We start from the raw sequence: 54,386 nt of genomic DNA, 5'->3' as shown, positions 1-54,386 counted from the left end.
CGACGACGAGGAGCGTGCGGTCGCACTGGCCCAGGAGTCGCTGGGGGCGTTCCGCCGGCAGTACAGTGCCGCCTGGCTGGCCGGCATGAAGGCGAAGCTCGGACTGGACGCCAGCATCGCTGACGACGTTGCGTCTCCCATGATTGACGAACTGCTCGCGCTGATGCAGGAGTGGCGCATTGACTACACGTCGTTCTTCCGGCGGCTCGGCATGGCAGCCCGTGGCAAGGGCGAGCCTGCACGGGACCTGTTCCCGGAAGCGGACGCCTTCCTTGCCTGGGCGGAACCCTGGCGGGCCCTGAACCCGGACGCGGAGAAAATGGACCGGGTCAACCCCGCGTATGTGCCCCGCAACCACCTTGTTGAGGAAGCACTCGACGCCGCGACCGACGGCGACCTTGATCCGCTCCGGCAGTTGCTCGAAGCGGTGACGGACCCGTATAACGAGCGTCCCGGCGTCGAACGCTATGCAGAGGCTGCGCCGGAAAGCTTTGGCCCCTATAGGACCTTCTGCGGAACCTGAGTGGGTTAGCTGGCGCCGGGGTGCACGAGCGTGTCCGGATCCAGCTCGCTCGCCGGTGCGTCGGACAGTCCCTGCGGCGTGAGGTCCAGGTCGTCCAAGGCGGCCATGGCTGCAATCGGGGCGGCGTTCAACCCGGCGCCCGGGGCAATGTTGTTAGTCATGGTTCTCTGTCTCCTGAAGTGAGCGGGGCGGTGCATTGTGTGCTGACTCGCTATTTTCCTTGGAATTGTTCCGCGCGCCAAAGTTGCGCGGCGGAGGTGATTGGTGTAGTCCCACCCGGATTGTGTCAGTCCCGGACATGCGGAGTGAGGGAATGGCCGACGGCGGCACCCCCGCATGTGCATGCCGTTTCGGCCGGTGCGGAGGCGGCTTTGTGACGGCGGGTTACAGGTCGCCGCCGCCGATGATGGCCTGGGAGAGCTGGTGCAGCGGTACCTCCCGACGGCGGGCGGCGCTAATGAGGGTGGAGAGGGCTTGGCCGCGGTTGACGTGGAGCCGCTCCATGATCATCCCGGTGGCGGTTCCGATGGCATCGCGGGCGCCCAGTGCGCCGATGAGCCCGTCGCTGAGGCGCTGTGCGGTGTCGCGGGCCTGGGCATTGGCAAGCATCAGGGCAGCGGGACGCGCCAGCAGTTCGACCAGGTGGACGGCACGGGAATCGAAGCCGCCGGGAACCGGGGAGTAGACCTTCAGCGCACCGATGGCGCCGTCGGGAGTGGACAGTGGCGTGCTGATCACCGAGCGCACGGGCAAATCTGCGATGGCGCGGCTCCACGCTGGCCAGCGGTGGTCGGTGCGGCTGTCCGCGACAATAATGGTTGCCTGCTGGGCCCAGGCTGTCAGGCACGGCCCCTGCCTGAGATCGTACTGGAGCTGGTCAGCCTGCAGGATGTCGGGATCCGTGGAGGCCGTGCTGGTGCGCCGGCCGCGCGTATCCATAAGGCTGACGCCGGCCCCCAGCGCTCCCGGGACGGCTTCCTTCAGGGCCTGCGCCAGCGCCGAAACCGCTTCGTCGACGGTTTCGTGGGTCAGTAAGAGGTCGGCGATCCGGGCGGTGAGCGCCGCGAGCTCGTCGGCGAGGGGCAGGTTGGCCTGCATCAGGGCCTGGCTGACACTCGGTGGGGGGATGGCGGGCGGGCACCCGGCCGGCTCTGCGGCAGGGTCCCGGGCCGGGCCGGGGATTCTGATGAGACGGGCACGTCAGTACGTTCCTTTCCTGGGTCCGCGGAGTGCCCTCCCGGTGGCAGACTGCGGCGTCGAAGGTGCTATGACGATTATTTCAGGGGATGGCCCGCGCCGCGAGGGGTGCGCGCCTTTCTATATGGAGCGGAATATATGCAGCGGATCGATGCGCGGAGGCATTCACCGAGAATAGGAAACGCGAGCTTTAGTAATCGTTCTGGGAGAGGATAATCGCTTAAGAACACGTGTTTCCGCAGATAGGAGCAGTGGTGGCCGAATCCGTGGGACCCGGGAAACAGGTCGCGGCCGCTGAGGCGGAGTTGTTCAAGGCTCTGGCGCATCCCGCCCGTGTCCGGGTTTTGGCTGTGCTCACGGCGGGGCCGGCGTCGGTGGCGGAGCTCTGTTCGGCCACGGGACTGAAGCCGTCGCACCTAGCGGGGCAACTCGCACAGCTGCGTGGACAGCACCTCGTGACCGGGCGCCGCTCCGAGGGACGGCTGCAGTACCGGCTGTCCTTTCCCCAGATTGCGGAGCTGCTCGCCGCTGCCGAATCGGTGCTGAATGCCCGGGCTGCGGCTGATGCGGGCGGCCTAGCGGGTCTCGGTGCATGGGGCGTGGGGTCCGGTCCCGCCCAAGCGGGCGTCCTCACCGACGAGTCGGCAGCAGTTCTGGAAGAATCCCTGGGGAGGCGTGCCCTGATCACTAATGCAGTGCGTGCCGTCAGCGCCCGGACCGGCCGCAGCTCTGAGGAGGCCCTGGCAGGACTCCTGACCGAGGCGCGAGCGCGCAGCCTCACCCTCGCTGAAGTTTCCCGCGAGACGGTGGTGCCCGGGGCCGAGTGACAACCGCCCCCCAAGGGGCCGTCTGCCTGGTTTGACTGCAGGCTCCCGAAGTTCCGAAAAGTTTCGTTTTGCACACTAAGGGTTAGGGCCCTTGACGGGCAGACGGCACTGAGTGAGACTCGTGATTGAGGAATTGATGAACTTATAGTTTCTTCAATCCTCTCCATTGGGGGCCCTCTGCTCTGTTTCGCGCAGAGGGGCCGGAGCGTCGCGGGGCAGGTGGAACAACCCCTGTCCGGGGGCCGCGGAATAGGCGGAAGGGGGCCGGAACAGCGTAGTTCCGACCCCTTTCCGGGCGGTTTTGAGCCCGCTCCTGAGCTATGGAAGCTCGAAGAGGCTCAGGATGTTGCCCTCGCTGTCCAAGAACCATGCGGCTTTTCCTGCGTCCGAGGTGGCAATGCCGTTCTCTGTCTTCAAACCCGGAAAATCGTACTCCTCGAAGACAACGCCGCGGCTCCGCAGCTCCTGGACGTCCCGCTCGACGTCGTCCGTTACCCAGCCCATTTGGGTGTTTTTTGCAGTGCCCGCGTTGTCGGTTTTGTACAGCAGGAACCTGGTCCCGTTGCCGCAGCGGTACATGACGTCGTCGTTGCTCGCCGGGTCGATGGGCTCAAGCCCCAGCTTGTCCCGGTAAAAGTCCTTCGCCCTGCCCACATCCTTCGCCGGAAGGACAGCGGCGACTTCCATATCTTTGAGCATGACAGTTCTCTCCTTGTTGCACTTATGGCGATGGTCCCGCTGTTCGGTGCCGGGATCGGACTGGCCGTCCGTGCCCGGGCCGCGTCGCCGCCCGTTTCGCCGACAGCCGGGGCGGCCACCTGGGACTCTGTGGCGCCTCGCCAGCGTCGCCGGGCGCGAGGGTCCCCGAAGTTTATGGGGACATTATGGAACCGAAGTGCCACCCGCGGATATAGGACGGAGGGACAGGAAAGAACGACGTCGGCGGGCCGGCCGCTGCTGTGGCCGTGCGGCGGCGGGGCGTCCGGGGTAGGTCCGCTCAGGCGTTCCCACGCTGCGGCCGCCCCTCAACGCCGTTGCCCACAGCCTGAACGTCAAATCCGATCCGTGTCAGGATCAGCGTGACCAAATCGCGAATATCCCGGTCGTCCTCGACGACCAGGCAAAGCCCCCGTGACCCCAACGTGCCCCCGGCCTGTAGTAGGTGTGCACAGTGCAGGGCGGAAACCTCAAGAAGTGTATGGTTTGAGCACGAAAAAGCCCCGCACCATTTGTGAAGGCGGTGCGGGGTTTTCCGTGGGCGACCACCCGCATGGGGGAATAGGGTGGGGCCCCACCCAAAGTTACCCGGGCGTAGGTTTGTCCTTCAAATGTACGATCCCGCTCACTCGGGCAGTTCCATCTGGAATCCGCACGTACATCTGAGGACGCGGGTGGACAGGTAGACGTCCAGGGTGTCCTCGGCTGTGCCTTCGGTGGACACCGGTGCGGACAGCCGGCGGAGCTCGGATCCGGCCTTCCGCATCGGTTGTCCGCAGTGCATGTAGTGACCGCCGAAGATAAGCACCTCCCCTGGTTGTTCCCTGCGGCCGAGGACCGCGGACAAGTTGGCGACCTGGGCCGGATGTTCGCTAAAGAGCCGGCACCGGCCGCACGTGTAGGCGACCATGACGACGTCGGCCGGGCAGTTCCGGATGTCTGTCACCGATCTGATGGTCAGGTGGCGGTCGGTGCCGCAACGCGCGCACGTCACGGGCAAAACACGGGCCCGTCCGGCGCCATCGGGCCGGAAGCCGGGTGATCTGTGCGACATGGTCAGCCGGCGGTGTCGGGAGCGGGGGAGGTGGCGTCGTGAAGGAATTGCTGGAAATGCGAGGTGGCCATGTCAGGCTCTTTCCTCGGGGTGCAGGGTGGCCGCCGTGAGGCTGCAGCGGCATTACCTCCAGGCGGTGCACAACGCCGGGAGGGGCCCCGTGCAGAAAAACGGCGGGTCCTGTAATGAACCTACCGTGCAGTAGGGACTGATGTATATAGGAGACGTCAGGACCCGGGAGGAAGTGGAAGGCCCCCGTGACGGATCCGTCAAGAGCTGTCATCTTAGGGCCGTGAAGGTGGCACCATCCGTGCGCGGTCGATCGCTGCCAGGGCGACTGCGCTGGCCGCAAGGCGGACCGCGTTGACGCGGTACCACTTGGCCAGCAGGGATCTACGGCGCATGTCGCTGAGCGGATGGGGACCGAAGAAGAGGGCGGGGTTGACGGACCGGAGGAGATAGGCCGTGCCGGCCCCGCCGGCCGCTGAAGCGACCGCTGCAGTCACCAGCCACGGCCGGCTGCCCGGGCGGTTCCATCCTGCGGCCAGTGCGAGTGCGACGGCCGGGAAGGTAGCGGGAGCCAACGGCGCGTAGTAGCGGCCGGGACTTCCGGGCCCCAGTGGAGACCTCCGCAGCTCAGGGCTCTCCTCAGACCCGGCAACGCGGTGGGGGACTTTGACCACGGCCTCGTAGAGATTGCCGAAAAACCAGTGCGCGTGCGCGAATTCCGCGACGGCCAAACTTATGTCAGTCAGCGTCCTGCGCCTGTCCGTTGCTTCATGCCCCATGGCCATAACGTACAGCAGGCGTGTGGGGCGACAGGCAAGACCGTGTGGGGCCGGCGGCGGGCTGGGTTAGGCAGCCAGGTCCCGGAGGGTGGACCAAGGGCCACCGCCGCCGGCCCTGTTTAGAGTTTCCGCCTTCGTCCTTGGAAGAACTTTGGAGTTCCTTGGGCCGGCACGGCGAATCGGGGGGTCGCGCGCGGATTGCCCCAAGGTGTCCCAGCTATTTCCCCATGTCAGCGCACAATACTGACAGCGTTCTGAAGGGAACGGAAACCGCGCCCCCGAACCTTCAGAACCTGCCGGGTCCGGACGCACTCCCGCTCGCGCACCCGGACCCGGCAACAGCCTCCCCAAGCTGCGCGTGAACTGACCGGGCGTGTTGCACAGGCCACGTTCACAGGCTGTTCACCCCGAGCTGGTTCTATTGGTACATGGACACGAACGCTGGCAATGGGCACGACGCCGACCTTCCGGGGCTGTGGGGGACGCTGACCCCGCGGGCGGAGACCGAGATCCGGAAACCGGGCCGCCCCGCCCGAGCCGGCGTTGCCGGCAGCGTGCCCATTGGCGGCTCCGTCGTATTCGCCTGGGTCGATGGGCAGTCTTCCCGCAGGCTGCATTTTGCCGGAGATCCGCTGGTTGTCTTGCCGGAGCTGGAGCACACGGACGCGTTTTAGCGCTGCCCGCGTTCTAGCTCACGGCCAGAGGGTCTGGAAGAGTGCTGTCTGGGACCGATCCGACGACCCGCGAGTACTATCGAAAACATTCATGGCCCGCAGAGTTCCGGAGACTGGAGCAGCACATGCAACTCGGCGCTTTCTCACTCAGCCTCGCCGTCAAGGACATCGCGGCCTCGGCAGCGTTCTACGAGAAGCTGGGATTCACCAGGTCCGGGGGCGACATCGACCAGAACTGGCTGATCCTGCGGAACGGGCAGACGGTGATCGGGCTCTTCCAGGGCATGTTTGAGAAGAACTCCCTGACCTTCAACCCGGGCTGGAACCAGGACGCGCAGCAGCTCGACTCATTCACCGATGTGCGCGATCTCCAACGCCAACTGAAGGACCAGGGCATTCCCTTCGTTGCTGAAGCCGGGGACGGTACGGGGCCGGGCAGCTTTATCGTGGTCGACCCCGACGGCAACCCGGTCATCGTGGATCAGCACGTCTGATCCATCGCCTCCAACCAGAGAGGAGCCAAAAATGCCCAATAGCCCTGAGGATCTGGTCAGCGTCCGGTACATGGTGGACGACGTAGAAGCCGCCGTCGGCTTCTACACGAAGCACCTCGGCTTCACCGTAAGAATGAACGCGGCACCGGCGTTTGCCGACGTCGTGCGCGGTCAGTTGCGTCTGCTGCTGAGCGGGCCCACCAGTTCGGCGGGCCGGCCAATGCCCGACGGCGCGGTCCCGGCCCCGGGCGGATGGAACCGGATCCATCTCATCGTGAGCGATATCGTCGCCGAGGTGGACCGTCTGCGGGCCGCGGGGGTTCCGTTCCGGAACGACATTGTTAAGGGGCCGGGTGGCCAGCAGATCCTGCTGGAGGATCCGGCCGGCAACGTCGTCGAGCTGTTCCAGCCCGCCGACCAGTAGTCGCCGAAAATGCAGTAGCCCCGCCCGCCAAATTCGGTTGAATCCAGCGCGCGGGGCTGTGCAGCTAAGGGGCCTGTTCGGCTCAAGCGCCTGTCCGGCTATAGCGCCGGGCGAGGCAGCGAGGGAGCTGTTAGTGGGCTGCCGTGGCAGGGGTCTTGTGGACCAGGTAGATGGCGCCGGTGGTGACGTCCTCCTCGAGCGCTTCGAGGGTGCGGCCGCGGGTTTCAGGGACCTGGGTGTAGATGAAGATCAAGGCCAGGATGCCCACCACGCCGAACATGAAGAACGTTCCGGTGATGCCGACTGATGCCACCAGGGTGGGGAAGAACAGGCCCAGGAAGGCGTTGGCGATCCACAGGCAGAAGATGGAGACGCCGATCGCGAAGCCGCGGATGTGCAGGGGGAAGATCTCTGAGAGCATCACCCATACGGCGATGTTGAGGAAGGTCTGCATGGAGCCGACGAAGGCAACCACCAGGAAGAGGATCACGAAGGGCCGCGCCGGGTTGCCGACGGGCAGTGCGATGGAGGCGATGCCGATCAGGAAGTGGCAGATGGTGGTCAGCGTGAAGCCGAGGAGCAGGGTGGTGCGGCGGTTGACCCGCTGCATCATGGTCAGCGCAATGATGCCACCCACGACGGCGATGACGCCCGGGGCGATGTTGGCGATGAGGGCGCCGCTGGAGCTGAAGCCGGCCTCAACCAGCACGGACTGGCCGTAGTACATGATCGAGTTGATGCCGGTCAGCTGCTGCGCCACGCCCAGCCCGATGCCGACGAGCAGGATGCGCAGGATCCACTTGTTTTTCAGGGCGCCCCAGCCGGAGAGGTTCATTTCCTTTTCCTCGTCGGCCAGGTGCTTGACGTCGGCCATCTCAGCTTCAGCGCGGTCGGAAGAACGGATGGTCTTGAGCACGGCCAGCGCGTCTTGGCTGCGGCCCCGGGAGATCAGCCAGCGCGGGGATTCCGGCATCCGGAGCATGCCCACGAACAGGGCGACTGCAGGTACGGCGGCCACAGCGAGCATGATGCGCCAGACGCCGCCGAACTCGCCCCAGACGTTGCCGATGATGGCGTTGACCACGAACGCAGCGAGCTGGCCGATGACAATCATGAGTTCGTTGCGGCCGGCGAGCGAGCCGCGGATCTCGTAGGGGGCCAGCTCGGCGAGGTACACGGGGACCACCGAGGAGGCGCCACCCACGGCGAGTCCGAGGATGACGCGGCCGATGACCATCACCTCGAAGTTCGGTGCGAACACGCAGGACAGGGCGCCGACGAGGAACAGGACGGCCAGCAGGATGATCGTCTTCCGGCGGCCCCAGGTGTCGGAGAGCCGGCCGCCGCCCACGGCGCCGGCCGCGGCGCCGAACAGCAGCGAACTGGTCACGATGCCCTCGGTGATCGGGGTGAGGCCAAGATCGGCGGTCATCGGCCGGAGTGCGCCGTTGATGACACCCGTGTCGTAGCCGAACAGCAGACCGCCGAAGGTTGCGACCATAGCGACCCTGCCGAGGCGCTTGCGGTGCGGGCCGTTCGTGAGCGGCGGCAGCGAGGGCGTATGCGCGCCGTCGCGCTGGGCTTGGGTAGCAGACATAAGGACTCCCTTGTCTCAAGTTTGCGGGACGTGTGCCCGCTGTCACACCTAGACTAACGCGCGAAAGGCTTAAATGTAAGGTCAAACTTACAAATGCTTTAACTTCCGGTGTTTCCCGCCGTGGGAGGATGGCTCTATGACTCTTCAGCGGCAGCAGCGGCCAGCCACCCAGGCTGATGTTGCGCGCGAGGTCGGGGTTTCCCGCACGCTGGTGTCCTTCGCCTTCCGCGGCGCCGCGGGTGTCAGCCCCGAGACCAAGCAGGCGATCTTCGACGCCGCCAAGCGCCTGGGATACCGGCACAATGCGGCAGCTGCCGCCCTGGCAAGCAAGCAGCGCACCGCCATCGGGCTTTACCTCCTGGACCTCCGGAACGAGGTCTTCTCGGATGTCCTCAACGGCGTGCGGCTGGCGCTCCCGCAGTCGCGCAACCGGCTCATCCTCAGCGTCTCCCGCTCGATCGGCAGCGAGGACCAAGGCGCCGTTGACTCGCTCATCGAGGCGCGGGTGGGGATCATCATTGCCGCGGCGCTGCTGGACCCTGACGAGCGGGTGCGGGAGCTGGCGCATATGGTCCCGGTGGTCAGCGTCACGCGCCGGGTGGAGGGCGTGGACAGCGTGTACCCGGACGACCGTGCGGGCGCGCGGGCCGCCGTCGAGCATCTTCTCGGACTCGGGCACACCCGGATCGCCCATCTGGCCGGTCCGTTTATTGACGGACACACCGTGCGCCGGGAAACCTACGAACAGATGATGCGGGCCGCCGGCCTGACCCCGCAGACCGTGGCGGCCAACGACTTCACGCAGGAGGCCGCGGAGCGTGTGGCGGCGGAGCTGCTTGGCGGACCGGACCGGCCGACAGCCGTGTTTACGCACAACGACCAGTTCGCGCTGGGTGTCCGCGAAGCCGCCTACGCGATGGGCCTGACGATTCCCGGCGACCTGTCGCTCGTGGGCTACGACGATTCTCGGACCGCCCGGCTGCACGGCATCGACCTGACCTCCGTGGACCTGCATGCGGTGGAGCTCGGGAAAATCGCCGGAGGTGTCGCGCTGGAGCGGCTCAACGATCCCGGCGCCCCCATCGCCGACAGGTGCATCACGCCCCAACTGGTGGTCCGCCACTCCACGGCCCCGCTCCGGTAGCAGGGGCTGGATGTTGTCAGACGCCGCCGATGACGGTTGACCGGGGCACTTTGCGGGCAGGATCGACCCATGCGCTGATGGCGAGGGCAATTTTGGCACCGCCTTGCGCCGACGGTTCAATCGCGTTCGCGTAGTCGCCGTCGTGGTTGCAGATGAGCCGGAGGTCCAGCAGGCTGATGCTCCGGGAGAACGCGGCCCTGGTGATGGAATCGTTGAAGACTGTGAGGGCGGTCCGGATCATTCGGTAAGCCGGCCCGGATGACGGCGTGTCGTAGATGGTGGACAGGGCTGCGGGCAGGCCCTTGGCTGAAATCGCTTTGGCCATCAGCTCATAGTCGGCCGCGAACCGCTCCTGGGCAGCCGCGAACAGGTCCAGGGCCTGCGCCACCGAGCGGGCTGGCGCTTCGAGCAGGTGGGCGTAGCCGAGCGCATCGTTGCCCCCGGCGCTGACCACGAGGTGGGTCGCGTCGTCGGGAAGGGCAAGCAGCTGGTGGTGGACCCCGGTGATTACGTCGCCGTCCACTGCCAGCAGTGTTGCCTTCCAGCCGCGTGGGAGCTCACCACGTAACTGCTCGGTGACGTCGGGCCCGCCGTTGACATAGGCCTGGTTGTCGAAGATCGAGTCGCCGAGCAGGACAACATGGCCGGGCTCTGCTCCCGCTGGGGCGGCGCGCGAGGTCGATTGGTCGGGGTCGCTGCCGGCGCCACCGCTGCTGGTGGTCATCCCGCATAGTTGCACGAAAAGCGGCCGGTGGCGAGCACCCGCCCTTGAACTGGTCCTTGATTGAACTGCCTGCTCTTGTTGCACTTGTGTAAGCGGTGCTGTGGTCAGCCAAGCGCTTTTCCGCAATTCCACCCTCCGACCGCCAACCCCAGGAGACCGCCATGACCGCCGATCCAGCCAAGAAGCCCACCGTCCTGTTCGTCTGTGTGCACAATGCGGGCCGGTCCCAGATGGCTGCAGGGTTCCTCGCCAGCCTGTCCCGGGGAGCGATCGAGGTCCGTTCCGCCGGTACCCAGCCGTCGCACGAGGTGAGCCCCTCCGTCGTCCAGGCGATGGCCGACGTCGGGATTGATATTTCCGCCGAGGTCCCCAAAGCGCTTACCACCGGGGCAGTCCAGGAGGCCGACGTCGTGATCACCATGGGCTGCGGCGACGAGTGTCCGGTATTCCCCGGCAAACGCTACGAAGACTGGGAACTGGCCGACCCCGCCGGAAAAGGGATTGACTCGGTCCGCCCGATCCGCGACGAAATCCGGACGCGCGTCGAGGCACTGGTCACCGAACTGCTGCCCGCCCGGCACGCCGATGCCCAGTAAGACTGTGAACAAGCCCGAAGAGAAGGAGCCAGCAGTGAGCAAGAACGCCAAGCCCGAGGACGCCAGCACCGAGAAGGCCAGCGCCGAAAAGGTCACCAGGGAGCAACTGATCATTGTCGGTTCCGGACCCGCCGGCTATACCGCGGCGATCTACGCCGCCCGGGCCGGCCTGAAACCGCTGGTCCTGGCCGGCTCGGTCACCGCGGGCGGTGCGCTGATGAACACCACCGAGGTGGAGAACTTCCCCGGCTTCCCGGAGGGCGTCCAGGGCCCGGAGCTGATGGACGGCCTGCAGCAGCAGGCGGAGAAGTTCGGCGCGCAGGTGGTGTTCGACGACGCCACCCAGGTTCAGCTCAAGGGCCATCTTAAGCGTGTGGTCACCGGCGGCGGTGAGACCTATGAGGCTCCGGCGGTCATCCTGGCCACCGGCTCGGCGTACAAGGAACTGGGGCTGGCGGAGGAGAAGAAATTCAGCGGCCATGGCGTCTCCTGGTGCGCCACCTGTGACGGGTTCTTCTTCCGCGACCAGGACATCGTCGTGGTGGGCGGCGGGGATTCTGCCATGGAGGAGGCCACCTTCCTGACCCGCTTCGGGAAGTCCGTGACCGTCGTCGTCCGCAAGGGCGAGCTGCGCGCCTCCCGCATTATGGCGCAGCGGGCCAAGGACAACCCAAAGATCACGTTCGCGTGGAACTCGGCCGTCACGGCGATCCACGGCAACGGCAAGGTCAGCGGCGTCACCCTGACCGACACCCGCACCGGTGAAACCCGGAAGCAGTCCGCCGCCGGGCTCTTCGTGGCGATTGGGCACGTGCCGCGCACCGAGCTGGTGGCCGGGCAGGTGGAGCTCGACGGCGAGGGCTATATCAAGGTCGACTCGCCCACCACCTGCACCAACCTGAGTGGCGTGTTCGCGTGTGGCGACGCCGTGGACCACCGCTACCGCCAGGCCATCACCGCCGCCGGCACCGGGTGCGCGGCGGCCCTCGACGCCGAGCGCTACCTGGCCGCGTTGGAGGACGCGGACAGCATCGCCACGGCACTGGTCGAGGAGCCCACCCACGCTTGAGCCGCTGAACAGGTGAGGCGGGCGGAGCGGGCGTGCGGATGTGGGGCGGCGAAAGAAGGAGCGACGGTGGCTGAAATTAAGGGACGGCGGCGGCTGGGGGGGCCGCCCTGGTCTCAGGCAGGCGGCACCGCCGCCGGCCCAGCCCCGGTGGTCGACTTAATTATCGTCCTGACTCGATTCAAAAGAAAGGAGTTGGCGCTTGCCTTGCCCCTGAAACTGCATATCCCCAAAACGGGTGGACTGAGGCAACTGCCCGGTGGCGGGGCTCAGGTTTTCTCCAAGTCCGCGCGCCCAGAATCTAGGTGTCCCGGTCCCGACGGCGGACCGCCTATCCAAAGGCCGGGGCGTGGCAGCCGGACCCGCAAGCACTCCCCCTAGCCCATCGGATCCGGCTGCCTCTACTGGCCCGATTCACTGATGCGCTAGATGAATTTCTGCACGCAGCCCCATCCGGGATCATAGGTGTGGGTGACCTGGACGTTCTGGCGGGAGCGGGCATAGCGGTCGAAGCTGTCACGTCCGTTCTGGTCCTCAGAGTCGCTGTACCAATGCAGGACGCGAAGCCCGTTTGAGGTTGCTGAGGCCACCAGCCTGCCGCGGGGCCCGACTAACGAGTCCAGGTCCTGTTCGAGATGAAGGAGCCGGATCAGCGCCTCCCCGTCCGGCAGTCCGTCATCGCCGGTCCGCCGGTAACTGATCCGGACAGCAGTGTGCAGGTCCATCAGCGGGTGATCCACCCATCGCAATGGCCGCAGGGCGCAGACAATCACCCTGTGCCCCGAGGAAGTTTTGGCCTCGCGCATTGTCCATCGGGGGTCCGGGTTCCGGGTTGCCACGGCCTGGAAGAATTCGGGGACGATGGCGGCGGGCTGGCTATCGCGGGGATCGGCCGGGGTCACGTTGATGCCGCCAACCCACCGCTGGACATCGTCTTCGCCGAGGAGCCAGTCCACCAGCAGGCGGCTGGCCTGGCGGCAGTCGTTGGTGCTCATGCTCGTGAAAGCCGGGTGGAAAACCGTCAGTTCAGCCAGGGCACGACGTTCGTCCCAGTCCACCGCAACCCGTGCCAGCCCCAGATTCACCGGTTGATCCAGACCTTCGAGGGTGCCAGTCAGCATGCCGGGTTGATGCTCCCTTGCGGCGGCGAATTCCCAGCTTTCAGTGGGCGGGGGAGCTGCCCGCCGCCATCGTTCGGCCAGGGACCGCAGCCGGGGGTCCCCGCCGCCGGAGACGCAGAGCCGGTGCCGGGAACGGGCGCCCGGGCCGGTCTCCCAGCGCAGCTCGGGGTGAATCGCCATCACCATGGCACCGATGATTTCCGGGAGGTCGGCGTAGACGCCGGTCATGACGGCTGCCGTGATAAGGCCGGCTCCCGCGGCTGACCACCACCGCCAAAAGGCACCCACGGCTTCCGTTTCCATCGCGCTGCTTCGCCGCACCAACTCCATCGGACCTCCTCGTCGTGCTGGTGTTCGTGCCATCCTGTTGAAGGATGATGCAGCCCCAGCCTCAAGAAGAAGGCACTGTAGCCACAGCTTTCGCGCAAGAGTCCGCACGAGCCCCGGGACGGCCAACTGGCTGGCAGTTGCTGTCGTTTTCAGCCTTCAAAACGACAACAACTGCGAGTTACTTGGGTGAACGGGACAACCGCACTTCGCGGGGACCCGCCGGGTACCCGCGGTGGCGGCTGGCGAAGATGATCACCAGCGCTACAGCCAGGGGAACGGCCGCAGCCAGGGGCACGAAAAGCGCGCCGACGGTGTTGAGGGCGAGCGCACCGTACGCGGCCCCGACGGCGATGCCCAGCTGGATGGTCACCACGGCCAGTCCGTTGGCCGCGTCCTTGTGCTCCCCGCCCGCGCGGAGGATTGCCGCCTGGTTGTAAATGCCGGTGGCTCCGAAGGTGATGCCCCAGAGGGTCAGGAGTGCGAGGCTGCCGGTCCACGTGCCGCCGAGTGCAGGCAGGAGGGCGAAGCTGGTCAGGAGCAGTGCCACGCCGGTCAGGATGGATCCCCGGGGACGGGCGTCCGCCGTGAGGCCGGCAATCCAGATGCCCACCAGGCTGGCGACGCCGATGACGGACAGCGAGATGCCGGTGGCGGTGCTGGGCAGGCCCGCGGCCAGGAGGAACGGGGCGATGTAGGTGAACAGGGCGAAGTGCCCCAGGAGCAGCAGCGGCCAGGCGGTCGCGACGGCGATGACCCCGGGCAGTGCCATGGCCGCGCGCAGCGACGGTGCCGAGTCCCGGTCGGCGTCGGAAGCCGGAGGCAGCAAGCGAACGGCCAGCAGCGCGAGAAGCGCAGCGATCCCGGCCAGGACAAGGAAGGACGTGCGCCAAGAGAGCACAGACCCCATCACCGTGCCGAGCGGGGCACCCACGGCCAGGGCGATGCTGTTGCCGCTGAACACGATGGCCATCGCCTTGCCCACAGAATGAGCCGGCACGATCCTCGCAACGTACGGGGCCATGCTGGACCAGAGCAGGCCGTGGGCCACGCCGCCGAGGAGCCTGGCGGCGATGGCCAGGCCCAGGTTCGGACTGGCGGCCAGCAGCACGTTGCTCAGCGCGAAGGCCAGCACGGTCACGATCAGCAGGGTCTTGCGGGGCATCCGCCCACCGAGCAGCCTGGACAGGGGAAGCGCTGTGATGACGATGACGGCGGCATAGGCAGCAGTCAGCGAGCCGACAGCCGATTCCTCCACGCCCAGCTCGCGGCTGATCTGCGGAAGCAGCCCCGACGGCAGGAGTTCGGTGGTGACGGCTGTGAACCCGGCCATGGCCAGGATGAGCAGGCCGGCCCGCGGGATCCTTGAGGTGCGGGCCGGCAGGATGGCGGACTGGCCTGATGGGGCCTGCGTCGGGGTGCCGGAGCCGGAATGTTCTTGGGTCACGTATCTTCCTGAAAGTTTCGTAATTGGTTTCGCCTGTCCGTTGCCCCGGGTTGGAACGGCCGACGGCGGGCCGGCCCCTTAAGGGACCGGCCCGCCGTCGAGCGTCTATCGCCTTAGAGCGTGGCAGTGTCAATCACGAAGCGGTAGCGCACGTCCGAGGCGAGGACGCGTTCGTAGGCTTCGTTGATCTTGTCGGCCGGGATGACCTCGATCTCGGCGCCGATGCCGTGCTCGGCGCAGAAGTCGAGCATTTCCTGGGTTTCGCGGATGCCGCCGATCATGGAACCGGCGAAGGCGCGGCGTCCGCCGATGAGCGCAAACGCGTTGACCGGGAGCGGCTCGGCCGGGGCACCGACGTTGACCAGGGTGCCGTCGAGGGACAGCAGCTGCAGGTAGGAGCTGATGTCGATCGAGGCGCTGACCGTGTTGATGATCAGGTCGAAGCTGCCGGCGAGCGCTTCGAACGTGCCGGCGTCGCTCGTGGCGTAGTAGTGGTCCGCGCCGAGGCGCAGGCCGTCTTCCTGCTTCTTGAGGGACTGGGACAGGACGGTGACCTCGGCGCCCATGGCGTGGGCGAGTTTGACGGCCATGTGGCCCAGTCCGCCGAGGCCGACGATGGCGACCTTCTTACCGGGGCCGGCGCCGCGGCGCTTCAGCGGGGAATAGGTGGTGATGCCCGCGCACAAAAGGGGAGCGGCGACGTCGAGCTCGATGCCGTCCGGGATGGTGACGACGAATTCCTCGGTGACCACGACGTGGGTGGAGTAGCCGCCCTGGGTGATGGTGCCGTCGCGGTCAACCGCTCCGTACGTGCCGACCATTCCCTTGAGGCAGTACTGTTCCTCGCCGGCCAGGCAGTTGGCGCACTCCTTGCAGGAGTTGACCATGCAGCCGACGCCCACCCGGTCGCCGACCTTGTGGCGGGTCACTTCGGAACCGACCTCGGTGACGATCCCGGCGATTTCGTGGCCGGGTGCGAGCGGGTACTGCTGCGGGCCCCAGTCGCCGCGGACGGTGTGGATGTCGGAGTGGCAGATGCCGGCGAACTTGATTTCGATGAGGACGTCGTGCGGGCCGACGTCGCGGCGTTCGATGGTGGTGGGGATGAGGTCCTCGGAAGCGGAGGGCGCGGCGTAGGCGTTGACGGTAGGCATAGTTCTCCTATGTGTCGGTGTGGGTTGGAACGGGCCGTAGATGAAAGCGATGGACCGTTTCTTTCATCTACTTAACCCCATCGCCGTGGCGTGAGGCAGACCCTGCTGTAAGGGGTAACCACAGGGACCCCCAAGTCTCTTCCCGTTTGTGGCGCACAGCACGGGAATGGCTGTTGTGGTGGGACTGGTTGGGTTGGTTTGGGCTCAGGCTTTGCGGTTGCGGTCAGGCTGACCGACGCGTTCCGCATGAAGGCCGACGGCGGTGGTGCCGCCTTGCGCTGTGCCCTGGGACAGCGCTGTGCCTTCGGGAGTCGCGGCGCCTTCGCGGGGATCGGATGCTGCGGCGGTTGCAGCCCAGCTGGCCAGCAACCGCAAACCGTCCTCGGACGGCGAGCCCGGTTCGGCCGTGTACGTGAACATGGTGAGGCCTGGTGTGGCCGTCAGCTCCAGCCCGTTGAAGTGCAGATCGAGCTGGCCGACGGCCGGGTGCTGGAATGTTTTTGCACCCGTGCGGTGCAGCCGGACATTCCGCTGCGCCCAGCGCCTGCGAAATTCCTCACTGCGGGTGGATAGTTCCCCGATGAGGTCCGACAGGGTTTTGTTGAACGGGTCGCGGCCGGCTTCGGCGTGCAGCAGCGCCACACTCGTGTCGGCCGCCATGTTCCAGTCCGCGTATAGGCGTTCGGAACGACTGTTGAGGAACGCGAACCGGGCGAAATTCACGGGCCGTGCCGGGTCCTCAAAAGCTGGCGAGTACAAGGCGCGGGCAAGGTCATTGGCGGCAACGATGTCCAGATGGGCGTTCTGGACGAATGCCGGGATGCCGGTCAGGCCGTCGAGGATGAGCTGGACGCTCGGGTGGATCGCCTGCGCGGGCTGCCTCCGCCGTCGGGCAGCGGGCCCGGCAGCCCGGGCGAGGTTGAACAGGTGCTCGTGCTCTGCCTCGTTCAGCTGAAGGGCGCGTGCGATGGCCTCCAGGACGGAGTCGGAGACCCCGGCCAGGCTTCCGCGCTCCACGCGTGTGTAGTACTCCACGCTCATGCCGGCCAGCATGGCCACTTCTCCACGGCGCAGGCCGGGCACGCGCCGCACGCCGCCGAGGTCCGGCAACCCCGCCTGCTCTGGAGTGAGCTTCGCTCGCCGGGAGGCAAGGAACTCCCGTATCTCGTTCCGGTTGTTCATATCCACCACGGTACGGACACTGTGAAGACTGTGGGAGTCCCTGTCAGGGCCTGCCAGACGCGGGATGCCCCGTTTACTGTGAATCAGGCGGGCTGCCCGGGTGGCGGCACGGAGTAGCGGGAACGGAGCACGCGCAGTGGCGAGGATATTCATCACCGGTTCGGCCGGAGGACTGGGGCTGAACGCCGCCAGGGCGCTGATGCAGCAGGGCCATGAAGTGGTCCTGCACGCCAGGAACGAGTCCCGCCTCGGAGCGGCTGGTGCGGTGCGGGAGAAGGCCGTCGGCGCCGTCGTCGGAAATTTGGCCGACCTCGGCGAGACGGTGCGGGTGGCGGAACAGGCAGACCAGTACGGCCCGTTCGATGCCGTCATCCATAACGCCGGGGTGTACAGCGGCGGCCAGATCCTTTCGGTGAACACCATTGCGCCCTACATTCTGACCGCGCTTATGGCTCGGCCGCGCCGGCTTGTGTACATCAGCAGCGGCATGCACCGTTCCGGTTCAACCCGCTTGGACGGAATCGAGTGGGCGGACGCGGGCGGGCGGCCGGGAGCCTACTCGGACAGCAAGCTGTACGTCACCGCGCTCTCAGCAGCGCTGGCCAATCGCTGGCCTGACGTCCAAAGCAACGCGGTGGATCCGGGCTGGGTACCAACCCGGATGGGCGGAAGCGGCGCGCCGGACGACCTGGAGCTGGGGCACGTCACGCAGGTGTGGCTCGCCACCCGGGAGGCCGGCGAGGACCGCGTGTCCGGAGGCTATTGGTTCCATCAGCAGCGCAGGGAGCCCCATCCGGCCGTGACAGACCCGGCGTTCCAGTCTGAGCTGCTCGAAGCGCTGGAAAGGTACACCGGGTTCGCGCTCAGGTAGCTCGCGCCTCCCGGCCCAGGTAAGTCGCAGCTCACGGCCTTCTCAGCGCTGGGAACGCCCTGAGCTGCTACCCAGTTGGGTGGGTCAGCGGCGGGTGAGGAGGCCGCGCACCAGGGTCAGGCCCTGGCCGAGGTTGATCGAAGGCAGGTAAGCGCGGGTGATGGCGTTGGCGATCGCGGGCAGGGCGGCTGCGTCGGGGTAGAGCAGGTACATAGGTGCGTAGTCCGGTTTGAATTTCGCCTTGAATGCCAGCAGGGAACGGAAGCCGTAGACGGGTTCCAAGGCTGCCCCGAGCCAGTCGAGCATCCGGTCCAAGCCGCCGTTCGCGTCGGCAACGGCAGGCGCGCCAGAACCGGCGGAGGAACCAGGGACGGGACCAGCCGAGACCCCACCCGCAAGTGAGGAAGACGGCACCCGTGCCAGCGGCGCCCCCGACAGGCTCATGAATTCGCATCCCTCGTCCTGCAGGCTCAGTGCGGCGGAGGCGATGAGGAAGTCAATGCTCGCACGGAAACCGTCGCCGCGCCGCCGCATGAAATCGAGGGTCCAACCGACCACGTATCCGTTCCGGTACACCGGCAGCCACGACGCGACCGCATGGACGGTGTGCTCGGAATCGATAGCCAGCAGGCAGCGGACCTCGGGGTCGTCCAGCTCATCCAGGCTGCCCAGCGTGAAGCCCATCTCCGGGACCTTCTTGTCCGCCACCCACTCCTCGGAAATCGCTTCGATCTGGGCCTGCACCGCGATCGGCGCCCGGGCAAACGTGGTCCATTCGGCGCGGATGCCAGCCTTGGCGGCCCGGTTCAGCGCGGTGCGGATGTCCTGGAACTTCTTGCCCCGGAAGGACACCTCGTCCAGGCGCAGCACGGTTTCCTGCGCCACCTGCACCGAGCCCCAGCCCAGCGATTGGGCGAGGCCGCGGAGTTCCTCGGACACAAAGTAGTAGCACGGCGTCCACCCGCTGAACCTGCAGTGCCGGGCGAACTCCGTGAACGCTGCTTCCCGGTCTGCCCGCGGACCCACGGGCGGCCCCAGCGCCACGGCCACCCCGCTGCGCACGCGGTACGCGATGAAGCTTGAACCGGAGAACCAGTAGCTGTTCCCGCTCCACGTCGTCATCCAGGAGAGCGAACCGCCGCCGTGCGACTTTAGGATGCGCCGCGCCCGCTCCTCGTCCGCGCTGTGCCGGCCGTGGGCCGGACGCAGGAACGTCCGGAGCAGCAGGAGCCCGGTCCACGCCCAGAACACGACGCCGATACTTTCGTAAAGCACGACGGCGGCGGTGCTTTCGGGGAAGAACGCCGGTGAGCGGTCCACCAGGAAGCCGAGGGGCAGGAACCTGTCCGGAACGTCGGCCAGAAGCTGAAGCAGCCCGGGCACGGGTGTGAATCCGTCGGCCAGGGCGAGTCCCAGGCCCAGATACAGAAGGCCCAGCAGAACCAGGGCAACCACCATCCGGCGCGCCAGTCGCGGGTACGTTCCGCGCGGCGCGCGCACCGGGAACAGGTTCCGGGCCGCCAGCAGGAGCACCGTAAGGAAGACGGGCAGGAGCATTGGCAGCACCAGGCTGAGCGGGTGGGAATAACCCGACAGCTCGATCCCGCCCACTCCCTCGCGGGCGGGCAGACCTGGACCAGGCGGCGGCAGCAGGACGCCGGCGATGGTGACGGCGGCCAGCAGTGACAGCGTCGCCTGGATAAAGAGCGCGCCAACCCAGGCGAACCGCCGTCCGCGCCGCAGGCCGTCCGCGAACAGGAGCAGCAGGAATGACGGCAGGATGGCCATGAAGATTCCGCCCGCCCCGGCCCGCAGTTGCAGCTGCGCGGCCGCGCAGTCCCTGAGATCGGCGGGCCGGGAACAGGACGCCTGCAGCGCCGCGGGGTCCACCGGCTGGATGTTGGTGAACAGGAACTTCAGCACAGAAAGAGGTCCGACGGCGTGCGGCGCCAGTCCCGCGATCACCGGACCGATCGCCGCGACCGTCAGGAGCAGGGCCACTAGAATCCGGGCCTCGTGCCGGGAGACGGCGGGCCTGCCGAAGCGCGGGCGCCGGCCCAGCAGCACTGGACCCAGCAGCCCTCCTGCCGCGGCCGCGCCGAGCCGGACCAGGTCCTCGAAGCCTCCGGCATACATCGCAAACAGCAGCAACACGGCCAGGAGAACCACGCGGATCCGGCGCCGCCACAGTGTGGTGAGGGCTGCCGTTGCGGCCATCGCAGCCGCGCAGGCCAGGGCGCTCGGCCCCAGGAAGAAGTGCCCGCTCAGGTCCCGGACCCAGCTCCCCATCAGGCCGCGGGCCGCGGCGAGGAACCCGAGCGTCGCCACGATCCCCAGCACGTGCCCGGCCAGCGCCGCCGCAGCGAACTTCAGGGATCCAACACGGCGTTCCAGCGGTAGCCCGGCCAGCAGTACCACGAGCGTGCCCACCGCATATCCCGCCAGGTCCCGCTCCCAGAACGCGGAGAGCAGCAGGGCATACCAGTGGTCCGGTACCGAGTGTGGGGTGGCCGCGGCGTGCGGCAGAAGAAACGACGACGGCCCGGAGCGGAGACTGGCGGACAGTGCGCCGGCGGCCCAGAAGAGAACGACGAAGGCGAGGGTGGCGGGGGAGCCGCGCAGCACCCGGGCCCACCCCGCGGGCGTCCGGTAGCCGGAGGGTACCCGTCGTCCCTGGTCCGGCTGCCGCATGGGTGAAGGGCTCCTTTCAAAGGGCTCTTCGATTGTTCCACACCCGCTCCGGAACAGACCCGCGGCCGCCGTCATGACCCAAGGGGCGAAGGCCCAACAAACTCGCAGTTATTGTCGTTTTGACCCTTCCAAACGACATTAACTGCGAGTCAGTTGGGCCAGGAAGCCAACGGATCCTAGTGCCCGGCCGTGTGATCCGGCGCCGCCTGCACAACACCGCCCGGGTACATCGCCGCCAACGGGTAGGGCGCTGCTCCATCGTGAAACGCATGGAGCCGAGGGGCGCACGACTTAGAACAAGCGGTGGAGAAATTAGCGAACGTTTTGTTTGCCTAATTCCGATCGCTGGCTGTAATCTCCCGATTTGGGTTTACCTAACTAGCACCATCACTCTCCCCTGCATGGCGCCCGTGTATTGCAGCACGGCCGCACCCGCCGGCGGCTACGTCGGCGTCCCTGAAAGGCAGCAGCATGTCCCCAGCAGCACCTGCCCCGGCACCGCCCGGCGCACGGCAGTCCATTCACGAACCGCAGACCAGCCATGCCCCGGCCGGCCGGAAAGGCCAGCGGATCCGGTTGGTTCTGCTCGGCGCTTTGTGTGCGGGGGGATGGACGGCTTCGCTGCTCGTGGGTCACTTCGTTGACTGCGGTCCGGAACTGCACCGGATCGGACTCGCCGTGCACATCCTTGCCCTGGTGCTTTCCTTTGGCGCCATCCTGGTTGTCGACTGGCTGGGTCTGCTGTGGCTGCTGGGCAAGGTGCAGATGCACGAGTCCGGGAAGCTGGAGGCCGCCGCGAAGCCGCTGATCTGGGGCGGGCTGGCCCTGCTGCTGGTTTCGGGCGCCCTGATCGACCCCGACCTGACTAATCCGGTCACCGTCATCAAGCTCGCCTGTGTCCTGGTGCTCATGCTCAATGGCCTTAGCATCGCGCCTGCCATGCACCAGCTGCTAGCCCTGCCCGCACATACCCGTTTCGGCGAACTCGGCCGCCGGCTGCGGCTCAGGCTGATGGTCGCGCTGAGCATTTCGCAGGCCTGCTGGTGGACAGCCGTCCTCATCGGCCTGATCAACAGCACGCTCCGCCGCTGGGCCGGGGCCTGATGCCCTGGTCTGCCGGACGGGAGGCCGGCTGCTGTTAAGGCACCGGGCCCGGGGAGGGCTCCGCCGTTCCCGGTGCCATGCCGGTTGTCGCGCGGCAGGCGAGTGTCCGGCAAGCAAAATTCTCCCGGGCCAACCTTGGAAAAACCTTGGGCGTGCCAAAACCCGGCGGTACCTTGGCGTACGTTCGTAAAGCCTTTCCGCCGGACCCGGAAGGCATGGGGGACGTTCCGGGCCCGGCGATCGGACCAGCCATCTTGCCCTGACAGCTGACCTGTTCTCAGTAAGACAAATCTGTCTCTCAGGCCTTGGGAAAAGGTGGGAGCCGCTTGGGGGACTCACACTATCCCGGCGATCAGCCCCCGGTCGGCGTCCGGGAAGCGACCCGCAAGCCGTTCCACCACCTGATCGATGGTTGGTTCCTTCTCTTCATCGCTGCCGCTCATCGCCTCCGTGTCGGCTGCCGGCACGGTACCGTCACCGGACAAAGAGCAATCGCAGGCCCCCGCGACTGAAAGCATCCTCCGCCTGCGTCCAATCAGGGGGCGTAGTCTGAAAGCAGGCCGGCGGCGGACGAGCCCGATGGTCCCCATGACTGAAGGCTCACCCAGCCCGCCGTCGGTCCCGGCCCATGGCAATGGCCGGCCCGAACGGGACTATCGCCGAGGTGGGCGACAAGGCAGTGCGGAGCTACCCGCCCCACACGGAGAATGAGCCGGAGTGCCCGGTGATCACGCTTTGGTAGATGACGAAGAGGCCGGCGAGCACGCCCAGGGCCAGCGCCGCGATACGGGCGGGGCGGGAGCGCTGGACTGCGGCCAGCGCCGGGATGCGCTTGGCCAGCGGCGTGAAGGTTGCGGCGAGCATCAGCAGAACCAGGAAGAAGAAGACGACGGCGGTCACCTTCAGGATGTCCCCCTGCCGGGCGTGGGCCTGGATGGCGTCCGTGGCGCCCCGGGTTGACTGCAGCTGCTCACCGGCGGCGGCCGTGAGCAGCGCCAGCGGGGCAAGGATCAGCGCCAGTACGCCAAGCGGCCAGGCGAGGTGCCGTCGGGTCCGGCCGGCCAGGCCGTAGGTGACGGCGCCCAGCCCGGCGAGCGGCCCGAAGACGACGACGGCGTGGACCAAAAGAATGTGGGCCGGAAGGCCGCCGATCAGCAACACGGGGATCTCCTTGCAGGTCAGAGAGGCGCGGGCACCTCGAATCTAACACCGGGGGAGCTGATCATCTATGGGTGTTGTCAGTCCGGTTGCCGGACCGCCGGCGGGCGGCAATGGACCGGATGCCCAGTCCTGCCAGTGCGACGGCCAGGGCCAACCCGACTGTGGGAAGTGCCCCGCCGGCGGGGCCAAGGGTTGCCGCCAGGATCTGCCGGCTCATCAGCAGCATCTCCTGCAGGTCGCCCGCCATCGCCCGTGTCCCGAGGACGTAACCGACAGAGATAAACAGGGCCGGGACCACCCACAGCAGGGCCAGGTCGGCGAGCCACACGACGGCGCGCCGCGCAGGACGAAGGCCGCACCACGCGAGGGCACAGCCCACAATGAGCGCCGGGATCCAGCGCGCCACCGCCGGCACCGCGGCGGGGATGTTGGTCTGCCCCACGAAGCCGGCAACCCACTCCCCAGCCCACGATGTGGCCGGCATCGCCATCAGCCCGGCGGCCAGCGCAGCCAGGGCCCGTGGCCTCGACACGAGGAGCAGGAACGCCACGAGGCTCGCGGCGATGCACGCGATGACGCCGGCCACAAGGCCGGCGAAGTAGATCCTTGCCAGCGTTCCGTCCGCCAGGCCGCCGTCGAGCACCGTGAACGACTGGACGGCGGCCGAGAACTGTACCGCAAGAACGCCGGACGCCGCGCACCACGCCACCAGCCGCCGCCGGGCAGGCTGCCATATGCGCACTGCGAGCCCGGCCGCCGCACCGCCCGCGGTAAGGAGAGCCACGAGGGTGGTGAGTTCGTACTGGCTCAGCGGCAGCAGCGAGACCGGCATCTGGTCCGGCATGACCTCGGCGCCCCACGAGTTCTGCAGCGGCAGCTGCGCCCCGGTGATTAGCCACGGTGCCAGGCCGAGCAGTCCGGCCAGGATTCCGAGCAGCCACCCCAGGACGGCATCCCCGGGTGGCGTTCGCTTCGTTTGCTGAAGGGGACGTGTCTGTTCCGGCAGGCTCACGGTGGCTCCTTGCGTGCATGGACGGTCGCGGTGGCGCCCAAAGAGCGGCAGCCACATAGTACACCGAATGGATTAACCGCAGCGCGGAAAATTTTCACAAGTGCGGAAACTTTTGAGGAATTTCCCGGAGGGTTCGAACGTTCCTTGGATAACGCCGCAGGCGTACCGCGCCAGGGGCGTAAGGGAGAGGACTAGGCGATGAAACACATCGGCCGATTTGGACCCCGAAACTCCGCTGCGGACGCAACGGCCCCACACCCCTGGAGCCGGTATGTGGCAATGGGAGATTCGTTTACCGAGGGTGTTGGCGACCCTGAGGAACGCTGTGCCGGAGGGCTCAGGGGATGGGCCGACCGGGTGGCGGAGGAACTCAGCGCAGGGCGCGACGATTTTGCCTACGCCAACCTGGCGATCCGCGGCCTGCTCCTGGGCCAGATTCTTGAACGGCAGACGGAACCAGCATTGGAGCTGAAACCGGACCTGATCACACTGTCGGCGGGCGGGAATGACATGGTGTTCCACCGTACCGACCCGGACAAGCTGGCCGGCAAGCTGGAAGCCGGCGTGGAGCGGCTGAGCGCCACCGGCGCCACCATCATGCTGTTCGCCGGACCCGACTGGCGGCGTACGCCGATCCTGGGGCGGAGCCGCTCCCGGATAGCCATCTTCAACGAGAACATCCGGATTGTCGCGGCCGCGCACAACTGCCTGCTGGTGGACCTGTGGACGCTGCCTGGACTCAGGGATCCGCGGATGTGGGATCCGGACCGGCTGCACTTCTCGCCGCTGGGCCACCACACCATCGCCATGCAGGTGCTGGACACCCTCCAGGTGCAGCACTCGCTCCAGCCGCTGGAGCCGAAGGCCCTGCCGCAGAGCAGCTGGCGCGACGCCAGGGCCGGAGACCTCGCGTGGGCGCGGAATTACTTCCTGCCCTGGGCGTGGCAGCGGATTGCCATGCAGCGCGTGGCCCTGCCGCTCGTCCACGATCATCCGGCTCCTGAGCCCCTGCTGCCCAAGCGGCCGGCGTTCGCCCCGGTTTATGCCGTGCGGACCGCGGTGAAGGCCGTAACTGAGTTCCTGGCGTAGCCGGCGTCAACGGGCCCTGCCGTTCGACGGCTGGTGGCCACCCGCCGTCGAAAAAGTGGCCGACGGCGGGTGGCTGGCAGCCATGCCCCGGGTGCCGGAAGAGTCAGCCGACGGCGGGCGCGAAGGCGATGTTTGAGAACTCGCTTCCGGTCGCGGCTCTGATCCAGTCGATCACGTCCTGCCGGTCGGTGCGGTACGAGAAGTTCGTTCCCTTGCAGTAGCGGTTGTGGTTGAACGACGTGATGCCGGTGATGGTGTTGGACTCGGCGGTGCCGTAGAACAGCGGGCCGCCGGAGTCAGCGTTGCAGGTGCCGCCGAGGCCGTTGCCGTTGCCGTTGGTCTGGACGTTGTAGCCGTCGGTGCTTGCGCTGGTGAGATTGGTCAGCTTGGACTGGGCCATGAGCCGTTCGCGGAAGGAGGTCTCGCCTGCAGCCGGGCTGGCCGCGGAGATTCCGTAACCGCTGGAGGTGAACGTGGTGTCCTGCTTCCCGCGCTTGGTGGCCAGTGCGTCGAGGGTCCCCGGCGCGGCAAGGCGGGCGTACTCGTCGAGCATGATCGGCTGCTCCAGGATCACCAGGCCGGCGTCCTTGGTTTCGGGGACCGCGTCCATGCCGGTGTATCCGTAGTTGTACATCTCATGGGAGGTGGCGCACTGGGTTCCGAGCGTCCCGTCCGCGCAGGCGTCCGGGTAGCCGGTGCCCGGATCGGTGCCGGTTTCCGGGCTCCAGCCCACGCCTGCGTCCTGCTGGAAGTAGACGCGGGCCGAGGAAACACCGGCGGTGCAGTGCCCGGCAGTGAGGAACACCGTCGGTGTCAGCAGGGAGCCCGAGCACCTGTGGTGGAACCCGCCGTGGGGATCGTAGAAAACGATGAGCCCAACGAAGGGGTGCTCGTTGTCCTTGACGTAGTCGCCGGTGATCGCACCGGCCGGGATTGCCGTCGTCACGGTCAGCATTGCAGCAACGGCCAGCACACCGCTTCCGGCGCGGAATTTCTTCAAAAAGCGCATACAAGCCCCAGCTTCCAGTCGCACGGGCAGCCGGCAACGCACGTCGGGGTACGCGGCGGGCGCCAGAAAACAAGTCACCGCCCAATTGGGGCGGTGACTTAAGATACCACCCGAAAGCCACTGTTTTTCTTGGGGAGAAAGCGGTGACCTACTGCACCAAGGAGAACGATGAGTTGCGCGTCCCGGATCTCGCAGATGATCCGGTAATCGCCGGGCGGCAGCGGTCCACCTAGGTGAGTGACTCCAGGAGCACGGTGCAGGCGTCTTCGCAGCGTCGGCAGGCCTCGGCGCAGATCCTGCAGTGCTCATGCATTTGCGCGTGCTTTTCGCATTCGGCAGCGCACGCGGCACTGGCGGTCCGGCAGGCCTCGAGCATGGACCGGACGATCGCGGAGCTGTCACCGGTCTGGCGGGTCAGGACGGCGCCGGTCACGGCGCAGATGTCCGCGCAGTCCAGGTCGGTCCGGATGCACCTGGCGAGATCAGCGACCTTCTCTTCGGCCAGGCAGGAATCGGCGCAGGCGGTACAGGTCTGGGCACATTCGAAGCAGGCGGCAATGCAGGCGGCAATGCAGGCGGCCAGCTTCTCCTTGTCCTCCGCGCCGGTGCCCCCCGGATGGGCATTGAGCATTGCGGTGATGTGCTGCGTCATGGTCTGCTCCTGTCGGTGGAATCTGCGCCTGCCACTTATGACGCCACCCTAGCCCCGCCCGGTTCTGCTGTCTGCCCTCCGGTTCGGGCGGGGATGCGTGGGTACAGCGTTGAGGTCAGCCGTCGTCTCTTGTCGGTTGTGGTGGTGCCGCTGCCGGATCCGCTGCCGCAGCCGGCCAGGGTGATTGCCGCAGCGATGGCGACGGGTTCAGTTTGACGCGGCGCAGCAGCTGGGCGTTGAGGGCGACGACGATGGTGGACACTGACATGAGCACGGCACCGGCCGCAGGGGAGAGCATGACGCCGGCGAAGGCCAGCACTCCTGCTGCCAGCGGGACGGAGATGACGTTGTAGCCCGTGGCCCAGACCAGGTTCTGCCACATCTTGCGGTAGCTGGCGCGGGACAGGTCCACCATGGAGAGCACGGCCCGCGGGTCGTTCCCGGCGAGCACCACGCCCGCTGATTCCATGGCGACGTCGGTTCCGGCACCGATGGCGATGCCGACTTCGGCCCGGGCCAGGGCGGGGGAGTCGTTGACGCCGTCCCCGACCATCGCCACCTTGAAACCCCGGCCCTGCAGTTCGCTGACCTTCTTGTCCTTGTCGGCCGGCAGGACCTCGGCGAAGACCTCATCGATGTTCAGCTCGTCCGCGACGGCCTGCGCAACTTGCCGGGCGTCGCCGGTGATCATGGCCACCTTGATGCCGCGGTCCTGCAGGGCCGCGACAGCCTGCCGGGATTCGGTTCGGACGGCGTCTTCGAGGCTGATGGCGCCCAACATCTTTCCGTCGGCCAGGACGTGGAGCACCGCGGCGCCGCGGTCCATCCAGGCCCCGGTAACCGCGGCCAGCTCAGGGGGTTCGGTGACCGTGAGTTCCCGCAGCAGAGCCGGTCCGCCCACCTGCACCGTCCGGCCGTCCACGCTGGCACCCGCGCCACGGCCCGTCATGGAGCTGAACCCGGTTGCCCGCAGAACGGGAAGGCCCTGGTTCCTGGCCGCCCGGACGATCGCGCGCGCGACAGGATGCTCGCTGTCCGCCTCCACCGCCGAGGCCAGGGCCAGCAGATCCTTCCGGCTCACGCCGTCGGCAGCTGCAATTTCCATTACCTCGGGCTCACCTTTGGTGAGGGTGCCGGTCTTGTCGAACAGCACGACGCCGACGGTGCGCATGCGCTCCAGCGCCATCCGGTTCTTGATCAGCACACCGGCGCGGGCTGCCTGCTCGGTGGAGATGGCGACCACCAGCGGGATGGCCAGGCCCAGGGCGTGCGGGCAGGCGATCACGAGGACGGTGACCGTGCGGGTGACCGCCTCCGGGACGTTGCCCAGCAGGGTCCAGGCGATGAAGGTGATGACGCCGGCACCGGCGGCGAAGTAGAACAGGAACGCCGCTGCCCGGTCGGCAAGTGCCTGCGCCCTTGACGATGAGGCCTGGGCCTCGGCCACCAGCCGCTGGATGCCCGCCAGTGCAGTGTCGTCACCGACGGCGGTGATGCGGACCCGGACCGTATTGTCCGTGGCCACCGTGCCGGCGATGACCCTGTCCCCGGGAGAGCGGGGCACCGTCTTGGATTCGCCGGTGATCATCGATTCGTCGAATTCAGCCTGCCCGTCGGTCACGGTGCCGTCCGCGGGCATCCGCGCCCCGGACCGGACCAGCACCAGGTCCCCGGCCCGGAGTTCGGAGACACCGACGGTTTCTGTGCCGGCGTCGGTGATGCGCTCGGCCTCGTCCGGCAGCAGTGCTGCCAGGGCGTCCAGGGCTCCCTGTGCCGATCCGAGGGCGCGCATCTCTATCCAGTGACCCAGCAGCATGATGGCCACGAGCAGCGCCAGCTCCCACCAGAAGTCCAGGTCGAAGCCGCCGAGGCCCAGGCTGGTCACCCAGGAGGCGACGAACGCGACGCTGATCGCCATGCCGATCAGCAGCATCATGCCCGGGCGGCGTGCCCTGAGTTCATTCAGGCCGCCCCTGAGGAACGGCTGGCCGCCGTAGAGAAAGATGACTGTGCCCAGGACAGGCGGGATCCACGTGGACCCCGGGAACTCGGGCGGCATGTAGCCGAGCAGGTCCCCGAACATCGGGCTGAAATAGACCACCGGAACGGACAGCGCCAAAGTCAGCCAGAACCGGTTCTTGAACATGGCGGTGCTGTGCCCGGCGTGCTGGCCGTGGGCATGCACCACGTGGTCGTCGTGGTCGTCGTGGGCGTCATGGCCCGCATGCGGACGGTGTCCGTCCGCCCGGGACGGGTTCGACGGCGGCCCGGCAGAGTCTGCGGTCAGCGGCAGGTCACGGGGTTTGGTTGATTCACGCATGTCAGTTCCATTCCACGAGGACGGATGGGTGCGCTGGGGTTGAACGGCTGTGACGGGGAGGGAGTCCCCTGGACATACCACTTCACTGACAACACCAGAAATATACCCCCTGGGGGTATCTACGTCAAGGGCTCCGGCCGCCTTACGGGCCCGGCCTGTGAGGACTTTCGCGGACCCGTGGCTGGTGGGGCATGGGCTGACTCTGGCGTCAGTGGTGCATGGTTTCCTGGTCGCGGTGGGCGGCCGGTTCGATCTGGAAGGTGGAGTGTTCGATGCTGACTTCGAAGTGTTCGGCAACGCAGCGCTGCAGGTCGGCCAGGATGGTGGCGGCGTGCCCGTCCTTCATGCAGGTGTCCTGGACCGTGACGTGGGCGGAGAGGACCGGTGTCCCGGAGGCGACGAGGGAGGCGTGCAGGTCATGGACGTCAATGACGTGGGGCAGGGCCAGGATGTGTTCGCGGACCTCGCCCAGGTCCAGGCCCGCGGGTGCGTTTTCCATCAGGACGTTGACCGTGTCGCGCAGGAGCCTCAGGGTGCGCGGGATGATCAGCGCACCGATGAGCAGGGAGACCACGGCGTCGGCCCGGGTCCAGCCGGTAAGGGTAATGATGATGGCGGCCGCGATGACGGCGACCGATCCCAGCGCATCATTCAGGACCTCGAGGAACGCGGCCCTCATATTGAAGTTGTGGTGCCGGCCGGACGCGAGGACAAGGAGCCCGATGGCGTTGCCTGCCAGGCCGACGACGCCGAACCACAGCATTGTGGATCCGCCGACCTCCGGGGGTTCAAGGAGGCGGCGGATGCCTTCGACGAGGACGAAACCGCCCACGCCGAGCAGCAGGGCTGCCTGCCCCGCGGCGGCGACGATTTCGGCCCGTTTGTAGCCCCAGGTGCGTTTCAGGGTGGCCGGTTTCAGGGCCAATGATGCGGCGATCAGGGCGATGAGCAGCCCGGCGGCGTCGGTGAACATGTGCCCGGCGTCGGCCAGCAGCGCCAGGCTCCCGGTCAGGAAAGTGCCCACGACCTCTGCCACCATGACCGCGGCGGTGATCGCGAAGACAATGACCAGTTTTCCGCGCTGGCTGCCGGCGTCGGCACCGTGGCTGTGGTCGTGTCCGCTCATGGCTTCCGCCCCGAACGGTTGGCTGTCACCGGCAGTCCCAGCGGCTGGGGTGCCGGACCGGCAGCGCAGTCCTCGCAGCACCCGCCGGCCGGTTCGGAATCGTGTACGGCCCGGTCGGCATGCCCGGCGTCTGCAACCGAGTGCGGGAGAGTGCAGCAGACGTCCCCGCGCCAGGCGTTGATGCCTTCGCGGACCGCGACGGCGGCAATCACCAGGGCGGCGCCGGCGTCGGCCCACCACCAGCCCAGTGTGCTGTTGAGGACCAGGCCGAGCAGCAGGACCGCCGACAGGTAGGTACACAGCAGCGTCTGTTTGGAATCCGCCACTGCGGTTTTGGAGCCGAGTTCTCGGCCCGCCCGGCGCTGCAGCCACGACAGGACGGGCATGATGGCCAGGCTCAGGGCGGCGATCACGATCCCCGGGACCGAATGCTGGGCCTCGCCCGCGCCGGTCAGTGACCGGACGGCGTCGACTCCCACGAACGCGGCCAGGGCGAAAAACGACACAGCGATGATCCGCAGGGTCAGGTGCTCGCGCTGCTCCGGGTCCTTGGCGGAGAACTGCCAGGACAGGGCCAGGGCCGAGGCCACCTCGATGACGGAATCCAGGCCGAACCCGATCAGGGCGGATGAATCCGCGACGCCCCCTGCCCACAGGGCGGCGGCAGCCTCAACCAGGTTGTACGTGATCGTCGCCGCGGCGAAGAACCTGATGCGCCGGGTCAGCACGGCCCGTCGTGCCGCGGCGGAGGACAGTTGTACCGTGCTCACGCCAGGCACGTCCCGTCGGGGGCGCAGCAGGCGGGATCAACAGCCAGCACCACGCCGATCAGGTCGCGGATCGCATGGCCCAGCCGGGCGTCGGCGAGCTCGTACCGGGTCCGCCGGCCGTCGGGAACGGCCACCACCAGTCCGCAGCCGCGCAGGCACGTCAGGTGGTTGGACATGCTCTGCCGCGACACCGCGAGGGAGTCGGCAAGCTCGGACGGATAGCCCGGGGCGCCCGCCAGGGCGAGCAGGATCCGGGCACGGGTCGGGTCTGAGACCGCATATCCGAACCGGGCCAGCACGGGCGCGTGCGTGAGGGTTTCCATGGCCCCAAAGTACATCGCTGAATGTATTCAGACAATTGAGTATCGGCAGCCGGAATGTCACCTCCTTGACGCAGACATAGATGAGTGTGAATATTCATATGTGTCTATGTCTCTGCAACTGACCCCCGTTCAAACGGTGGCGTGCTGCTCGCCGCTGACCCGGGAACCGCTCTCTGCATCCGAAGCGGATGGAATAGCCCCGCTGCTGAAGGCGCTGGCTGATCCGGTGCGGCTGCGGCTGATGTCCCTGGTCGCCTCCCACGAGGGCGGCGAGGCCTGCGTCTGCGATCTGAATGACGCGTTTGACCTGTCGCAGCCGACGATCAGCCACCACCTGAAGCTGCTGCACGAGGTGGGGCTGCTGGACCGCGAGAAGCGGGGTGTGTGGGTGTATTACCGGGCGCGCACCGAGGCACTGGAGAATCTGGCCGCCCTGATCGGGGGGCAGGCGAAGTGACCGTACTGGTGAGGCGGGCCGGTGCGGAGTTCGTCGGCACGGCGTTCCTGGTCATGGCCGTCGTTGGCTCCGGCGTCATGGCGTCCAGGCTTTCCCCGAACGACGTCGGGCTGCAGCTGCTGCAGAACAGCCTCGCCACCGGTGCCGCCCTAATGGCGCTGATCGTGGCGCTGCAGCCGGTCTCGGCATCGTTCAATCCGGTGGTGACCCTGGTGGAGCGTGCCCTGGGCATGATCGACACGAAGGCTGCCCTGGCCCTGATTGCCGCCCAGTTCCTCGGCGGCCTGGCCGGGACGGTCCTGGCGAACCTGATGTTCGACGTCGGCCCCGTCACGTTTTCCAGCCATGAACGTTCCGGCACCGGCCTATGGCTCGGCGAGGTCATCGCCACGGCCGGGCTGCTGCTTGTAGTGTTCGGCACGGTCCGCTCCGGCAGGGCGGACCGGGTGGCGTTCGCCGTCGGCGGCTACATCACCGCGGCGTACTGGTTCACGAGCTCCACCAGTTTCGCCAACCCCGCCGTGACGGTCGCCCGGACCATCACCGATACGTTCGCCGGGATCGCGCCGGCCTCCGCTCCCGGCTTCATCCTGGCCCAGCTCCTCGGCGGCGCCGCAGGCTTCGTCCTGGTCCGCTTCCTCTACCCGATGCTTGTCCCAGCCACTGCCAATTCCGCCGCGGAAGCGGCCAACCGAAAGGTGCTCTCATGACCGGGAAACCCTCCGTCCTGTTCGTCTGTGTCCACAACGCCGGCCGCTCCCAGATGGCCGCCGCGTTCCTCACCACCCTGTCCCAGGGCACAATCGAGGTCCGCTCCGCCGGATCCCAGCCGGCGGACAAGGTAAACCCGTCCGCCGTCGAGGCCATGGCCGAGGTGGGGATCGACATGTCCACCGAGATCCCGAAGGTCCTCACTACCGAGGCGGTGAAGGATTCCGACGTCGTGATCACCATGGGCTGTGGCGATGAATGCCCCTACTTCCCCGGCAAGCGCTACGAGGACTGGGTCCTGGAGGATCCGGCCGGCAAGGGCGTGGACTCCGTCCGGCCCATCCGCGACGAGATCAAGACCCGGGTGGAGGCCCTGATCGCCTCCCTGACTCCGGCCTCAGCATAAGCAAACCCGCAAGGGGAGGGGGTGACACTGATGAACACCGGCTGCTGCGACGACGATTGCTGCGAGGACGGACAGGACTGCTGCTGACCGCCCGCCCATATCCGGCCTGCCCGCCCCAAACCAGCGGGCAGGCCAACAGAGCTGCGTAGGTCCCGCCAGCACCGGACTCCGGGCCGAAGTAGCTGGCGCCTGCTCTATCCCCGGACCCCGGCAGGCCATAAGCTCCGAGCATGTCATCAGTCATCGTTTGCAGCGGCCCCCACGACGGCCACGTTTCGCCCATGCTCGGAGTCGCTCGCCACCTGATTGACCGCGGTCACCGGGTCCGGTTTCTGACCGGCCCCGCCTACCAGGACGCGGTGAAGGCCATCGGGGCCGAGTTCCTGCCGCTGGGTCCCGGCGCCGAATACTCCGCCGAGCCCAGCGCGGCCACCGGCGTCCAGGCGATCCGCGAGGGCATCCGCGGCCTGGTGATCGAGCCGGCCCGCGGCCAGTATCTGCCGCTCGAGGCGGCAATTGCGGCCGAGAAGACCGACGCGGTCCTGGCGGAGGTCACCTTCATGGGCGCCGCCACCCTGTCCAGGCTTCCGCGCCACCAGCGCCCCGCCGTCATCGCCTGCGGAATCCTGCCGGTGACCCTGTCCAGCCAGGACTGCGCCCCGTACGGTTCGGGCCTGGCGCCGGGCAAGGGAAAGGCAGCACGCCTGCGGAACCGGGCGCTGAACTGGATGGTCTCCAATGTTGTGCTGAAGGACAGCCAGCAGCAGGTGGACGAACTCACCCGGGAACTGGTGGGCGTGGGGCTGGACGGGCTGTTCATCCTGGACTGGGCCCGCCGCACCGAACTCATCGCCCAGTTCACCGTGGAGGAGTTCGAGTACCCGCGCTCGGACGCGCCGGACAACCTGCGCTTTTTCGGGCCCATGTCCCGGCATGCCGCCTCCGCCTCCGTGACCCCCAAGCCGGAGTGGTGGGGCGAGCTGGACGGCTCCCGCCCGGTTGTCTACGTGACGCAGGGGACCGTCTCCAACGAGGACTTCACCGCCCTTGTCGGCCCCACGCTCGAGGGCCTTGCGGAGGAGGACGTCACTGTCGTCGTCAGCACCGGCCGCCGCCCGCTGTCAGCGCTTCCGCCGTTGCCCGCCAATGCCCGCGCCGCCGAGTTCCTGCCGGACGCGGAGCTCCTGCCGAAGGTCGCCGTCTACATCACCAACGGCGGCTACGGCGGCCTCCATTACGCGATGGAAAACGGCGTGCCCATCGTGGTGGCGGGGGATACCGAGGACAAACCGGAGGGGGCCGCCCGGGTGGCCTGGGCCGGCGTCGGAATTAATCTCAAAACGGGACGGCCCAAGCCGAAGGCCATCCGCCGCGCTGTGCGAAAGGTGCTCAGCGACGGCCGGTACCGGGCCGGAAGCCAGCGGATCGGGGCGGCGATTGCCGCTTCCCCGGGTGTGGACGGGCTCATCGACGAGATGGAAGCGATGCTGCGGAGGGCGTGAACGGCATGGACAGTGCAGGGGACCTGACCGGCAGCCGTGCGCTGGAACACCTCCAGCATCCGCGCTTCGCCCGGGCCTACGCGCGTGCGGTCGGGCGAATGAACCGCCGCGGCGCCTCCGAACACCGCCGCCGCGTGCTGGCCGGCCTGCACGGGACGGTCATCGAGATCGGTGCCGGGGACGGATCGGCCTTTGCGCTCTACCCGCCGGCAGTCACCCACGTTCTGGCCCTTGAGCCCGACGACTACCTCAGAAGCCTTGCCCTGAACCGTGCCGCCACGTCCGCCGTGGCGGTGACGGTGAGGCCTGCTGCAGCCGAGCGCATCCCGGCCGACGACGGCACTGCGGATGCCGTCGTCGCCAGCCTCGTGCTGTGCAGCGTCGCGGACCAGGCTGCCGCGCTCGCGGAAATCCGGCGCGTCCTGCGCCCCGGCGGGACCCTGGCCTACTACGAGCACGTCCGCTCTGCGCGCCCCGTCCTGGCGGCCGTCGAAGACCTGCTCACACCGGCATGGAAGCGCCTGGCCGGAGGATGCCACCCCAACCGGGATACCCTCGGTGCCATAACCGCGGCCGGCTTCACCATCCAGGACAACCAGAGGTTCGGCTTCGCCGTCCAGCCGATGACCCCGCAGGTGGCCCACATCCTGGGCCACGCCACCAGCCCGGGGCCGCCCGCTCACTAAGCCAGTCGATTTAGCCTGTCGATTGAGCTTGTCGAAGTCCGGGCCCTGGCGGGCCGGGAAGTACGACGGCGGCACCTCGCTTGGTGGGTCAGGCCAGGTTTTCCTTGAGCAGCGCGCGGTGTTCGACGGCGGCTGCCTGGTGGAGCTTTTGGCCCGCCGCCGTGAGTTTGAGGTACAGCGACCGGCGGTCGTCCGCACAGGACTGGCGGGTCAGCAGGCCGGCCTTCTCCAGCCGGTCCACCACCTTGGAGACGGCGCTCTGGCTCATGGGAGTCCGCTCGCCGAGTTCCTTCATCCGGCACGATGCCTTGCTGTTCTCCGCCACGAGGTCCAGGATCTCGAACTCGTTCAGGCCGATGTCGAACTTGGCTTCCAGCGCCCGGTCAAGGGCGCACGAAGTGCGGAAGTACGCGTCCTGGATGCTGCGCCATTGCTCAACCAGCAGGCGGTCCGTCGTTGAAGCCATGCCCTGATTTTAGACGAAAGGCGAACTGAAGTCCACGTCATAATATTCCGGGTCATATTCCTTGTCATTGAATGACGCGTCATATAGATTTCTGGACATGACATCACCTACCACCCTCGAACGAACTGCCGGACCCATCGCCACGGCCGTCCGCTGGACCCGGGCCCAGTGGCTGCTGCTGATGGTTGTCTGCACCGTGCTGGCCCTGGACGGGCTGGACGTGTCCATGGTGGGCGTCGCCCTGCCGTCCATCGGCCACGAACTGAACCTCGGCACGGACGCCCTGCAGTGGATTGTCTCCGCGTACGTCCTTGGCTACGGCAGCCTGCTGCTCCTGGGCGGCCGGCTCGCCGACCTCCTGGGCCGCCGCCGCATCTTCCTCATTGCCCTCTCGGTCTTCGCGGCCGCCTCCCTGCTGGGCGGACTCGTGGATGACCCCGCCATCCTCATCGCCACTCGGTTTGTGAAGGGCCTCGCGGCCGCGTTCACCGCGCCCACGGGCTTCTCCATCATCACCACCAACTTCGCCGAGGGCCGCGAGCGGAACAAGGCACTCTCCATCTTCACCACGTTCGGCGCCAGCGGCTTCTCCCTGGGGCTCGTCGTCGGCGGCCTCATGACCAGCCTCAGCTGGCGCTGGACGTTCCTGGTCTCCGTGCCGATCGCTGTCCTGGTAGTCATCCTGGGCAACCGCTTCATCCCGCGGGACACGCCTGATGCCACGGACAGCGGCCACGACATCTGGGGCGCCGTCACGCTCGCGCTTGGCATGCTGGGACTCGTTTACACGCTGGTGTCCGCACCGGAACAGGGCTGGGGATCTGTGGCAACAATCGCCGGATTCATCATCTCTGCCGCGGTGCTGGCTGCCTTCGCCGTCATCGAGAACAAGGTCAGGCACCCGCTCATCCGCTTTGGCATCCTGCGCGAGGGCTGGGTGGCGCGGGCCAACCTCAGTGCGGTAGGGCTGTTCGGCTCCTACCTCAGCTTCCAGTTCATCGTGACGCTTTTCCTGCAGTCCGCCCTGGGGTGGAGCCCGCTGGCGATGGCACTCGCACTGCTGCCGACCGGACTGATCGTCGCCACCAGCGCACCGTTCGCCGACCGCCTGATCAACGTGTTCGGTGCCACCCGGCTGATCCTGGCCGGACTGGCCGCCATGGGGCTTGGCTACGTCCTGTTCCTCCGGGTGGGCACCACGCCCAACTACGCCCTGGACATCCTGCCGTCGATCATCCTGCTGGGCATCGGCTTTGCCCTGGCCTTCCCGTCCATCAACGTCCAGGCGACCGCGGGCATCAGGGACTCCGAGCAGGGCCTGGCAGCCGGGCTCATCCAGACCAGCACCCAGGTGGGGGCCGCCCTGGTCCTGGCAGTCACCACCGCCATGGTCAGCGGAGGGCATTCCGACGCCGGCACCGCCCCGAGTGCCGCCGCCATGCTTGAGCAGTTCCGGCCGGGCCTGGTGCTGAGTGCCGCCGTCGCCATCGCCGCGCTGCTGGTCGCGGCTGTGCCGGCCCGACGGCGGGCGGTCGCCTTGGCTGCCTAGGCTCGCGCCTACGACAGCACCAGCCAGACGCCTAACGCCCCGAGGGCAACGCAGGCTCCGGCGGTCCAGAAGACGGCGGAAATGTCCGGGGCCAGATGCCCGGCCCGGATTCCTTCCACGCTGCGCCGGTAGCGCCGCCGCTGGGTGGAGTAGATGCCGGTCCCGGCGGCAACGGTGAGGCCGAACATCGCCAGGACGAACGGTCCCTGGTCCGGAAGCCAGCGGAGGCACACCGCGCTCGCGGCAATCAGCGTCAGGACCGTCCGGCCCCAGGCGAGGGCGGTGCGCTCGGGCTGGAGCCCCGGGTCGCCGTCGAGCGGGCCGTCGGCGGGAAGGGGAGCGGTGGCCGGTTCTTCATTCATGGGTCAGGCCAGAACGATAACGGCGATCACCACCGCCGCCGCGACGGCACAGCCGGCGGCGAGCAGCGGACCGATCAGCGGCAGGGGCAGCGGCCGGTTCGAGCGCAGGCTGGCCTCAACCCGCAGCCAGCGAATGGCGGAGCCCGCGCTCAGCAGCATGCCCAACAGAAGGAGAAGGACCGACAGCCCGCGGCGGATGGGCTCCGGGAAGACGTCCGTGGTGAAGGCCTCCACCGCAATGCCGCCGGCCAGGAGCGCCAGGGAGGTGCGGATCCACGCCAGGAACGTGCGCTCGTTGGCCAGGGTGAACCGCGGGTCAGGTTCGGTGCCGCCGGGCAGGAGCTTTTCGGCGAACCGGCTGCGGCGGGAGCCGGGGCCGGGCGGGGGAAGCGGGGTGGACGGCACGGTCACAGTCTAGCCAGTGCTGTTGTTTACAGGTCCGTGAAATTATTGTCACAGACGCGTAAATGCGGCTCACCCGCGCTTATGATGCATCCAGAGGCAGAAAGTCCAGCCAGCGGCCAGCAGCCCGGAACCAGAGGAGTGCCCATTGGACAATACCCGGTTCCCCGACGACGATGACACCCGGCCGGACGACCGGCCCGGCTCCGCGGCCCCGCTGGTGCGGAAACAGGCCTACGAGATCATCGAGGCAGTCCTGGCCGGCACTGATCCGGAAGGAGCCGAGGTCCGGGAGCGGCTGAGGGAGCATGTGGCGGCGCATCCCGGAAATCCGGAAGCAGCACTCCATGAGCACCTGGTGTTCACCCGCTCCCTGGCCCGGCAAGCCAACAACCGCCAAGCCAACAACAGGCCAAATCCCAACAGGCAGGATGTTCCCCGGCCTGCGGCCGGGGAACAGATCAGTGTTCCCGGCCGCGGACAGGCGGCCATCGAGGCGATCCTGCATGGCGGCATGCTCGTCACGGCGTTCCAGCCGGTCCATGATCTCGGCCGCGGTGGTGTCATCGGGGCGGAGGCCCTGACGCGGTTCTTGTGGGAGGAAGACGGCAGCGGTGCAGGTTCCTGGTTCAAGAATGCCGCCGCCGTCGGGTTGGGCGCGGATCTGGAGTTCTCAGCGCTGCAGGCGGCTGTGGCCGCCGCGCAGGATCTCCCACACCATCTGGTCGTCGCCTTGAATCTCTCCCCGGCCGTATGCCTGGATCCCCGGCTGCCCGGATTCCTGGAACGCGCGCCTTTGGGACCGTCCCGGATCATGCTGGAACTCACCGAGCCGCTCCAGTCGGGCCAACTGGGCCCCCTGCTGGACGTCCTGACGCCGCTGCGCAATTCCGGCATGGGGCTGGCGGTCGATGAGGCGGGCACGGACGCTGCCTCCATGCGCCATATCCGTTCCCTTCGGCCGGACCTCATCAAGATCGGCCGCGGCCTGGTTGCAGGCATCGACGCCGATCCAAGCCGCCAGTACCTGGTGGCCGACCTTGTCGAATTCGGTCGGCAGACCGGGGCGGCGCTGGCCGCCGTCGGAATCGAAACCGCCGCCGAACTTGCGGTCCTGACCCGGCTGGCAGTGGCCGCCGGCCAAGGCCACTTCCTGGGAAGGCCCACGATCGACGTCAAGGAATGGGCCACCTGGGCCCGTCCCGCCACGGCAGTCCAAAACCGCCACGGGCGGCACACGGCCGGATGGCCACAGCAGCCGGACGGGCACTGATTCCCGGTCTAGTAGAAGCGCATGAATGATGGCGCGCGGGGTGGATCCGGCCGATCCAGGGCTTTCGGCGGATCCGGTGGATGCCGGGGTTTCGGCGGTGTCGCCGGAGGCTTCGACGGGATGGGAAGGCATGGGTAGTCGTAGTCGAAACGTCCCGCGGTGAACTGCGTTAGTGCAACGGTTCCGCCGGATGTGAGGGGCGGAGAGGAACAGTAGGCCCGGGCAGAGGCTCTGGAGGTTGCCCCGGCGATCCAGCTGTTGAGTTTGTTCAGGTTGCTGCCGGGACCAACGGTGCCGGCAATTTCGCGGAACTGGTAGGTGGTGGAATAGATGCCCACTTCTGCTCCGATGCTCTGCAGGTATGCGGTCATGCCCTCCAAATCTGCGGCGTTGGCTGCACGGTCGGGTGACCAGCTGTTCCCGGTTTCCACATCCAACCACCAGATATGGTGCGCGGCATCGGTGACGCCGCGGTGGTTGACGTCGTCGTAGGCCATGGCATACCCGTACATGTACGCACAGGCCGCGGTGTCGGTGCCGTGGCACTCCCCGTAGGGGTTTCTGACGTTGGCTCCCCGATAGGCGTTTGATCTGGGCCACCAGTGGGCTGCGGCTCCGGGATTGGCTGTATTGACATACAGTGCCACGGGGGTCCTCTTCGCCGGACCCGAAAAGCGGGCTGCCCAGGTCAGCTGCGCGGCCAGGCAGGGGTTCGTGGTGTTCGGCCGCCCGCCGTTTACGCCGATGACGGCGAACCCCTTAGGTTCCGGAAGATCGCTGCCGCACTGGGGCCAGGAGATGTCGTAGCCCAGCACGGCGTGGTCAGGCGGCGGGGAACCCCCTGCGCTTGCCGCTTGGACCTGGGCAACCTGCCAAGCGAACAAAAGACAGGCAACGACGAGGGTTCGTCCGGCTTTCATCGGGGCCCCGGCAGTCGTGCGGTCAGAACCGCAATAGTCCCTGGGCCGCGAAGCGCCCGACCGCCGAGGACGTGGCCGCCTGCGGCCCAGGATGTTGCCAGTCCCGTGATGTGGACCGCGTGGTAAAGGTCCGTGAGCCCGAGAAGATTCATTGGCGCCTGCCTCCAAAGGGCCCAGACCGGAATGACACCTCCGATGCTAAGCAGGGCAGCGTGGGAAAACCTTGCGATGGGCGCTCTGCTTGTACATGAGAATCATTCTCATGTAGCCTTTCTGGCATGCGCGTAACCGTTGTGAGCTCCCTGGATGTTTTCAGCCGGCAGACGGCCTGTGCGGCCTTGGCTGCGGATTCCCCGGACGCCCTTGTCGTATTCCACGATCTCTTGGATGACGGGCTCGTCATCCGCAGGACCTTCAAAGAGGGCCGCCGCCTTGAGCGGGAAGAGTCGCTACTGGAACACGGATGCCTTAGCTGTACCGTGCGCCTGGACGCTTCCGCCACGCCCTGGCGTCCCTCGCTGAAGGATCCTGCTGGCTCCGCGGCCGGCTCTGGGTGGCATCAGCACCAGATTTGCAGGATCGCCGTTCAAGGCATCGGGTCACAGGCGATGAGGTGGACGCCACCGAAATCGCTGCGCTGCTCACCGGCTGCGAACTGACCGAAGCGGAGATGGCCTCCAGCCCCGGCACCATCCAAGACCCCTTCGACCTGAACCCGACTACCGAAACAACACAAAGGAGCAACTCATGAAAGTACGAAACTCGCTGCGGGCGCTGAAAAAAATACCGGGCGCCCAGATTGTTCGCCGCCGCGGCCGCACCTTCGTCATCAACAAGAAAAACCCGCGGATGAAAGCGCGGCAAGGCTGACCGGGTGCGCGGCGCTCCCACCACGGACGGACCGGCACCAGCGTTAGCCCTGCTGCGCCGCCCATTCTTCGACCCGGCGGTTGCATTCCTCTTCGGAGAGGTCTTCCACGCGGGTCATGACAGACCAGCGGACGCCGAAGGGGTCCCGGATGCTGGCGTAACGGTCACCTGAGACAAACGTGGCCAGTGGCTCGCGGACCGTGGCTCCGGCCTGCACTGCGCGCTGCACCAGGGTGTCTGCGTCAGGGCAGTAGAGGCCAAGGGAGTAGCAGTCATTTTCACCCTCCGGCGCCGGAACCAGATGGTATTCCGGGTTGGGTTCGCCGAGCTGGAGGTGGCCGTTCCCGAAGTCGAGTTCCGCGTGAACCACTACTCCGCCCATCTCCGTGGCGCCGACCACGCGGGCGCCGAACACGTCCTTGTAGAAGGCGATCGCTTCCCGGGCGTTGGTCACAGCAAGGAACGGCGTGAGGCTCGTCAGGCCATTCGGAATTCCGTGCGTGGTGTGCTCTCCGTGGGCGGCCGTGGTCGATTCGGTGCTTGTAGTATCTGTCATGTCTATGACGCTACGTGCCCCGTCAGCGGCGGCGCTTGGAGATTCGCGACAGTCTGAGGGGACCTGTGGAGAGTTCGTACAAGGGGATCCTTTACCCGGCCCGGCTTCCCAGTTTTCACCGCCTTCCAGCGCCGGCCTCCGTGGCGGACCTGGTCCAGTGGTTCTGGATTCCGGAGTGGAACATCGAGCCCGGCCGCACATCCCGCCAGCACCTGATCGCGTACCCCGGCTCCAACCTGGTGGTGCAGCCCGACGGCGTGGTCTTCTCCGGTCCGACTACCCGGGCCGCCTATCAGGACTTGGCCGGACGGGGCTGGGCGGTCGGTGCGCTGCTGCGGCCCGCGGCCGTGCCGCTGTTCACCGACGATCCCTCCGGCCTGCGGGACACGGAGATGGCTGTGGCCGCGGAAGGACTGCACCTTTCCGTCTCGGAGGCCATGAACACGCACGACGGCGAGACTCGCCGCGCGCGGGCAGTGGATGCCTTCGCGGGGTGGCTGGCTTGCGTTGCAGGGCCCACGGTGTCCGGGGAGGCGTTGCTGGCCAACCGGCTGATGGACCTCATCGGTTCGGACGCCTCGGTGGTCCGGGTCGAGGACGCGGCGGTTGCGCTGGCGGTTTCGCAGCGGACCCTGCAGCGTGTGGCCAAGAAGTACATCGGCCTCAGCCCTGCCGCGCTGATCCGCCGTCGAAGGCTTCAGGACGCTGCCGAGCGGACGCGAATGGATGCTTCAGCGGATTTGGCAGCGATAGCCGCCGAGCTCGGGTACGCCGACCACGCACACCTGACGAATGACTTTCAGAAGTACCTGGGCTTCACCCCGAGCACGTACCGGCGGGCGGTTGCAGGCGACGGGTCCTAACCGGTTAGTTCCGCCCGGCGGTGGCGCAGCTCCCTTACGGCCCGGTTTAGTGGGGACCCGTGGAACGGCAGTGTTTCGAGATCCACGGAGGCTGCGGCCTTGAGGGCGGCGGCGTTGGCCGATGCGGCGGCCCTCTGCGGCAGGCCGATCTCGGCTGCGAACTCGGCCCAGTGCCGCGCCCTCAGGTTCTTCGATTTGCCCGCGATCGGCAGTGCCATGGTGATGTCGCCGTAGATGAGCGTGCAGGGCACGTCATAGATGGGCGCGACGACGTAGCCGCCGTTCCGGCCGCCCAGGACGGCCACGTTCTTGGCGTGCAGGTCCCCGTTGCCGGTAAGCCAGGCGAACAAAAACTGCAGGTACAGGTTCCGGGCGGCCACCGCTGGGGCCTTGGATACCCCGGCAAGGGCTGTGACCACCTCTTCGGCAGCCACGTTGTACTTTGATGCCGGCGGCAGTCCCAAAACCTGCGCTCCGTCCTCCATTGGCAGGTGCATCCACTGCCCGCCGTCACTGACCCGGTCAAAGCGCGTGACGAGCAGGCCGGGCAACCCGTTTTTGTCATGGACCACACTGGCGGTCGCGGTGGGGATTTTCAGCACCTTCGCTGCAGCCAGGTGGGCCGCCTCGTTCTGGATAAGGTTGGCGTGCGTGGGCGGGTTCATCTTGAGGATGTATCTGCCGCTGCCCAAAGCCAGCGGCGCGGACAGCATGGAAGCGCTGACTTTGGGCTGAACGCCGGGCAGTCCGTGCAGGTCGAGCGCTTCGGCGAGGACAGCGAAGTCCAGGGCGGCCGGATCCGTCGTGTCCGCCAGGGGCTCGGGCTCGGCTGGCGCTTCGCCTGCCGGGACGATCTGCACGTCGCCTGGCACGTCGGCACCGACGGCCATGATCAGCGTCAGCTCATCGTCGAGGCTGGTCTTGGCGGCGTTCTTCAGCACGGTCAGCCGGTGACCTTCGGGCAGCAGGCCGGCGAAGAACGCAGGCAGGCCGCCTCCGTGCGTGACAATGGGCGCCTCTGCCGGTGGCAGTGTGGTGGCAATGCCGGGCAGCCCTGCCTTCAGGTAATCCGGGGCATAGGTGAACTCGGTACCGCCGTTCTCGGTCCTGGCCAGTCGGCCTGCCAGCTCCCCCTGTTTGTAGACGTCGGCGGCCGGGAGGAAGCGCAGTCGCTGCAGGTCGCCGGCCATTACGCGGCCGCCACGTGCAGGCCGAGGACGTTCGCGACAGAGACGACAGCTGCTAGCGTGGGGTTGCCGGTGCCTGTCTCGATGGCCCGGACGGTGCGCTCCGAGACTCCGGCCAGATCGGCCAAGTCGCTCTGGTTCAGGCCTGCATCCTTACGCGCCGAACGGACTGACAGCCCGATGCCCTTTACGTCTCCTACTTCCACTATCCGTCCCGCTTCTCATCGGCATGATGTTGCCGTTTTCGACCTTCCCGAACCACAGTCTGCCCCACTTGACGCATTTCGGCAACATATTGCCGCTTTTGCCTCTCCCTGGGTCCGGGCGCCCGGCCTGGCAGCCTGATCGGCAGAATATTGCCGGAGTGGGCACCACGTCTGGCCTGGCTCTGCACCCCTGCGGGGTGTTTGCGTACCGCCAATCGGCAGTAACGACGTCCACGGAGTCCAGGTTGTCCAGGCTCAGGCCGTAGGTGCGGGTCAGCCAGCCGACGCCGCCACCTAAACAGTGAATTTGGTTATCAGCGCGCCCACGCCTTTGCCTTGATCGACGCGTACGTCTACGGCTTCGCCCTCTCCGAGGCCACGCCCAATCAACGGCCCCGAAGCCGTCACCGAAGTCGCTGAGCGGATGATGGGTCAGTATTCTGCCGAGGACTATCCCCACCTCGTGGAATTCTCCGTCGAGCACGTCATGAAACCCGGTTATGACTACGGTGCGGAGTTCGAATTCGGGTTGGACCTGGTCCTCGAAGGCCTCGCGAGGGCGAGAAGTTCTTCAGCCACCCCGAGCTGAACATGATCAATAACGGAGGGACCGGCGGCGGTGCCGAGGTCGGCGATGTAGACCAGCTGCCGGCGGTGTCGGCAGCGGCAGCGGAAGCTGGCCGCCAGACGCTTTCCAGTGGCAGCTCCAGACCGTGTGAGCCCGTGACGGCGGATGGTCGCACCTGGGGGCCATGCTGTGTGCGCGCCGGGAGTCTCAGTCCGCAGCACCCGGCGGTGTAGCTGGGAGGAGCCTGCAATCGGAAATGAAGGGGGTGTCCCAAGGTTTTTATAAGGTGCGTGGAATAGATCTTTGTCTCCCGCTAGTCATCGACCCTCTGTGCCGAGTTGTCCAAAGAAACAAGGGGCGGGCGGCAAGCTTTGGAGGCCAGAAGTGACACACAAATCGAAGTTTGCTTCCATGCTGACGGTGGCTGGACTACTCGCTGGACTACATGTGGGGCTCGCCGCTCCGGTCGCGAGTGCCGCGGTGGGGCAGGTGAGCGCAACAGTCGAGACGGCCCCCATACACGGAACGGGGGATGCCGCGGACGACCCCGCCATCTGGATCCATCCCACCGACCCGTCGAAAAGCACGATAATCGGCACGGACAAAAGCACTGACGGGCACGGCCTTGTCGTCTACGACCTGTCTGGGCGGGAGTTGTTCTACTATCCCGACGGACGGATGAACAATGTTGATGTCCGCTACAACTTCCCCCTCGGCGGCAGCCGCGTCGGCCTGGTCGGTGCCTCGAACCGCGTACGCAGCCTTGACTTCTACAAGGTCAACGAGGCGGACCGCTCGCTGACGAAGGTCGGCAGCTTCGCCCCCACTGCCAACATCGCCACGCCCCGCGGGTTCTCCTTCTACCACTCCCCGGACACCGGTAAGTACTACGTCTATGTCACCGATGTCGGCAAAGTCGAGCAGTGGGAACTTGACGGTTCCACCGGATCAGTTACCGGCCGGCTAGTGCGCAGTTGGACGGTGAGCGGTCCCGCCCACACCGAAGGCCTGGTGGCGGATGATGAGATGAAGCGGCTCTACATTGCGCAGGAGGACATCGGCGGAATCTGGCGCTACGGCGCCGAGCCCGGGGACTCGACTACCGGGACGAAAGTTGTCAGCACCACCGAGGTAGGCGGCGACATCGTCCAGGACATCAAGGGCATCAGCATCTACTACGGTAGCGGCGGCGCCGGTTATCTGCTGGCCGCGAGCCAGGGCTCCAACCGATTCCACGTCTACGCCCGCGATGACAACCGGCCGCTGGGAGCCTTCGCCATCCCGGCCGGGAACGGGATCGACGCTGTCACGGGCATGGACGGGATAGACGTCACCAACTTCGGCGTCGGCGCGCCCTTCCCCCAAGGATTTTTCGTCACACAGGACACCGCCAACGACGGCGGGCAGCGCCAGAACTTCAAGGCGGTGCCGTGGCAGTCCATCGCTGCCGCCTACACGCCGGCTCTACTCGTCGATGCGGCCTACGACCCGCGCAAAATCGGGGCCGGGACCCCCGCTCCAGCGCCCCCGGACACAACGATCACGAGCAGGCCGGCCAACCCGACGAGCTCCACATCGGCCCAGTTCAGCTTCACCTCGACATCGACCAGCGCGACCTTCGCCTGCTCGCTTGACTCTGCAGCATTCGCCAACTGCACCAGTCCGGTGTCGTACACAGGACTGTCCGATGGCGCGCATACCTTCCGGGTTCGTGCCTCTGACCAGAACGGCGCTGACCCGACCCCCGCCAGCTATACGTGGACTGTGGACACGACGACGCCGCCGGGGGACACCACGCCCCCGGAGACTACGATCACGTCGGGACCACCTGCGACATCGACCTCGACCAGCGCCTCCTTCGCATTCACCTCCAATGAAGCCAATTCGACGTTCCAGTGCAGCCTGGATGGTGTGCCGCGCGTGGCGTGCACCTCGCCCCAGGCCTACACCGGGTTGTCGACGGGGTCCCACACATTCAGTGTCTGGGCCACTGACGCAGCCGGGAACACCGATGCGACGGCGGCGACGCAGACCTGGAGCGTCAGTCCCAGCGACCCGGGCGGCGGCGGCATCGTCCGCGGGTCGGTGAGCCAGGCCACGAACACCGCAGCCAGCACCACGCTTTCGATTCCCAAGCCGGCCAATGTGGCCCAGGGAGATGTCCTCGTCAGCTGTCTCTCCCTGAACGGCGGCAGCGTCACCGCGACAGGTGCCCCGGCTGGTTGGACACGGCTGGCCGCGGTGACCGCCATCGCAAACCCGAAAGTCTACGGCTACTACAAGGTGGCCACTGCGTCCGAGTCGGCGAGCTATTCCTGGACGACAACTTCGACGACGAGCGGAGGGGGCATAGCAAGGTATTCCGGCGCATCAGGGCTTGATACCGCTGCCACGTCCGCGTCCGGCGCGGCGGCATCTGCGGGAACCGTCCCGGCAGTGACGGCCACAGCCGCGAACGCGATGCTGGTCGGATGCATGAGCGTCAACTCCGCCTCGGTCACCCTCACCTCGCCGGCCGGCATGACCCAGGCAGTCGAGGCCGGCGCACGTCGCTTTGAAATTGCCGACGGCATTCAGCCGATCGCGGGACCAAGCGGCGCAAAGACATGGAACTTTAGCGCCGCTCGAGAGTGGGCCGGTTGGCTGGTTGCGCTTCGACCGAAGGCTCCGTAACTCGCCCGTACCGGCGCTCAGGCCCAAAGACAGGACGAGCGGCGCTGCGAGCCGCGGCGACAAAGCATGATTGAGGAGATGGAAGCGATTCTGTATTTGGGCAGCGGGTTAGGACAGAGAACGGAGCCCGCCGCCATGCTTGAGCAGTGCCGGCCGGGCCTCATGGGGACAGTACCGGTCACACGCCGAGCGCTCCCAGGGCCACGCAGGTCTCCGCGGTTCAGGGTTGGCGCCATTGACATCGCGGATGGCGGGGTCCATTGGTTGGCATGTCCAGCTCAATCCGGGTCAGTCAAGGAGCAGATAGGAACGCCGCACCGTACGGAATCGTGCACTTCTTCGCCGGGGGCACCAAGGAGCAGTATGAGGCCACAATCGCAGCTGTTCACCCCGGCGAGGGCGGGTTCACGTCGCCTCGCGAAGAGACCGTCAACGATCTGCACAAGTTCATGCCCTAGCGATTCGAAAGGACACTGCGATGGCCGCCATAGTCAACTACTTCGAGATCGGTTCGCCCGACCCGGATGCCGCACGGAACTTTTACGGCCCACTATTCGACTGGACCTTTGGGGAACCCTCGCCGGCCAGCTATCGGATGGTGAACGGCGACAAGGGCGGTCTGTGGGACACCACCTCGCTGGGCGGAAACGCTTGGGCCATCTTCTATGTGCAGGTGGACGATGTGAAGGCGGCGATCGCCCAAGCCGAGTCCCTCGGCGCGAGCGTCGCCGTCCCCTTCGTCGACAACGGAGTCATTGAGTTCGCGCATCTCCTCGACCCGCAGGGCAACCGCTTCGGCGTGTGGCGGCCGAAACAGTCGGCCTAAGCCGGGTTCTGCCTGCCAGTGGCTACTCCGGCAGTTCCATCTGGAAGCCGCAGTCGCACCTGAGGACCCGGGTGGCGAGATAAACATCCAGGGTGTGCCCCTCCGTGCTTTCCGTGGATAGGGGAGCGGAGAGCCGGCGGAGTTCCGACCCGGCTTTCCGCATCGGCTGTCCACAGTGGATGTAGTGTCCGCCGAAGATCAGCACGTCCCCTGTCTGGTCGGCACGGGCCAGGACCATCGACAGGTCCGCGGCCTGGGCGGGATGCTCACTGAAGAGCCCGCACCGGCTGCAGGTGTAGGCGACGAGGACGATCTCCGGCGGCGAGTGTTGCAGCCCGGTGACGGACCTGATGGTGAGATGGCGGTCGGTGCCGCAGTGTCCGCACATCACCGGGGGCACACGGTGCCGGCCGGTTCCGTCCTGGCGGAAGCCATGGAAACCCAGTGCCATGATCAGAGGGCGAACGGGTAGCTGGAGAGGATGTAGTCCGCTGCGGCGCGTCCCTTCATCCTCAGTCTGCCCTTGCGGACATTTGCCCCGCATAGGCGCATTCGTGCCCTGAAGACGGCGGGGTGTTTGGGTTTCACGCCCTGGAGCAGGCACCAGCTTGTGTACAGCCCGTACAGGCAGTCCGGCCCGAGCGGGCTGTCGGTGTCTGCGGCGGGGGTGGTGGCGTCATGAAGGAACTGCTGGAAATGGGAGGTGGCCACGTCAGGCTCTTTCCTCGGGGTGCACGATGTCCGCCGTGAGGCTACAGCGGGTTTCCCCCGGCGGTGCACGATGCCGGAGGAGGTTCCTGCGGAAAACTTCAGCCACGCAGAACCCTGCTTTGAAAAATACTCCTGTTCTCCGGAGCTGTACAGGGTTCAGGCAGGGCAGCGCAGCTCATGGATCCAGACTTGGTGCCGGGTTCCATGAGTTCGGGCCGTCATTGCGGACGCTGTTGACCCGGTCGCCGACACCCGCGGGTTGAGGCCGATGGGTTCGGGCAAGGTGTCCCGCAGTTGATGATGGTGCTTCCGGAAGAGAATCCGTCGTGCTCGATCCTCTTCCGGGGCACGGGCAGGGCCTAAGCCAGCCTTGACCAGCTAGCGAAGAGACAGCTCCAGTCGTTGCGGGTTCTCCGTCGCATCCTCGGCGAGCAGATCCAGCAGGTACCGGCCGTAGCCGCTCTTGCCCAGCGGTTCCGCGCGCTCGCGCAACTCATCATCACTCAGGAAGCCGAGCCGCCAAGCGATCTCCTCGGGGCAGCCAATGGAGAGGCCCTGACGCTTTTGGACCGTGCGCACGAACTCTGACGCCTCATTGAGGGAGTCGAAGGTGCCGGTATCCAGCCAGGCGGTGCCGCGGGGGAGGATCTCCACCTGGAGCTTGCCCCGCTCCAGGTATTCGCGATTCACATCAGTAATTTCCAGTTCGCCGCGTGGCGACGGCTTCAGATTGCGAGCAATTTCCACGACGTCGTTGTCGTAAAAGTAGAGCCCGGGCACGGCGTAATGGCTTTTCGGCTTCTCCGGCTTTTCCTCAAGGGAAATGACTTTGCCCGTGACATCGAACTCCACGACGCCGTACGCGGTCGGGTCAGCAACGCGGTAGCCGAAGATGGCGCCGCCATCGATGTCCGCGAATCGGCGGAGCTGCGTGCCCATGCCCGGGCCATAAAAGATGTTGTCTCCGAGGACCAGTGCCACTGGTCCGTCGCCGATGTGGTCGGCACCTAGAACAAATGCCTGGGCCAAACCGTCGGGAGAAGGCTGCTGGGTGTAGGTGATGTTAACGCCAAGCTGGCTGCCGTCGCCTAGTAGGCGCTGGAACTGGTCCGCGTCGTGCGGAGTGGTGATGATGAGGATGTCCCGTATGCCGGCCAGCATCAGAGTCGACAGTGGATAGTAGATCATCGGCTTGTCGTAGACAGGAACCAGTTGCTTGCTGATGCCCTGTGTGATCGGATGAAGTCTTGAACCGGTCCCCCCGGCGAGGATAATCCCGCGCATGGGATCTAGTTTCGACGTAATTGCGGGTTCAAACAAATCCGTGGCGCTATGGAAATATGGAAATCATGCAGAAATTCCTCGTGACCGGTGGCGCCGGTTTCATCGGTTCCAATTTTGTGCACTATGTCCTGAATCACACAAATAACGCCGTCACCGTCCTCGATAAGCTGACTTACGCGGGAAATCGGGCCTCCCTTGAGGGGCTGCCGGCGGACCGCTTTCAGCTCGTTGTTGGGGACATCGCTGACGCTGCACTAGTGGATAGCCTGGTTGCCGACTGTGATGTCGTGGTTCATTACGCGGCGGAGTCACATAACGACAATTCCCTGCACGATCCGAGGCCATTCCTCGACACAAACATCATCGGCACCTACACGCTGATCGAGGCAGCTCGGAAGCACGACAAGCGCTTCCACCACATCTCCACTGATGAGGTGTATGGGGACCTTGAGTTGGATGATCCGGAGCGTTTCACGGAGAGCACCCCGTACAATCCCTCCAGCCCCTATTCCTCCACGAAGGCTGGCTCTGATCTGCTGGTCCGCGCCTGGGTCCGCTCCTTCGGACTGCAGGCAACCATCAGTAACTGCTCGAACAACTACGGCCCCTACCAGCACGTCGAGAAGTTCATACCGCGCCAGATCACCAACGTCCTTGACGGCATCCGGCCGAAACTCTATGGCAAGGGCGAGAACGTCCGCGACTGGATCCACGCCAACGACCACTCCTCCGCCGTCCTGGCCATTATCGCCAAGGGCCGGATCGGCGAGACATACCTGATCGGCGCTGACGGCGAGAAGAACAACAAGGACGTCGTCGAGCTGATCCTGAAGCACATGGGCGAGGCTCCGGACGCTTATGACCACGTAGTGGATCGCGCCGGCCATGACCTGCGGTACGCCATCGATTCCTCGAAGCTCCGTACGGAGCTGGGCTGGCAGCCCGAGTTCTCCGATTTTGATGCCGGCATTGAGGACACGATTGCCTGGTACCGGGACAACGAGGACTGGTGGCGGCCCCAGAAGGCCGCCACAGAGGCGAAGTACAAGGAACAGGGCCAGTAGCGCCATGACGATCGAGTTTTCGAAGCCGCTTGGTGCGCAGGAGACGCCAATTCCCGGCGTGGTTCTCTACGACCTTCCGGTGCACGGGGATAACCGCGGCTGGTTCAAGGAGAACTGGCAGCGCGAGAAGATGATCGCGCTGGGCTTGCCGGATTTCCGTCCGGTCCAGAACAACATTTCCTTCAACGAGAAGGTTGGAACAACCCGCGGCATTCACGCGGAGCCCTGGGATAAGTTCATCTCGGTGGCCACGGGCAGGATCTTCGGCGCCTGGGTCGATCTGCGCGAAGGTCCGTCCTTTGGGACCGTGTTCACTGCTGAACTGGACGCCAGCCAAGCCATCTTCATCCCCCGAGGTGTTGGCAACGCATTCCAGACACTCGAGGACAACACGGCGTACACCTACCTTGTAAACGATCACTGGTCCCCAGATGCTCAGGGCCAGTACACGTTCCTGAATCTGGCCGATGAAAGCGCCGCCATCCAATGGCCGATTCCCCTCGACAATGCAGAGCTTTCGGACAAGGACAAAGCGCACCCTCGGCTGGCAGGTGTCGCTCCGATGGCGCCGAAGAAGACGCTGGTGTTGGGCGCTGATGGTCAGCTAGGCAAGGCCCTGCGAGCGATCTATGGCGGCGTGGACTCTGTCGAATTCGCCAACCGCGCGGAGTTCGATCTGGCCAGCGCGGATTCATACAGCAGCCGAAACTGGAAGAACTACTCGACCATCATCAACGCGGCCGCTTACACCGCAGTGGATGCGGCTGAAACGCAGGATGGGCGTGCCGCAGCGTGGGAGATCAACGTCAACGCGGTGGCCCGCCTCGCCCGCATCGCCGTCGAGTACGACCTGACGCTAGTCCACATCTCGTCGGACTATGTTTTCGACGGAGGCCGCGACATTCATGATGAGAGCGAGGCGTTCACGCCGCTTGGTGTATATGGCCAGACGAAGGCTGCTGGGGACGCTGTCATCAGCGTGGTCCCCAGGCATTACATCGTGCGGACCAGCTGGGTCATCGGTGAAGGAAACAACTTCGTGCGTACCATGGCGTCGCTGGCGGAGCGCGGGATCAAGCCCTCGGTGGTCAACGATCAGGTTGGGCGGCTGTCCTTCACGCAGGACATTGCAGCAGGCATCCGGCACTTGCTTCAGAGCGGTGCCGCCTATGGCACCTATAACCTCAGCAACAACGGAGATCCACAGTCGTGGGCGGATATAGCTGCCGACGTCTTTGAACTGGCGGGCTCATCCAGGGATGACGTGACTGGGGTCAGCGCCGCTCAGTACTTCGAAGGCAAGGCGGCGGCTCCCAGGCCGCTTAATAGTGCCCTGGACCTGGGTAAGATCCGTGCCGCGGGATTCTCACCTCGGCATTCCCGTGATGCGCTCAGTGAGTATCTGCAGTCGTAGATGCGCCGGGCGTGCTGTCCGAAAGCGCCGCTGACTTCGCCCGAAGTCAGCGGCGCTTTTCTGTGTGCCCTGCTTGACGCTGTAGTTTTCTTCCGCATATCCTGAACGAACGGTCGGTAAATAATCCGAGTATGGACGTGAATGCATAGGAGCAACCATGGCAGCGCAGAATCTGCAGTCAGTGCCTGACCAGCCGGCAGCCCCCGCCGCTGATGAGGCACAGGCCCAGCTGGAGGCCGAAGGCCAGGCGTATTTTGACCGCGTGATCTCCGAGGATTCCCGGATTGAGCCGCGCGACTGGATGCCGGCCGCCTACCGCAAGACCCTCCTACGCCAGATCTCGCAGCACGCGCACTCGGAGATCATCGGCATGCAGCCGGAAGCCAACTGGATCTCCCGCGCCCCCAGCCTGAAGCGCAAGGCCATCCTCATGGCCAAAGTCCAGGACGAGGCCGGCCACGGGCTCTACCTCTACTCCGCCGCCGAAACCCTTGGCCAAACACGGGACCAGATGATGGACGACCTCATCGCCGGCAAGGCCCGCTACTCCTCCATCTTCAACTACCCGGCGCTGACCTGGGCGGACATGGGTGCCATCGGCTGGCTGGTGGACGGCGCCGCGATCTGCAACCAGGTGCCGCTGTGCCGCGCCTCCTACGGCCCCTACGGCCGGGCCATGGTGCGCATCTGCAAGGAAGAGTCCTTCCACCAGCGCCAGGGCTTCGAGATCCTGCTCGAACTCTCCAACGGAACGCCCGCGCAGAAGCAGATGGCCCAGGACGCCGTGAACCGCTGGTACGCCCCGGCACTGATGATGTTCGGCCCGCCGGACGACGATTCCCCCAACTCCAAGCAGTCCATGGCCTGGAACATCAAGCGCTTCAGCAACGATGAGCTGCGCTCGCGGTTCGTCGGCATGATGGTGGAGCAGGTCAGGGTCCTGGGCCTGACCGTCCCGGACAGCGAGGTCCGCTTCAACGAGGACACCAAGAAGTGGGAACACGGCCCGCTGGACTGGAACGAATTCAAGGAAGTCCTGGCCGGACGCGGCCCCTGCAACTCGCAGCGGCTTGAGCGCCGCCGGCAGGCGCACGACGACGGCGCCTGGGTCCGCGAGGCAGCCTCTGCTTTTGCAGAAAAACAGATGGCCAAGCAGGTTAACAAGCAGAAGGAATACGCAGCATGAGTCCCCACGGCAACCCGGAAGTACCGGCCAGCTCCGGCGGAGCAGTAGAAACCTCCGCCGCCAAGGTCCCGGCCCAGCCGGCCCCCAGCGCGGAAGCGCCGCTGCACCGCAGCGTCTGGCCCCTCTGGGAGGTCTTCGTCCGGTCCAGCCGCGGCCTGAGCCACGTGCACGCCGGCAGCCTGCACGCGCCGGACGCCGCCATGGCCCTGCGCAACGCCCGCGACCTCTACACCCGCCGCAACGAGGGCGTGTCCATCTGGGTGGTCCCGGCGGACGCTATCGCCTCCAGCGACCCGGACGCCAAGGGCGCGTTCTTCGAATCGCCGCAGGGCAAGGACTACCGGCACGCCACGTACTACACCAAGAGCGAAGGGGTGAAGCACCTGTGACGGCCCCGGAACAGACAGAAGCCACAGGCCACGGCGACATCTCCGTCGGCGTCGCGGGGGCAGGCGCCAGCGGCGACGGGTCGGCCAGCGCCACCCGCATCACGCCGGGCAACGCGCTCCGCCCCGAGGATATCGCGCTCGAGGTCCGCACCGGCCTGGCCAAGCCCACCGAGGACGTGGCCGAGTACGCGCTGCGCCTGGGCGACGACGCCCTGATCCTGGCCCAGCGCCTGGGCCACTGGATCTCCCGCGCCCCGGAGCTGGAGGAGGACGTCGCCCTGGGCAACATCGCCCTGGACCAGCTCGGCCATGCCCGCTCCTTCCTCAGCTACGCCGCCGGCCTCAACGAGAAGACCGAGGACGACCTCGCCTACTTCCGCCGCGAGCACGAGTTCCGCTCCGCGCACCTGTTCGAGCAGCCCAACGGGGACTTCGCCGTCACCATCGCCCGGCAGTTCGTGGTGAGCTACTACCAGTTCGAGCTGTACCGCCGGCTCACCGAGTCCACGGACGCCACGCTGGCCGCCATCGCCGCGAAGGCCGTCAAGGAAGTGGACTACCACCGCGACCACAGCGCCCAGTGGCTCCTCCGCCTGGCGCAGGGCACCGAGGAGTCCCGCCGCCGCATGATCCACGGCCTGAAGCTCATCTGGCCGTACGTCGGCGAACTC

At 66.5% G+C, this 54,386-nt stretch carries 60 protein-coding genes (2 of these 60 running past the window's edge); 30 read left to right on the top strand and 30 right to left on the bottom strand.

Annotated elements, in window-relative coordinates:
- On the top strand, window positions 1–523 hold the 3' end of the coding sequence (locus QFZ23_RS19430) for a protein adenylyltransferase SelO (protein ID WP_306925445.1). It extends 941 nt beyond the left edge of the window; only the last 523 of its 1,464 coding nucleotides appear in the window; its start codon lies beyond the left edge, outside the window; it ends in the stop codon at window positions 521–523.
- 5 nt (window positions 524–528) lie between these two features.
- On the opposite strand, the gene QFZ23_RS19425 is transcribed toward QFZ23_RS19430, so the two are convergent.
- A complete protein-coding gene (locus QFZ23_RS19425; protein ID WP_306925444.1) occupies window positions 529–684 on the bottom strand; it encodes a hypothetical protein in 156 nt (51 codons plus the stop codon).
- 223 nt (window positions 685–907) lie between these two features.
- Complete coding sequence (locus QFZ23_RS19420) at window positions 908–1,621, bottom strand: GAF and ANTAR domain-containing protein (protein ID WP_306925443.1); 714 nt, start codon at window positions 1,619–1,621, stop codon at window positions 908–910.
- A 353-nt stretch (window positions 1,622–1,974) separates the two neighbouring features.
- Here QFZ23_RS19420 and QFZ23_RS19415 point away from each other — a divergent pair, with 353 nt between their 5' ends.
- The gene (locus QFZ23_RS19415) at window positions 1,975–2,547 is read left to right on the top strand and encodes an ArsR/SmtB family transcription factor (protein WP_306925441.1); all 573 of its coding nucleotides are present in this window, start codon (window positions 1,975–1,977) and stop codon (window positions 2,545–2,547) included.
- Window positions 2,548–2,865: 318 nt separating this feature from the next.
- On the opposite strand, the gene QFZ23_RS19410 is transcribed toward QFZ23_RS19415, so the two are convergent.
- The 3 genes from QFZ23_RS19410 to QFZ23_RS19400 form a co-directional block, all read right to left on the bottom strand.
- Window positions 2,866–3,246, bottom strand: a complete 381-nt coding sequence (locus QFZ23_RS19410; protein ID WP_306925439.1) for a VOC family protein — start codon at window positions 3,244–3,246, stop codon at window positions 2,866–2,868.
- A 643-nt stretch (window positions 3,247–3,889) separates the two neighbouring features.
- A complete protein-coding gene (locus tag QFZ23_RS19405; protein WP_306925438.1) occupies window positions 3,890–4,210 on the bottom strand; it encodes a hypothetical protein in 321 nt (106 codons plus the stop codon).
- Between the two features lie 392 nt (window positions 4,211–4,602).
- Window positions 4,603–5,106, bottom strand: a complete 504-nt coding sequence (locus QFZ23_RS19400) for a hypothetical protein (protein ID WP_306925435.1) — start codon at window positions 5,104–5,106, stop codon at window positions 4,603–4,605.
- A 428-nt stretch (window positions 5,107–5,534) separates the two neighbouring features.
- On the opposite strand from QFZ23_RS19400, the gene QFZ23_RS19395 reads away from it, so the two are divergent.
- From QFZ23_RS19395 to QFZ23_RS19385, 3 genes are all read left to right on the top strand, one after another.
- Window positions 5,535–5,780 carry a hypothetical protein gene (locus tag QFZ23_RS19395; RefSeq protein WP_306925433.1) on the top strand — a complete coding sequence of 82 codons (246 nt, stop codon included), beginning with the start codon at window positions 5,535–5,537 and terminating at the stop codon, window positions 5,778–5,780.
- Window positions 5,781–5,905: 125 nt separating this feature from the next.
- The gene (locus QFZ23_RS19390) at window positions 5,906–6,274 is read left to right on the top strand and encodes a VOC family protein (protein ID WP_306925432.1); all 369 of its coding nucleotides are present in this window, start codon (window positions 5,906–5,908) and stop codon (window positions 6,272–6,274) included.
- Window positions 6,275–6,305: 31 nt separating this feature from the next.
- Entirely contained in the window at window positions 6,306–6,698 is a 393-nt protein-coding gene (locus tag QFZ23_RS19385; RefSeq protein ID WP_306925430.1) for a VOC family protein, read from the top strand.
- Between the two features lie 130 nt (window positions 6,699–6,828).
- Here QFZ23_RS19385 and QFZ23_RS19380 read toward each other — a convergent pair whose 3' ends face one another.
- The gene (locus tag QFZ23_RS19380; RefSeq protein WP_306925429.1) at window positions 6,829–8,295 is read right to left on the bottom strand and encodes a sugar porter family MFS transporter; all 1,467 of its coding nucleotides are present in this window, start codon (window positions 8,293–8,295) and stop codon (window positions 6,829–6,831) included.
- A 136-nt stretch (window positions 8,296–8,431) separates the two neighbouring features.
- Between QFZ23_RS19380 and QFZ23_RS19375 the strand changes: the two genes are divergently transcribed.
- Window positions 8,432–9,439 (top strand): LacI family DNA-binding transcriptional regulator, encoded by a 1,008-nt coding sequence (locus tag QFZ23_RS19375; protein ID WP_306925427.1) that lies wholly within the window; start codon window positions 8,432–8,434, stop codon window positions 9,437–9,439.
- A gap of 16 nt (window positions 9,440–9,455) precedes the next feature.
- On the opposite strand, the gene QFZ23_RS19370 is transcribed toward QFZ23_RS19375, so the two are convergent.
- Window positions 9,456–10,163 carry an SGNH/GDSL hydrolase family protein gene (locus QFZ23_RS19370; RefSeq protein WP_306925426.1) on the bottom strand — a complete coding sequence of 236 codons (708 nt, stop codon included), beginning with the start codon at window positions 10,161–10,163 and terminating at the stop codon, window positions 9,456–9,458.
- 161 nt (window positions 10,164–10,324) lie between these two features.
- Between QFZ23_RS19370 and QFZ23_RS19365 the strand changes: the two genes are divergently transcribed.
- Together QFZ23_RS19365 and trxB are read left to right on the top strand one after the other, a co-directional pair.
- Window positions 10,325–10,759 carry an arsenate reductase ArsC gene (locus tag QFZ23_RS19365; protein WP_306925424.1) on the top strand — a complete coding sequence of 145 codons (435 nt, stop codon included), beginning with the start codon at window positions 10,325–10,327 and terminating at the stop codon, window positions 10,757–10,759.
- Window positions 10,760–10,793: 34 nt separating this feature from the next.
- Window positions 10,794–11,828 carry a thioredoxin-disulfide reductase gene (gene trxB, locus QFZ23_RS19360; RefSeq protein WP_373427902.1) on the top strand — a complete coding sequence of 345 codons (1,035 nt, stop codon included), beginning with the start codon at window positions 10,794–10,796 and terminating at the stop codon, window positions 11,826–11,828.
- Between the two features lie 422 nt (window positions 11,829–12,250).
- Here trxB and QFZ23_RS19355 read toward each other — a convergent pair whose 3' ends face one another.
- The 4 genes from QFZ23_RS19355 to QFZ23_RS19340 all read right to left on the bottom strand — a co-directional run bounded on the left by QFZ23_RS19355 (window position 12,251) and on the right by QFZ23_RS19340 (window position 17,056).
- Window positions 12,251–13,249 carry a DUF695 domain-containing protein gene (locus QFZ23_RS19355; protein ID WP_306925422.1) on the bottom strand — a complete coding sequence of 333 codons (999 nt, stop codon included), beginning with the start codon at window positions 13,247–13,249 and terminating at the stop codon, window positions 12,251–12,253.
- Window positions 13,250–13,454: 205 nt separating this feature from the next.
- Window positions 13,455–14,660, bottom strand: coding sequence for an MFS transporter (locus QFZ23_RS19350; RefSeq protein ID WP_306926941.1), 1,206 nt, complete (start codon window positions 14,658–14,660; stop codon window positions 13,455–13,457).
- 173 nt (window positions 14,661–14,833) lie between these two features.
- Window positions 14,834–15,874 (bottom strand): NAD(P)-dependent alcohol dehydrogenase, encoded by a 1,041-nt coding sequence (locus QFZ23_RS19345; protein ID WP_306925419.1) that lies wholly within the window; start codon window positions 15,872–15,874, stop codon window positions 14,834–14,836.
- A gap of 204 nt (window positions 15,875–16,078) precedes the next feature.
- Window positions 16,079–17,056 carry a helix-turn-helix transcriptional regulator gene (locus QFZ23_RS19340; RefSeq protein ID WP_306925417.1) on the bottom strand — a complete coding sequence of 326 codons (978 nt, stop codon included), beginning with the start codon at window positions 17,054–17,056 and terminating at the stop codon, window positions 16,079–16,081.
- Window positions 17,057–17,192: 136 nt separating this feature from the next.
- Between QFZ23_RS19340 and QFZ23_RS19335 the strand changes: the two genes are divergently transcribed.
- Window positions 17,193–17,927, top strand: a complete 735-nt coding sequence (locus QFZ23_RS19335; RefSeq protein WP_306925415.1) for an SDR family NAD(P)-dependent oxidoreductase — start codon at window positions 17,193–17,195, stop codon at window positions 17,925–17,927.
- Window positions 17,928–18,011: 84 nt separating this feature from the next.
- Here QFZ23_RS19335 and QFZ23_RS19330 read toward each other — a convergent pair whose 3' ends face one another.
- Complete coding sequence (locus QFZ23_RS19330; RefSeq protein ID WP_306925412.1) at window positions 18,012–20,618, bottom strand: bifunctional lysylphosphatidylglycerol flippase/synthetase MprF; 2,607 nt, start codon at window positions 20,616–20,618, stop codon at window positions 18,012–18,014.
- Window positions 20,619–21,089: 471 nt separating this feature from the next.
- On the opposite strand from QFZ23_RS19330, the gene QFZ23_RS19325 reads away from it, so the two are divergent.
- Entirely contained in the window at window positions 21,090–21,722 is a 633-nt protein-coding gene (locus QFZ23_RS19325; RefSeq protein WP_306925410.1) for a hypothetical protein, read from the top strand.
- 687 nt (window positions 21,723–22,409) lie between these two features.
- Here the strand turns inward: QFZ23_RS19325 and QFZ23_RS19320 are convergent.
- Both QFZ23_RS19320 and QFZ23_RS19315 read right to left on the bottom strand, forming a co-directional pair.
- Entirely contained in the window at window positions 22,410–22,883 is a 474-nt protein-coding gene (locus QFZ23_RS19320; protein WP_306925408.1) for a hypothetical protein, read from the bottom strand.
- Between the two features lie 61 nt (window positions 22,884–22,944).
- Entirely contained in the window at window positions 22,945–23,895 is a 951-nt protein-coding gene (locus QFZ23_RS19315) for a hypothetical protein (protein ID WP_306925405.1), read from the bottom strand.
- 279 nt (window positions 23,896–24,174) lie between these two features.
- Here QFZ23_RS19315 and QFZ23_RS19310 point away from each other — a divergent pair, with 279 nt between their 5' ends.
- Window positions 24,175–24,984, top strand: a complete 810-nt coding sequence (locus QFZ23_RS19310; RefSeq protein ID WP_306926940.1) for an SGNH/GDSL hydrolase family protein — start codon at window positions 24,175–24,177, stop codon at window positions 24,982–24,984.
- A gap of 103 nt (window positions 24,985–25,087) precedes the next feature.
- Here QFZ23_RS19310 and QFZ23_RS19305 read toward each other — a convergent pair whose 3' ends face one another.
- The 6 genes from QFZ23_RS19305 to QFZ23_RS19280 form a co-directional block, all read right to left on the bottom strand.
- Window positions 25,088–25,993 carry a trypsin-like serine protease gene (locus tag QFZ23_RS19305; RefSeq protein WP_306925403.1) on the bottom strand — a complete coding sequence of 302 codons (906 nt, stop codon included), beginning with the start codon at window positions 25,991–25,993 and terminating at the stop codon, window positions 25,088–25,090.
- A 229-nt stretch (window positions 25,994–26,222) separates the two neighbouring features.
- Entirely contained in the window at window positions 26,223–26,645 is a 423-nt protein-coding gene (locus QFZ23_RS19300) for a four-helix bundle copper-binding protein (protein WP_306925401.1), read from the bottom strand.
- Window positions 26,646–26,760: 115 nt separating this feature from the next.
- The gene (locus QFZ23_RS19295) at window positions 26,761–28,965 is read right to left on the bottom strand and encodes a copper-translocating P-type ATPase (protein WP_306925399.1); all 2,205 of its coding nucleotides are present in this window, start codon (window positions 28,963–28,965) and stop codon (window positions 26,761–26,763) included.
- 208 nt (window positions 28,966–29,173) lie between these two features.
- Window positions 29,174–30,091, bottom strand: coding sequence for a cation diffusion facilitator family transporter (locus tag QFZ23_RS19290; protein WP_306925397.1), 918 nt, complete (start codon window positions 30,089–30,091; stop codon window positions 29,174–29,176).
- On the bottom strand, window positions 30,088–30,861 hold the full coding sequence (locus tag QFZ23_RS19285) for a cation transporter (protein WP_306925396.1): 774 nt from the start codon (window positions 30,859–30,861) through the stop codon (window positions 30,088–30,090). The genes QFZ23_RS19290 and QFZ23_RS19285 overlap by 4 nt, the downstream gene beginning before the upstream one ends.
- Entirely contained in the window at window positions 30,858–31,184 is a 327-nt protein-coding gene (locus QFZ23_RS19280) for an ArsR/SmtB family transcription factor (protein WP_306925393.1), read from the bottom strand. Before QFZ23_RS19280 ends, QFZ23_RS19285 begins: the two co-directional genes overlap by 4 nt.
- A gap of 106 nt (window positions 31,185–31,290) precedes the next feature.
- Here QFZ23_RS19280 and QFZ23_RS19275 point away from each other — a divergent pair, with 106 nt between their 5' ends.
- The 5 genes from QFZ23_RS19275 to QFZ23_RS19255 all read left to right on the top strand — a co-directional run bounded on the left by QFZ23_RS19275 (window position 31,291) and on the right by QFZ23_RS19255 (window position 34,946).
- Window positions 31,291–31,641, top strand: a complete 351-nt coding sequence (locus QFZ23_RS19275) for an ArsR/SmtB family transcription factor (RefSeq protein WP_306925392.1) — start codon at window positions 31,291–31,293, stop codon at window positions 31,639–31,641.
- Complete coding sequence (locus tag QFZ23_RS19270; RefSeq protein ID WP_306925388.1) at window positions 31,638–32,351, top strand: aquaporin; 714 nt, start codon at window positions 31,638–31,640, stop codon at window positions 32,349–32,351. The genes QFZ23_RS19275 and QFZ23_RS19270 overlap by 4 nt, the downstream gene beginning before the upstream one ends.
- Window positions 32,348–32,758 carry an arsenate reductase ArsC gene (locus QFZ23_RS19265; protein WP_306925387.1) on the top strand — a complete coding sequence of 137 codons (411 nt, stop codon included), beginning with the start codon at window positions 32,348–32,350 and terminating at the stop codon, window positions 32,756–32,758. Before QFZ23_RS19270 ends, QFZ23_RS19265 begins: the two co-directional genes overlap by 4 nt.
- A 230-nt stretch (window positions 32,759–32,988) precedes the next feature.
- Complete coding sequence (locus QFZ23_RS19260; RefSeq protein ID WP_306925385.1) at window positions 32,989–34,260, top strand: nucleotide disphospho-sugar-binding domain-containing protein; 1,272 nt, start codon at window positions 32,989–32,991, stop codon at window positions 34,258–34,260.
- 5 nt (window positions 34,261–34,265) lie between these two features.
- A complete protein-coding gene (locus tag QFZ23_RS19255; protein WP_306925384.1) occupies window positions 34,266–34,946 on the top strand; it encodes a class I SAM-dependent methyltransferase in 681 nt (226 codons plus the stop codon).
- Between the two features lie 88 nt (window positions 34,947–35,034).
- Here the strand turns inward: QFZ23_RS19255 and QFZ23_RS19250 are convergent, their stop codons facing one another.
- On the bottom strand, window positions 35,035–35,412 hold the full coding sequence (locus tag QFZ23_RS19250) for a MarR family winged helix-turn-helix transcriptional regulator (protein ID WP_306925382.1): 378 nt from the start codon (window positions 35,410–35,412) through the stop codon (window positions 35,035–35,037).
- 97 nt (window positions 35,413–35,509) lie between these two features.
- On the opposite strand from QFZ23_RS19250, the gene QFZ23_RS19245 reads away from it, so the two are divergent.
- Window positions 35,510–36,961 carry an MFS transporter gene (locus QFZ23_RS19245; protein ID WP_306925380.1) on the top strand — a complete coding sequence of 484 codons (1,452 nt, stop codon included), beginning with the start codon at window positions 35,510–35,512 and terminating at the stop codon, window positions 36,959–36,961.
- Between the two features lie 8 nt (window positions 36,962–36,969).
- Here the strand turns inward: QFZ23_RS19245 and QFZ23_RS19240 are convergent, their stop codons facing one another.
- Window positions 36,970–37,323: a DUF202 domain-containing protein gene (locus QFZ23_RS19240; RefSeq protein WP_306925378.1), complete on the bottom strand. Its 354-nt coding sequence runs from the start codon at window positions 37,321–37,323 to the stop codon at window positions 36,970–36,972.
- A 3-nt stretch (window positions 37,324–37,326) separates the two neighbouring features.
- A complete protein-coding gene (locus QFZ23_RS19235) occupies window positions 37,327–37,728 on the bottom strand; it encodes a YidH family protein (RefSeq protein ID WP_306925374.1) in 402 nt (133 codons plus the stop codon).
- Between the two features lie 145 nt (window positions 37,729–37,873).
- Between QFZ23_RS19235 and QFZ23_RS19230 the strand changes: the two genes are divergently transcribed.
- Complete coding sequence (locus QFZ23_RS19230) at window positions 37,874–38,998, top strand: EAL domain-containing protein (protein WP_306925372.1); 1,125 nt, start codon at window positions 37,874–37,876, stop codon at window positions 38,996–38,998.
- An 8-nt stretch (window positions 38,999–39,006) separates the two neighbouring features.
- Here QFZ23_RS19230 and QFZ23_RS19225 read toward each other — a convergent pair whose 3' ends face one another.
- A complete protein-coding gene (locus QFZ23_RS19225; RefSeq protein ID WP_306925371.1) occupies window positions 39,007–39,918 on the bottom strand; it encodes a hypothetical protein in 912 nt (303 codons plus the stop codon).
- A 613-nt stretch (window positions 39,919–40,531) separates the two neighbouring features.
- Here QFZ23_RS19225 and QFZ23_RS19220 point away from each other — a divergent pair.
- Both QFZ23_RS19220 and ykgO read left to right on the top strand, forming a co-directional pair.
- On the top strand, window positions 40,532–40,669 hold the full coding sequence (locus QFZ23_RS19220) for a hypothetical protein (RefSeq protein WP_306925369.1): 138 nt from the start codon (window positions 40,532–40,534) through the stop codon (window positions 40,667–40,669).
- Entirely contained in the window at window positions 40,666–40,788 is a 123-nt protein-coding gene (ykgO, locus tag QFZ23_RS19215) for a type B 50S ribosomal protein L36 (RefSeq protein ID WP_011693081.1), read from the top strand. The genes QFZ23_RS19220 and ykgO overlap by 4 nt, the downstream gene beginning before the upstream one ends.
- A 43-nt stretch (window positions 40,789–40,831) precedes the next feature.
- Here ykgO and QFZ23_RS19210 read toward each other — a convergent pair whose 3' ends face one another.
- Window positions 40,832–41,344 (bottom strand): VOC family protein, encoded by a 513-nt coding sequence (locus QFZ23_RS19210; RefSeq protein ID WP_306925368.1) that lies wholly within the window; start codon window positions 41,342–41,344, stop codon window positions 40,832–40,834.
- A gap of 65 nt (window positions 41,345–41,409) precedes the next feature.
- Here QFZ23_RS19210 and QFZ23_RS19205 point away from each other — a divergent pair, with 65 nt between their 5' ends.
- Window positions 41,410–42,207, top strand: coding sequence for a helix-turn-helix transcriptional regulator (locus QFZ23_RS19205; RefSeq protein ID WP_306925367.1), 798 nt, complete (start codon window positions 41,410–41,412; stop codon window positions 42,205–42,207).
- On the opposite strand, the gene QFZ23_RS19200 is transcribed toward QFZ23_RS19205, so the two are convergent.
- Window positions 42,204–43,397: a type II toxin-antitoxin system HipA family toxin gene (locus QFZ23_RS19200; RefSeq protein ID WP_306925365.1), complete on the bottom strand. Its 1,194-nt coding sequence runs from the start codon at window positions 43,395–43,397 to the stop codon at window positions 42,204–42,206. The genes QFZ23_RS19205 and QFZ23_RS19200 overlap by 4 nt on opposite strands.
- Window positions 43,397–43,600 carry a helix-turn-helix transcriptional regulator gene (locus QFZ23_RS19195; RefSeq protein WP_306925363.1) on the bottom strand — a complete coding sequence of 68 codons (204 nt, stop codon included), beginning with the start codon at window positions 43,598–43,600 and terminating at the stop codon, window positions 43,397–43,399. Before QFZ23_RS19195 ends, QFZ23_RS19200 begins: the two co-directional genes overlap by 1 nt.
- A gap of 424 nt (window positions 43,601–44,024) precedes the next feature.
- On the opposite strand from QFZ23_RS19195, the gene QFZ23_RS19190 reads away from it, so the two are divergent.
- The 4 genes from QFZ23_RS19190 (at window position 44,025) to QFZ23_RS19175 (ending at window position 47,667) form a co-directional block, all read left to right on the top strand.
- The gene (locus QFZ23_RS19190) at window positions 44,025–44,189 is read left to right on the top strand and encodes a TetR/AcrR family transcriptional regulator C-terminal domain-containing protein (protein ID WP_306926985.1); all 165 of its coding nucleotides are present in this window, start codon (window positions 44,025–44,027) and stop codon (window positions 44,187–44,189) included.
- A gap of 390 nt (window positions 44,190–44,579) precedes the next feature.
- Entirely contained in the window at window positions 44,580–46,841 is a 2,262-nt protein-coding gene (locus QFZ23_RS19185) for a phytase (RefSeq protein ID WP_306926939.1), read from the top strand.
- Window positions 46,842–47,110: 269 nt separating this feature from the next.
- Entirely contained in the window at window positions 47,111–47,299 is a 189-nt protein-coding gene (locus QFZ23_RS19180) for a hypothetical protein (RefSeq protein ID WP_306925361.1), read from the top strand.
- A gap of 20 nt (window positions 47,300–47,319) precedes the next feature.
- The gene (locus QFZ23_RS19175) at window positions 47,320–47,667 is read left to right on the top strand and encodes a VOC family protein (RefSeq protein WP_306925360.1); all 348 of its coding nucleotides are present in this window, start codon (window positions 47,320–47,322) and stop codon (window positions 47,665–47,667) included.
- Between the two features lie 22 nt (window positions 47,668–47,689).
- On the opposite strand, the gene QFZ23_RS19170 is transcribed toward QFZ23_RS19175, so the two are convergent.
- From QFZ23_RS19170 to rfbA, 3 genes are all read right to left on the bottom strand, one after another.
- Complete coding sequence (locus QFZ23_RS19170) at window positions 47,690–48,118, bottom strand: hypothetical protein (protein WP_306925358.1); 429 nt, start codon at window positions 48,116–48,118, stop codon at window positions 47,690–47,692.
- 2 nt (window positions 48,119–48,120) lie between these two features.
- Window positions 48,121–48,378, bottom strand: a complete 258-nt coding sequence (locus QFZ23_RS19165) for a hypothetical protein (protein ID WP_306925356.1) — start codon at window positions 48,376–48,378, stop codon at window positions 48,121–48,123.
- Window positions 48,379–48,756: 378 nt separating this feature from the next.
- Entirely contained in the window at window positions 48,757–49,662 is a 906-nt protein-coding gene (rfbA, locus tag QFZ23_RS19160; RefSeq protein ID WP_306925354.1) for a glucose-1-phosphate thymidylyltransferase RfbA, read from the bottom strand.
- Between the two features lie 65 nt (window positions 49,663–49,727).
- Here rfbA and rfbB point away from each other — a divergent pair, with 65 nt between their 5' ends.
- From rfbB to paaC, 5 genes are all read left to right on the top strand, one after another.
- Complete coding sequence (gene rfbB / locus QFZ23_RS19155) at window positions 49,728–50,726, top strand: dTDP-glucose 4,6-dehydratase (protein WP_306925353.1); 999 nt, start codon at window positions 49,728–49,730, stop codon at window positions 50,724–50,726.
- Window positions 50,727–50,730: 4 nt separating this feature from the next.
- A complete protein-coding gene (locus QFZ23_RS19150; protein WP_306925352.1) occupies window positions 50,731–52,140 on the top strand; it encodes a bifunctional dTDP-4-dehydrorhamnose 3,5-epimerase family protein/NAD(P)-dependent oxidoreductase in 1,410 nt (469 codons plus the stop codon).
- A gap of 157 nt (window positions 52,141–52,297) precedes the next feature.
- Window positions 52,298–53,326, top strand: a complete 1,029-nt coding sequence (paaA, locus tag QFZ23_RS19145) for a 1,2-phenylacetyl-CoA epoxidase subunit PaaA (RefSeq protein WP_306925351.1) — start codon at window positions 52,298–52,300, stop codon at window positions 53,324–53,326.
- A complete protein-coding gene (gene paaB / locus QFZ23_RS19140; RefSeq protein WP_306925349.1) occupies window positions 53,323–53,715 on the top strand; it encodes a 1,2-phenylacetyl-CoA epoxidase subunit PaaB in 393 nt (130 codons plus the stop codon). The genes paaA and paaB overlap by 4 nt, the downstream gene beginning before the upstream one ends.
- Window positions 53,712–54,386 carry the 5' portion of a 1,2-phenylacetyl-CoA epoxidase subunit PaaC gene (paaC, locus tag QFZ23_RS19135; protein ID WP_306925347.1) on the top strand. The gene runs 240 nt beyond the window's last position, so the window shows 675 of its 915 coding nt (coding positions 1–675); it begins with the start codon at window positions 53,712–53,714; its stop codon lies off the right edge, out of view. Before paaB ends, paaC begins: the two co-directional genes overlap by 4 nt.

It is taken from the genome of Arthrobacter globiformis, assembly GCF_030818015.1.
Taxonomy (GTDB): Bacteria; Actinomycetota; Actinomycetes; order Actinomycetales; family Micrococcaceae; genus Arthrobacter; species Arthrobacter globiformis_C.
This window is presented reverse-complemented; position numbering and strand designations above follow the sequence as displayed.

Bases quoted from the DNA above. Each gene is read 5' to 3' on its own strand.
- QFZ23_RS19425 (WP_306925444.1), bottom strand. From the start codon at position 684: ATGACTAACAACATTGCCCCGGGCGCCGGGTTGAACGCCGCCCCGATT.
- QFZ23_RS19420 (WP_306925443.1), bottom strand. From the start codon at position 1,621: ATGCAGGCCAACCTGCCCCTCGCCGACGAGCTCGCGGCGCTCACCGCC.
- QFZ23_RS19410 (WP_306925439.1), bottom strand. From the start codon at position 3,246: ATGCTCAAAGATATGGAAGTCGCCGCTGTCCTTCCGGCGAAGGATGTG.
- QFZ23_RS19400 (WP_306925435.1), bottom strand. From the start codon at position 5,106: ATGGGGCATGAAGCAACGGACAGGCGCAGGACGCTGACTGACATAAGT.
- QFZ23_RS19395 (WP_306925433.1), top strand. From the start codon at position 5,535: ATGGACACGAACGCTGGCAATGGGCACGACGCCGACCTTCCGGGGCTG.
- QFZ23_RS19390 (WP_306925432.1), top strand. From the start codon at position 5,906: ATGCAACTCGGCGCTTTCTCACTCAGCCTCGCCGTCAAGGACATCGCG.
- QFZ23_RS19385 (WP_306925430.1), top strand. From the start codon at position 6,306: ATGCCCAATAGCCCTGAGGATCTGGTCAGCGTCCGGTACATGGTGGAC.
- QFZ23_RS19380 (WP_306925429.1), bottom strand. From the start codon at position 8,295: ATGTCTGCTACCCAAGCCCAGCGCGACGGCGCGCATACGCCCTCGCTG.
- QFZ23_RS19375 (WP_306925427.1), top strand. From the start codon at position 8,432: ATGACTCTTCAGCGGCAGCAGCGGCCAGCCACCCAGGCTGATGTTGCG.
- QFZ23_RS19370 (WP_306925426.1), bottom strand. From the start codon at position 10,163: ATGACCACCAGCAGCGGTGGCGCCGGCAGCGACCCCGACCAATCGACC.
- QFZ23_RS19365 (WP_306925424.1), top strand. From the start codon at position 10,325: ATGACCGCCGATCCAGCCAAGAAGCCCACCGTCCTGTTCGTCTGTGTG.
- QFZ23_RS19355 (WP_306925422.1), bottom strand. From the start codon at position 13,249: ATGGAAACGGAAGCCGTGGGTGCCTTTTGGCGGTGGTGGTCAGCCGCG.
- QFZ23_RS19345 (WP_306925419.1), bottom strand. From the start codon at position 15,874: ATGCCTACCGTCAACGCCTACGCCGCGCCCTCCGCTTCCGAGGACCTC.
- QFZ23_RS19340 (WP_306925417.1), bottom strand. From the start codon at position 17,056: ATGAACAACCGGAACGAGATACGGGAGTTCCTTGCCTCCCGGCGAGCG.
- QFZ23_RS19330 (WP_306925412.1), bottom strand. From the start codon at position 20,618: ATGCGGCAGCCGGACCAGGGACGACGGGTACCCTCCGGCTACCGGACG.
- QFZ23_RS19325 (WP_306925410.1), top strand. From the start codon at position 21,090: ATGTCCCCAGCAGCACCTGCCCCGGCACCGCCCGGCGCACGGCAGTCC.
- QFZ23_RS19310 (WP_306926940.1), top strand. From the start codon at position 24,175: ATGGGAGATTCGTTTACCGAGGGTGTTGGCGACCCTGAGGAACGCTGT.
- QFZ23_RS19305 (WP_306925403.1), bottom strand. From the start codon at position 25,993: ATGCGCTTTTTGAAGAAATTCCGCGCCGGAAGCGGTGTGCTGGCCGTT.
- QFZ23_RS19300 (WP_306925401.1), bottom strand. From the start codon at position 26,645: ATGACGCAGCACATCACCGCAATGCTCAATGCCCATCCGGGGGGCACC.
- QFZ23_RS19295 (WP_306925399.1), bottom strand. From the start codon at position 28,965: ATGCGTGAATCAACCAAACCCCGTGACCTGCCGCTGACCGCAGACTCT.
- QFZ23_RS19290 (WP_306925397.1), bottom strand. From the start codon at position 30,091: ATGAGCGGACACGACCACAGCCACGGTGCCGACGCCGGCAGCCAGCGC.
- QFZ23_RS19280 (WP_306925393.1), bottom strand. From the start codon at position 31,184: ATGGAAACCCTCACGCACGCGCCCGTGCTGGCCCGGTTCGGATATGCG.
- QFZ23_RS19275 (WP_306925392.1), top strand. From the start codon at position 31,291: ATGTCTCTGCAACTGACCCCCGTTCAAACGGTGGCGTGCTGCTCGCCG.
- QFZ23_RS19265 (WP_306925387.1), top strand. From the start codon at position 32,348: ATGACCGGGAAACCCTCCGTCCTGTTCGTCTGTGTCCACAACGCCGGC.
- QFZ23_RS19260 (WP_306925385.1), top strand. From the start codon at position 32,989: ATGTCATCAGTCATCGTTTGCAGCGGCCCCCACGACGGCCACGTTTCG.
- QFZ23_RS19255 (WP_306925384.1), top strand. From the start codon at position 34,266: ATGGACAGTGCAGGGGACCTGACCGGCAGCCGTGCGCTGGAACACCTC.
- QFZ23_RS19250 (WP_306925382.1), bottom strand. From the start codon at position 35,412: ATGGCTTCAACGACGGACCGCCTGCTGGTTGAGCAATGGCGCAGCATC.
- QFZ23_RS19245 (WP_306925380.1), top strand. From the start codon at position 35,510: ATGACATCACCTACCACCCTCGAACGAACTGCCGGACCCATCGCCACG.
- QFZ23_RS19240 (WP_306925378.1), bottom strand. From the start codon at position 37,323: ATGAATGAAGAACCGGCCACCGCTCCCCTTCCCGCCGACGGCCCGCTC.
- QFZ23_RS19225 (WP_306925371.1), bottom strand. From the start codon at position 39,918: ATGAAAGCCGGACGAACCCTCGTCGTTGCCTGTCTTTTGTTCGCTTGG.
- ykgO (WP_011693081.1), top strand. From the start codon at position 40,666: ATGAAAGTACGAAACTCGCTGCGGGCGCTGAAAAAAATACCGGGCGCC.
- QFZ23_RS19210 (WP_306925368.1), bottom strand. From the start codon at position 41,344: ATGACAGATACTACAAGCACCGAATCGACCACGGCCGCCCACGGAGAG.
- QFZ23_RS19200 (WP_306925365.1), bottom strand. From the start codon at position 43,397: ATGGCCGGCGACCTGCAGCGACTGCGCTTCCTCCCGGCCGCCGACGTC.
- QFZ23_RS19190 (WP_306926985.1), top strand. From the start codon at position 44,025: ATGATGGGTCAGTATTCTGCCGAGGACTATCCCCACCTCGTGGAATTC.
- QFZ23_RS19185 (WP_306926939.1), top strand. From the start codon at position 44,580: ATGCTGACGGTGGCTGGACTACTCGCTGGACTACATGTGGGGCTCGCC.
- QFZ23_RS19180 (WP_306925361.1), top strand. From the start codon at position 47,111: ATGTCCAGCTCAATCCGGGTCAGTCAAGGAGCAGATAGGAACGCCGCA.
- QFZ23_RS19175 (WP_306925360.1), top strand. From the start codon at position 47,320: ATGGCCGCCATAGTCAACTACTTCGAGATCGGTTCGCCCGACCCGGAT.
- QFZ23_RS19170 (WP_306925358.1), bottom strand. From the start codon at position 48,118: ATGGCACTGGGTTTCCATGGCTTCCGCCAGGACGGAACCGGCCGGCAC.
- rfbA (WP_306925354.1), bottom strand. From the start codon at position 49,662: ATGCGCGGGATTATCCTCGCCGGGGGGACCGGTTCAAGACTTCATCCG.
- rfbB (WP_306925353.1), top strand. From the start codon at position 49,728: ATGCAGAAATTCCTCGTGACCGGTGGCGCCGGTTTCATCGGTTCCAAT.
- QFZ23_RS19150 (WP_306925352.1), top strand. From the start codon at position 50,731: ATGACGATCGAGTTTTCGAAGCCGCTTGGTGCGCAGGAGACGCCAATT.
- paaA (WP_306925351.1), top strand. From the start codon at position 52,298: ATGGCAGCGCAGAATCTGCAGTCAGTGCCTGACCAGCCGGCAGCCCCC.
- paaB (WP_306925349.1), top strand. From the start codon at position 53,323: ATGAGTCCCCACGGCAACCCGGAAGTACCGGCCAGCTCCGGCGGAGCA.